Source organism: Bremerella sp. JC817, from assembly GCF_040718835.1.
Taxonomy (GTDB): Bacteria; Planctomycetota; Planctomycetia; order Pirellulales; family Pirellulaceae; genus Bremerella.
This window is the reverse complement of the sequence record NZ_JBFEFG010000268.1, coordinates 519,043-575,912: the sequence shown is the minus strand read 5'-3', so window position 1 is coordinate 575,912 and position 56,870 is coordinate 519,043. Positions and strand designations below refer to the sequence as shown.

The 56,870-nt window shown below is 57.9% G+C and carries 52 protein-coding genes (2 of these 52 only partly in view); 23 read left to right on the top strand and 29 right to left on the bottom strand.

The window, feature by feature from the left end; genetic code table 11:
• A protein-coding gene (locus tag AB1L30_RS13730) for an EF-hand domain-containing protein (protein ID WP_367013991.1) crosses the window boundary here: on the top strand, positions 1–1,320 show its 3' portion. The gene continues 93 nt to the left of window position 1, outside the view; only the last 1,320 of its 1,413 coding nucleotides appear in the window; the start codon falls outside the window, past its left edge; it ends in the stop codon at positions 1,318–1,320.
• 83 nt (positions 1,321–1,403) lie between these two features.
• Here the strand turns inward: AB1L30_RS13730 and AB1L30_RS13725 are convergent, their stop codons facing one another.
• From AB1L30_RS13725 to AB1L30_RS13695, 7 genes are all read right to left on the bottom strand, one after another.
• A complete protein-coding gene (locus tag AB1L30_RS13725; RefSeq protein ID WP_367013990.1) occupies positions 1,404–1,874 on the bottom strand; it encodes a bacterioferritin in 471 nt (156 codons plus the stop codon).
• A 275-nt stretch (positions 1,875–2,149) separates the two neighbouring features.
• Complete coding sequence (locus AB1L30_RS13720; protein ID WP_367013989.1) at positions 2,150–2,734, bottom strand: sulfotransferase family protein; 585 nt, start codon at positions 2,732–2,734, stop codon at positions 2,150–2,152.
• 37 nt (positions 2,735–2,771) lie between these two features.
• Positions 2,772–3,605, bottom strand: a complete 834-nt coding sequence (locus tag AB1L30_RS13715) for a hypothetical protein (protein WP_367013988.1) — start codon at positions 3,603–3,605, stop codon at positions 2,772–2,774.
• Between the two features lie 4 nt (positions 3,606–3,609).
• The gene (locus AB1L30_RS13710) at positions 3,610–3,795 is read right to left on the bottom strand and encodes a hypothetical protein (RefSeq protein ID WP_367013987.1); all 186 of its coding nucleotides are present in this window, start codon (positions 3,793–3,795) and stop codon (positions 3,610–3,612) included.
• Positions 3,796–3,856: 61 nt separating this feature from the next.
• Complete coding sequence (locus AB1L30_RS13705; RefSeq protein ID WP_367013986.1) at positions 3,857–5,908, bottom strand: alkaline phosphatase family protein; 2,052 nt, start codon at positions 5,906–5,908, stop codon at positions 3,857–3,859.
• Entirely contained in the window at positions 5,905–8,043 is a 2,139-nt protein-coding gene (locus AB1L30_RS13700; RefSeq protein WP_367013985.1) for an alkaline phosphatase family protein, read from the bottom strand. The genes AB1L30_RS13705 and AB1L30_RS13700 overlap by 4 nt, the downstream gene beginning before the upstream one ends.
• Before the next feature lie 101 nt (positions 8,044–8,144).
• Complete coding sequence (locus tag AB1L30_RS13695) at positions 8,145–10,352, bottom strand: aryl-sulfate sulfotransferase (RefSeq protein WP_367013984.1); 2,208 nt, start codon at positions 10,350–10,352, stop codon at positions 8,145–8,147.
• 376 nt (positions 10,353–10,728) lie between these two features.
• Here AB1L30_RS13695 and AB1L30_RS13690 point away from each other — a divergent pair, with 376 nt between their 5' ends.
• The 4 genes from AB1L30_RS13690 to AB1L30_RS13675 all read left to right on the top strand — a co-directional run bounded on the left by AB1L30_RS13690 (position 10,729) and on the right by AB1L30_RS13675 (position 15,727).
• Positions 10,729–11,277, top strand: coding sequence for a hypothetical protein (locus AB1L30_RS13690; RefSeq protein ID WP_367013983.1), 549 nt, complete (start codon positions 10,729–10,731; stop codon positions 11,275–11,277).
• 294 nt (positions 11,278–11,571) lie between these two features.
• Positions 11,572–12,132 carry an ECF-type sigma factor gene (locus AB1L30_RS13685; protein WP_367013982.1) on the top strand — a complete coding sequence of 187 codons (561 nt, stop codon included), beginning with the start codon at positions 11,572–11,574 and terminating at the stop codon, positions 12,130–12,132.
• A 114-nt stretch (positions 12,133–12,246) separates the two neighbouring features.
• Positions 12,247–14,658 (top strand): serine/threonine-protein kinase, encoded by a 2,412-nt coding sequence (locus AB1L30_RS13680; protein ID WP_367013981.1) that lies wholly within the window; start codon positions 12,247–12,249, stop codon positions 14,656–14,658.
• A 160-nt stretch (positions 14,659–14,818) separates the two neighbouring features.
• The gene (locus tag AB1L30_RS13675; protein WP_367013980.1) at positions 14,819–15,727 is read left to right on the top strand and encodes an AraC family transcriptional regulator; all 909 of its coding nucleotides are present in this window, start codon (positions 14,819–14,821) and stop codon (positions 15,725–15,727) included.
• On the opposite strand, the gene AB1L30_RS13670 is transcribed toward AB1L30_RS13675, so the two are convergent.
• The 3 genes from AB1L30_RS13670 to AB1L30_RS13660 all read right to left on the bottom strand — a co-directional run bounded on the left by AB1L30_RS13670 (position 15,724) and on the right by AB1L30_RS13660 (position 18,833).
• Positions 15,724–17,073 carry a Gfo/Idh/MocA family oxidoreductase gene (locus AB1L30_RS13670; RefSeq protein WP_367013979.1) on the bottom strand — a complete coding sequence of 450 codons (1,350 nt, stop codon included), beginning with the start codon at positions 17,071–17,073 and terminating at the stop codon, positions 15,724–15,726. The genes AB1L30_RS13675 and AB1L30_RS13670 overlap by 4 nt on opposite strands.
• Positions 17,074–17,417: 344 nt before the next feature.
• Complete coding sequence (locus tag AB1L30_RS13665; RefSeq protein ID WP_367013978.1) at positions 17,418–17,711, bottom strand: hypothetical protein; 294 nt, start codon at positions 17,709–17,711, stop codon at positions 17,418–17,420.
• A gap of 186 nt (positions 17,712–17,897) precedes the next feature.
• Positions 17,898–18,833, bottom strand: coding sequence for a lactate dehydrogenase (locus tag AB1L30_RS13660; RefSeq protein ID WP_367013977.1), 936 nt, complete (start codon positions 18,831–18,833; stop codon positions 17,898–17,900).
• Between the two features lie 260 nt (positions 18,834–19,093).
• Here AB1L30_RS13660 and AB1L30_RS13655 point away from each other — a divergent pair, with 260 nt between their 5' ends.
• Entirely contained in the window at positions 19,094–19,543 is a 450-nt protein-coding gene (locus AB1L30_RS13655) for a Fur family transcriptional regulator (RefSeq protein WP_345084568.1), read from the top strand.
• Here the strand turns inward: AB1L30_RS13655 and AB1L30_RS13650 are convergent.
• Both AB1L30_RS13650 and AB1L30_RS13645 read right to left on the bottom strand, forming a co-directional pair.
• Positions 19,540–19,974, bottom strand: a complete 435-nt coding sequence (locus tag AB1L30_RS13650) for a hypothetical protein (protein ID WP_367013976.1) — start codon at positions 19,972–19,974, stop codon at positions 19,540–19,542. The genes AB1L30_RS13655 and AB1L30_RS13650 overlap by 4 nt on opposite strands.
• 67 nt (positions 19,975–20,041) lie before the next feature.
• Positions 20,042–21,157 (bottom strand): DUF1559 domain-containing protein, encoded by a 1,116-nt coding sequence (locus AB1L30_RS13645; RefSeq protein ID WP_367013975.1) that lies wholly within the window; start codon positions 21,155–21,157, stop codon positions 20,042–20,044.
• A gap of 400 nt (positions 21,158–21,557) precedes the next feature.
• Between AB1L30_RS13645 and AB1L30_RS13640 the strand changes: the two genes are divergently transcribed.
• The 4 genes from AB1L30_RS13640 to AB1L30_RS13625 all read left to right on the top strand — a co-directional run bounded on the left by AB1L30_RS13640 (position 21,558) and on the right by AB1L30_RS13625 (position 25,979).
• Entirely contained in the window at positions 21,558–22,712 is a 1,155-nt protein-coding gene (locus AB1L30_RS13640) for a DNA-binding transcriptional regulator (protein ID WP_367013974.1), read from the top strand.
• Positions 22,709–24,121, top strand: coding sequence for a DUF5690 family protein (locus tag AB1L30_RS13635; protein ID WP_367013973.1), 1,413 nt, complete (start codon positions 22,709–22,711; stop codon positions 24,119–24,121). Before AB1L30_RS13640 ends, AB1L30_RS13635 begins: the two co-directional genes overlap by 4 nt.
• Positions 24,122–24,160: 39 nt before the next feature.
• Positions 24,161–25,006, top strand: coding sequence for a polyphosphate kinase 2 family protein (locus AB1L30_RS13630; RefSeq protein ID WP_367013972.1), 846 nt, complete (start codon positions 24,161–24,163; stop codon positions 25,004–25,006).
• A gap of 109 nt (positions 25,007–25,115) precedes the next feature.
• A complete protein-coding gene (locus tag AB1L30_RS13625; protein WP_367013971.1) occupies positions 25,116–25,979 on the top strand; it encodes a hypothetical protein in 864 nt (287 codons plus the stop codon).
• A gap of 17 nt (positions 25,980–25,996) precedes the next feature.
• Here AB1L30_RS13625 and AB1L30_RS13620 read toward each other — a convergent pair whose 3' ends face one another.
• From AB1L30_RS13620 to AB1L30_RS13595, 6 genes are all read right to left on the bottom strand, one after another.
• Positions 25,997–27,082 carry a Gfo/Idh/MocA family oxidoreductase gene (locus AB1L30_RS13620; RefSeq protein ID WP_367013970.1) on the bottom strand — a complete coding sequence of 362 codons (1,086 nt, stop codon included), beginning with the start codon at positions 27,080–27,082 and terminating at the stop codon, positions 25,997–25,999.
• A gap of 113 nt (positions 27,083–27,195) precedes the next feature.
• Positions 27,196–28,254 carry a CPBP family intramembrane glutamic endopeptidase gene (locus AB1L30_RS13615; RefSeq protein WP_367013969.1) on the bottom strand — a complete coding sequence of 353 codons (1,059 nt, stop codon included), beginning with the start codon at positions 28,252–28,254 and terminating at the stop codon, positions 27,196–27,198.
• A 13-nt stretch (positions 28,255–28,267) separates the two neighbouring features.
• Entirely contained in the window at positions 28,268–28,927 is a 660-nt protein-coding gene (pgsA, locus tag AB1L30_RS13610) for a CDP-diacylglycerol--glycerol-3-phosphate 3-phosphatidyltransferase (RefSeq protein ID WP_367013968.1), read from the bottom strand.
• Between the two features lie 39 nt (positions 28,928–28,966).
• Positions 28,967–30,385: a 30S ribosomal protein S12 methylthiotransferase RimO gene (gene rimO, locus AB1L30_RS13605; RefSeq protein ID WP_367013967.1), complete on the bottom strand. Its 1,419-nt coding sequence runs from the start codon at positions 30,383–30,385 to the stop codon at positions 28,967–28,969.
• A 74-nt stretch (positions 30,386–30,459) separates the two neighbouring features.
• Entirely contained in the window at positions 30,460–31,257 is a 798-nt protein-coding gene (locus AB1L30_RS13600) for a hypothetical protein (protein WP_367013966.1), read from the bottom strand.
• Positions 31,258–31,959: a PTS sugar transporter subunit IIA gene (locus AB1L30_RS13595; protein WP_367013965.1), complete on the bottom strand. Its 702-nt coding sequence runs from the start codon at positions 31,957–31,959 to the stop codon at positions 31,258–31,260.
• A 291-nt stretch (positions 31,960–32,250) separates the two neighbouring features.
• Here AB1L30_RS13595 and murE point away from each other — a divergent pair, with 291 nt between their 5' ends.
• The 5 genes from murE to AB1L30_RS13570 all read left to right on the top strand — a co-directional run bounded on the left by murE (position 32,251) and on the right by AB1L30_RS13570 (position 39,108).
• Positions 32,251–33,771, top strand: a complete 1,521-nt coding sequence (gene murE, locus AB1L30_RS13590) for a UDP-N-acetylmuramyl-tripeptide synthetase (RefSeq protein ID WP_367013964.1) — start codon at positions 32,251–32,253, stop codon at positions 33,769–33,771.
• Between the two features lie 188 nt (positions 33,772–33,959).
• Positions 33,960–34,913: a hypothetical protein gene (locus AB1L30_RS13585; protein ID WP_367013963.1), complete on the top strand. Its 954-nt coding sequence runs from the start codon at positions 33,960–33,962 to the stop codon at positions 34,911–34,913.
• A 223-nt stretch (positions 34,914–35,136) separates the two neighbouring features.
• Positions 35,137–37,467 (top strand): WD40 repeat domain-containing protein, encoded by a 2,331-nt coding sequence (locus AB1L30_RS13580; RefSeq protein ID WP_367013962.1) that lies wholly within the window; start codon positions 35,137–35,139, stop codon positions 37,465–37,467.
• 270 nt (positions 37,468–37,737) lie between these two features.
• Positions 37,738–38,619, top strand: a complete 882-nt coding sequence (locus AB1L30_RS13575) for a DUF1559 domain-containing protein (RefSeq protein WP_367013961.1) — start codon at positions 37,738–37,740, stop codon at positions 38,617–38,619.
• Positions 38,620–38,679: 60 nt separating this feature from the next.
• Positions 38,680–39,108 (top strand): hypothetical protein, encoded by a 429-nt coding sequence (locus AB1L30_RS13570; RefSeq protein ID WP_367013960.1) that lies wholly within the window; start codon positions 38,680–38,682, stop codon positions 39,106–39,108.
• Between the two features lie 7 nt (positions 39,109–39,115).
• Here AB1L30_RS13570 and AB1L30_RS13565 read toward each other — a convergent pair whose 3' ends face one another.
• Entirely contained in the window at positions 39,116–39,778 is a 663-nt protein-coding gene (locus tag AB1L30_RS13565; RefSeq protein ID WP_367013959.1) for a hypothetical protein, read from the bottom strand.
• 176 nt (positions 39,779–39,954) lie between these two features.
• Between AB1L30_RS13565 and AB1L30_RS13560 the strand changes: the two genes are divergently transcribed.
• Positions 39,955–40,590 (top strand): YdeI/OmpD-associated family protein, encoded by a 636-nt coding sequence (locus AB1L30_RS13560; RefSeq protein ID WP_367013958.1) that lies wholly within the window; start codon positions 39,955–39,957, stop codon positions 40,588–40,590.
• 21 nt (positions 40,591–40,611) lie between these two features.
• On the opposite strand, the gene AB1L30_RS13555 is transcribed toward AB1L30_RS13560, so the two are convergent.
• Both AB1L30_RS13555 and AB1L30_RS13550 read right to left on the bottom strand, forming a co-directional pair.
• Positions 40,612–41,061, bottom strand: coding sequence for a hypothetical protein (locus tag AB1L30_RS13555; RefSeq protein ID WP_367013957.1), 450 nt, complete (start codon positions 41,059–41,061; stop codon positions 40,612–40,614).
• Between the two features lie 23 nt (positions 41,062–41,084).
• Positions 41,085–42,113 (bottom strand): DUF1559 domain-containing protein, encoded by a 1,029-nt coding sequence (locus AB1L30_RS13550; protein WP_367013956.1) that lies wholly within the window; start codon positions 42,111–42,113, stop codon positions 41,085–41,087.
• A gap of 633 nt (positions 42,114–42,746) precedes the next feature.
• Here AB1L30_RS13550 and AB1L30_RS13545 point away from each other — a divergent pair.
• On the top strand, positions 42,747–43,586 hold the full coding sequence (locus AB1L30_RS13545; protein WP_367013955.1) for an AraC family transcriptional regulator: 840 nt from the start codon (positions 42,747–42,749) through the stop codon (positions 43,584–43,586).
• Here the strand turns inward: AB1L30_RS13545 and AB1L30_RS13540 are convergent.
• The 5 genes from AB1L30_RS13540 to AB1L30_RS13520 form a co-directional block, all read right to left on the bottom strand.
• Entirely contained in the window at positions 43,546–44,499 is a 954-nt protein-coding gene (locus AB1L30_RS13540) for an NAD(P)/FAD-dependent oxidoreductase (protein WP_367013954.1), read from the bottom strand. The genes AB1L30_RS13545 and AB1L30_RS13540 overlap by 41 nt on opposite strands.
• A 173-nt stretch (positions 44,500–44,672) precedes the next feature.
• On the bottom strand, positions 44,673–45,641 hold the full coding sequence (locus AB1L30_RS13535) for a nitrilase family protein (RefSeq protein ID WP_367013953.1): 969 nt from the start codon (positions 45,639–45,641) through the stop codon (positions 44,673–44,675).
• Between the two features lie 72 nt (positions 45,642–45,713).
• Positions 45,714–46,538, bottom strand: coding sequence for a hypothetical protein (locus AB1L30_RS13530; RefSeq protein ID WP_367013952.1), 825 nt, complete (start codon positions 46,536–46,538; stop codon positions 45,714–45,716).
• Positions 46,539–46,567: 29 nt separating this feature from the next.
• Positions 46,568–47,710, bottom strand: coding sequence for a (E)-4-hydroxy-3-methylbut-2-enyl-diphosphate synthase (gene ispG / locus AB1L30_RS13525; RefSeq protein WP_367013951.1), 1,143 nt, complete (start codon positions 47,708–47,710; stop codon positions 46,568–46,570).
• 107 nt (positions 47,711–47,817) lie between these two features.
• Entirely contained in the window at positions 47,818–48,933 is a 1,116-nt protein-coding gene (locus tag AB1L30_RS13520) for a glycoside hydrolase family 88 protein (RefSeq protein WP_367013950.1), read from the bottom strand.
• Between the two features lie 156 nt (positions 48,934–49,089).
• Here AB1L30_RS13520 and AB1L30_RS13515 point away from each other — a divergent pair, with 156 nt between their 5' ends.
• Together AB1L30_RS13515 and AB1L30_RS13510 are read left to right on the top strand one after the other, a co-directional pair.
• Positions 49,090–49,593, top strand: coding sequence for a tRNA (cytidine(34)-2'-O)-methyltransferase (locus AB1L30_RS13515; protein WP_367013949.1), 504 nt, complete (start codon positions 49,090–49,092; stop codon positions 49,591–49,593).
• Between the two features lie 246 nt (positions 49,594–49,839).
• Positions 49,840–50,790, top strand: coding sequence for a lysophospholipid acyltransferase family protein (locus tag AB1L30_RS13510; protein WP_367013948.1), 951 nt, complete (start codon positions 49,840–49,842; stop codon positions 50,788–50,790).
• Here the strand turns inward: AB1L30_RS13510 and AB1L30_RS13505 are convergent.
• Positions 50,787–51,839, bottom strand: a complete 1,053-nt coding sequence (locus AB1L30_RS13505; protein WP_367013947.1) for a DUF2235 domain-containing protein — start codon at positions 51,837–51,839, stop codon at positions 50,787–50,789. The two genes, AB1L30_RS13510 and AB1L30_RS13505, sit on opposite strands and share 4 nt — an antisense overlap.
• 164 nt (positions 51,840–52,003) lie before the next feature.
• On the opposite strand from AB1L30_RS13505, the gene AB1L30_RS13500 reads away from it, so the two are divergent.
• On the top strand, positions 52,004–52,468 hold the full coding sequence (locus AB1L30_RS13500; RefSeq protein WP_367013946.1) for a hypothetical protein: 465 nt from the start codon (positions 52,004–52,006) through the stop codon (positions 52,466–52,468).
• Here the strand turns inward: AB1L30_RS13500 and AB1L30_RS13495 are convergent.
• Positions 52,465–53,424 (bottom strand): bestrophin family protein, encoded by a 960-nt coding sequence (locus tag AB1L30_RS13495; protein ID WP_367013945.1) that lies wholly within the window; start codon positions 53,422–53,424, stop codon positions 52,465–52,467. The genes AB1L30_RS13500 and AB1L30_RS13495 overlap by 4 nt on opposite strands.
• Positions 53,425–53,573: 149 nt before the next feature.
• On the opposite strand from AB1L30_RS13495, the gene AB1L30_RS13490 reads away from it, so the two are divergent.
• Together AB1L30_RS13490 and AB1L30_RS13485 are read left to right on the top strand one after the other, a co-directional pair.
• Positions 53,574–54,149 (top strand): DNA-3-methyladenine glycosylase I, encoded by a 576-nt coding sequence (locus AB1L30_RS13490; RefSeq protein ID WP_367013944.1) that lies wholly within the window; start codon positions 53,574–53,576, stop codon positions 54,147–54,149.
• Positions 54,150–54,221: 72 nt separating this feature from the next.
• Positions 54,222–55,523, top strand: coding sequence for a tetratricopeptide repeat protein (locus AB1L30_RS13485; protein ID WP_367013943.1), 1,302 nt, complete (start codon positions 54,222–54,224; stop codon positions 55,521–55,523).
• Here AB1L30_RS13485 and AB1L30_RS13480 read toward each other — a convergent pair.
• On the bottom strand, positions 55,520–55,984 hold the full coding sequence (locus AB1L30_RS13480; RefSeq protein ID WP_367013941.1) for an Rrf2 family transcriptional regulator: 465 nt from the start codon (positions 55,982–55,984) through the stop codon (positions 55,520–55,522). The genes AB1L30_RS13485 and AB1L30_RS13480 overlap by 4 nt on opposite strands.
• A 184-nt stretch (positions 55,985–56,168) precedes the next feature.
• Here AB1L30_RS13480 and AB1L30_RS13475 point away from each other — a divergent pair, with 184 nt between their 5' ends.
• A protein-coding gene (locus tag AB1L30_RS13475; RefSeq protein WP_367013940.1) for a hypothetical protein crosses the window boundary here: on the top strand, positions 56,169–56,870 show its 5' portion. It continues 585 nt past the right edge of the window; only the first 702 of its 1,287 coding nucleotides appear in the window; the start codon lies at positions 56,169–56,171; the stop codon falls past the right edge of the window.

Genomic DNA, 56,870 nt, shown 5'->3' with positions numbered 1-56,870 from the left:
ACCTGGGGCAACGGCAGTCAACAAGCCTCGTGGAAGTTGGCCGTCGAAGCGAAAGGAAGTTCGGTCGCTACCCTGCAGCGAGAGGCGATCGCGAAGCTGTTCGCATTCTACGACCAGGACGGCAATGGACTTCTGGAAGGGAACGAAGCGGAGACAATCGTTTCGCCGTTCGGTCTCCGGCAAATGCCGCTGGGAAGGATGTTGCCTTCCGCCATTCAACCACCGGCCCGCGTCGATGTGGACAGCGATGGCAAGCTGAGCCAGGCGGAGTTCGCCGCTTACTATGCGACGTCTGCTCATGCCGGGCTATGGCTGGCCTGCGATCAGGTGCCACGTACCGACGCGCTGAACGAAGCCCTTTGCCGAGCCTTGCAGCTTGCGTCGGGGGAAGTTGTCGACGAGACGAAGGTGACCAACGCAGCGAAGGCGCTATCGAAGCTTGATGCGAATGGTGACGAATTGATCAGCCCAGGCGAGATCCTAACGGGGCACATCTATCCAGGCATCACGCCGACGCGGTTGATTCCTTCGACCGAGACCGAAGTTAAACCGCTGGCTGACCTGACCGTTCGTTCGGCCGCGTTCTCGGGAAAGTCTAACGACGGCGATTGGCTCGTGCATTTTTTGCCTGACGGCACGAAACTGACTGACCGTTCGAACGCGGATGAATCGTCTGCCGCAAAGTCACTTGCCAGTCGATCGCCTCAGGTATGGGTTCGGCTGCACGCCGCGCCGCTCGATGGAACGAAGGCCGAGAACGCTCTCGTGGCGCTGGCCTCGCAGTTCACAAGCACGGCCGGTGCTGACGATCAGGTACCGGCGAAGGAAGTGGCCGGGATTCAAAATCAAATCAACATGCAGAACCTGGTGCGTCTGGCTGATGCCAACCGAGACGAGGTGCTGACCCGAGCCGAGTTCGAGGCGTGGCAGGAAGTGGCGCGAGCCTATGCTAGGAGTGTGTTCGTGGTGACGATACTCGACTTCGAGCGGAACCTTTTCACCGCGCTCGACGAGAACTTCGACGGTTCGCTCTCGACCAGCGAGCTCGCCGACGCGTGGCCATGCTTCCAGGCAGCAGGAATCATCGTCGACGGGCGGCTGGTGATCGATCGGCTACCGAAGCAGCTGCGGATTGTCGTTAGCCAGGGACCTTGTCAGCAACTGACCGACCCTGGGCAAACGCAGGGGCCGACCTGGTTTCAGGCACTCGATCGGAACGGCGATGGCCAGATTTCCGCAGCCGAGTTTCCGGGAACCGCCGACAAGTTCGCGCGGCTCGACCGCGATGGCGATGGCGTCATCTCGCTCGACGATCTTTGACCGCCGCGAAGCGCATAAAAAGACCCCGCCTGGAACGAGCCAGACGGGGCGTGCAATCGGCTGCGTGCGCGGCGCGACCGCAATTATGGGGACGACATGTGCTTGGCGATGTAGGCCGCCTCGCCCATGCGTTCGATCAGGTCGAGTTGCAGTTCCAGCCAGCTCATGTGCCCTTCTTCGTCGATGACGATGGCTTCAAAGATCTGGCGGGTACCAATGTCGGAATCGGAAGCAGCTTGCTGCGAAGCTTTCGTATAGAATTCGATCGCTTCCTGTTCGTCGGCCAGGTCGGTCTTGAACATCTCTTGCAGGGTGGTGGCACGGACCGGAGGCTTCTGCAGCGTCAGTTGCGGTTCCCCTTTGAGGAACAAGATGCGGTTGAGGTACTGCTCCGAGTGCCCCAGTTCTTCGTGCATCTCTTCCCGCATACGCTTGGCCAGCAGATCGAGACCCCAGTCGTCGAGCACGGCGGCATGCAGTTGATATTGATGGCAGGCGGTCAGTTCCATCGACAACGCCTTCTGCAGATTTTCGATCGATTTCGCCTTAGACATGGGATGTTCTCCTTGCAATCGAGTTCACGTGGCCTCATCCCAGCGAGACAAAAGCCCCGTCGTGGTTGTTGTTCCTTTCATCATACCTTTTTCCAGCCCCCCCTGCTGCCAGGGATCGATGGCGAAATTGTCGCACGGCAAAATTGGGGGTTCGCAAAGCTTGGGGCGAGATGAATGGCCCGTGAAGCCAAGAAAAATGGTAGCCCAGGCTGCGTTATGCCTGGGCTACCCTTCCTGGACGCGGGGCAGAGCGTCCAGGAAGCGAGATGCTTCGTCTAGTTGTTGGTGGCAGCGCTGCGGTTGCGATAAAGCTGCGGATCGATCGAAGCGACCATGGTCTCGGTGTCGAGATGCCCGCCCAGAAACAAGTTCAGCCGGGCGATCTCGTCGCGCGGATTGGTCAGCAGTTCGTTGTAGCTCAGCTCCAGCAGGTTCAAATGTTTCTGATCGGGCAGCCACTCCATCAAACGTTTCAAGTGCACATCGAACGCCATGCGAATCGCCGATCGATCGGCCACTGGCTTGCCAAGCCGCAACAACATCTTTTCCTGCGAGTCGAGAATCTCTTCGATGTCGCGCCGCATGAAGACCACGCGATAGCTTTCGCTAGCAGGCAGATCGTACAGCAGCGAAGAGACCATCTTCACCACCTTGCCGCGAGCATCGCCAAGCCAACCTGGGTTGTCTTTGGTTTGCTTGACCGGCTCGAACTCGTAATAGCCTTTCGGATTGTCGCGATCGGCGGAACGAATCTCGTCGGTCAACGCGGGAATGCCTCCCCGATCGATCATTTGCATCATGAGCGAAGTGCCGGAACGAGGCAGCCCCGAGACAATCGTGATGGCGTTGGAAAATGACATGCCGGGAAAATCTCCATGAGCAGTGAACATGGTGGCCTTACAAGTTGACATTCAAGAGAGGTTTGGCAGCAAAGGCGGCGACCATGGAAACCAGAAACCAGGTAATCAGCCAGGTGTGGCTACCGTAGATCCACGAAGCACGCTCAGGGTATTCAATGGCGATCGACTGCACCGGCGACGTATCCCCGAAAGGGGATTCGCTAGGATGCAACAGCGTGTCGGTCCAGTCGAGCGAAGGCCGCACGAGGCTAACCGGCATCAGGCCAGATCCGATCGCCAATTGTTTGTCGATGTGATCGTTGCCGAAGGTGAACTGCATTTGATGACGCCCTGGCTGAAGGGCTTCGATCTCCCAGCAAATCATCTGCTTGCCAGGGACACGGACGGGACCTTTCGCCACGCGATAGGCAGGCGATTCTGCCAAAGCGATTTGTTGCACCGCTTCTGGATCGGCCGATGTTTGCACCGTGACGATCGCCTTCTCGCCTTCCACGAGTGGGCGGGCCTGGTACCAGAGCGCCAGTTGCGAAAGGACAAGGCAGGTCGGAACGATCATCACCAGCATCGGCACTACGGAGAGCGCGAGCAGTCGCCCTGCGAATTTCAGCAGGTTCCCTTGCATGCCCAAGCCGACGCGAAGGTCGTCCTTGAACATCGAAAGTCCGAGCAGGTTCGCTTTGATCTGGTTCCGGGTATGGCGAATAGCCGACTGGTGCGAGGTGTACTTGAACACCATCAACATCAGCACGCCGGTCACCGCCCCGATGATCGTGATCGACAGCCACGCCGGAATCCACGCGACCAGTTCCAGCAACAGCCCAAGGGTGGCGTTGGCGAGCGAATTCAACCAGGAAATCACGTTTGCGAGCATCGACTTACTCGATATAGCCAAGACCACGAAGCTGATCGGCGACTTGCCGTTCGGCGTCGGCTTCGCCAATCCGTTTGATTTCGTTCTCGACAGCGGTCGCGATCAATTCGTCAACGCTGCTGTAACCTTCCTTCGCCGCGGCGGCCTGGGCACGCTCGAAGAGTCCGCTATCTAGGTTCACTTTCGCCATCGGGTTGTCCTTTCTGGGGTACGTCGGCCAGGTGTTCTAAGCGAAGGGCTACTGCCCTGCGCTACGTCCGAAAGATGCTTCGGCCAGTCATGGTGATCGGGGTGGCGATTCCGAAGTCGTCGAGGATCGACGGAGCGATGTCGACCAGCGATGGATCGGATGCCGTGAACGGTTTGTTGCAGCACAGAATGCCCGGGACTTCCAAGGCATCGGCGCAGTGATCGGCGCTCCAGGCCGAAGTGTTGTCGAGTAGCACATCAGGCGTGAGTTCGCCCAGACAGGTTTCCCACGAGGCGCGATAGCCACGGGCATAGCCAATTATCAGATCAGGTGCCAATGCGGTCGCATTGCCCGAATAGATCTCACTCGAGCGGTAGACGTTGCGGATGACCTGCTTGCCGTTGTAATCGCGAACCCCCTTCAGACGGGCGATCAACTGTCGGGTCAGCTTTTCCTGTTCTTCGCCTGGTTCGACGATGCCGTCCCGTTCGCGACCTTTGAGGTTCAAGTAGAGACCATTGATCCCCATGCCATAGGCCCGCGTTCGCGACCAGTCGCAGTCGGTCAGAATCGACGTGCATTCGCGCGGGTTCAAATAGCCGAGGTCGCGGAGCCACGAGTTGACATTGAACTGCCGACCAAAGTTGGCGAAGCCATGGTCGCTCATCACGTAGATGGTCGCCTTGTCGCCATAGCGGTCGTAAATATCGCCGATGATGCCATCGAGCCGCTGGTAAAGGTCTTTCACGTATTGATAGCGACTGGCGGCCTCGGTGCTGGTTCGGGTCGGGTGATTCGGATCTTCGTCCCCGTCCCACCAGAACATGTGCGATTGCAGGTCACTGCTGCTGAAGTAGAAGAACAGCAAGCCGTCGTCGTAGTTCTCGACGGCGTACTCGAACAGCGCGAGGCGTTCTTCCAGCACTTCGGTTGCCTGGCGACGGAACTGATCGTCGTCGAAGACGCCGTTCGATCGGGCCTTGTGGTCTTCCTGAAAACCGGTGGTATAGAACAAGCCAAGGTCGTTCGAGATGTCCGAGATGAAGTTCTCTGGTTCCGAAAGCTGAACGGCCGGGGCCGATGGGTCGACGTTAATCGGCGTGACGTACAATCGAAAGTTCGGCGCCGCCTCTTGCAGGTAGAAGCGACAGATCCCGCTGGCGTGCTGTGTCGGCAAAGGACGCGGCGTTGAAAGCGCGAAGTCGAGCTTCGTCCAGTGGCTCCATTCACCGGCGTTGAGCATGATCTTCTGACCTTGCACTTCCAGCAGCACGGTACGGGAACCAGGATCGCGATGGACATCGATGTCGATCGAGACAGGCTGCGGCCTGTTGAGCATGCTGTTTTCCGGGCCAACGAGCGTGATGCGAGCCGAGTCGCCATCAAACTTCACACGGCTGCGCTTGCCTCCCCCTTCTTCGAGACCTTCGACCGGCGTGTCCTCGCTAAAGAACTGGTAGGTTCCGTACGAACCGAGCATGTCGGGCGTGCCCATCCCGCAGACGCACTTGTGGAAGCCATACTCCGACGGGCTCGGCGGATAGTTGGAAGGCAAGTCGTAGAAGACGGACGAAATCCGCTGGGCGTCGAGGAAGTCCCAGAACGGAACGCCCTGCCGACGCAAGACTGTTTCAGGTGGCTGATGATTGAAGGGCCAGAAGTCGAGCTGCAGTTGGTGGTCACCGATTTCGATCGAGCCTTCGCCCGGAATCGTTTCTGCCGCCGAGAAGAACGGCGCGCACTGCTGGTGCGGATGCCGATGAATGAAATCGAAGATCCCGTGCGAGCCAGGACCAGCTCCGTTGATGAAGTTGGCCCAGGCAACCGGACTCTGCGGCGGGCAGCTGGTTCCCAGGTTGCTAAAGCCGCCCGCCGCAGCCATCCGTTTCATGTTGGGCATCATGCCCGCGCTCATCAGTTTCCGACAGAGTCGCGGATCCATGCCGTCGACCCCGATCACAATTACCTTCTTGCCGAAGCTATGCGAGACGCGGTTCACCCCGCCCAGCCAATACGAAGTGGCTCCCAAGGCACCGATGCCAGCCGCCGCGGCCGCACCCGTCAACAATGTGCGACGCGAGATCGATGGTTTGCTTGGTTGCGTGTCGCTCATGATGCCACCTTGACGGGAGTTTCGCTGAAAGGCTTCTCGGTCGTCTCGACTTCCGGCGGAGCTTCCGAAAACTCCAGCGGTTGACCATCCATGTAATCAGGAATGGGACAACCAAACAGATTCAGAATGGTCGGAGCAAGGTCGAGCAAGCGTGGCGCCGCCGAGGCGATGCGGTCGCTGCTGAACAGGATGCCTGGCACGACTGAAGGATCGACGCAGTGATCACCACTCCAGGCCTTGGTGTTGTCGTGAAAGACCTGCGTGCTGGTGCGACCGACCGCGGCATCCCACGAGATGCGATAGCCACTTTCGTAACCAACAATCAGGTCGGGGGCGTTCTCCTTGTATGGACCGCGATATGCCCTGGCCGCTTGATAGGTACGGCGAATCGCCTTAGTGCCGGTTTGCGGATCGACCACTTCGTTCAGCCGGGCCGCGATCTCGGCCTTCAGGTTGTCGGCCTCTTCGCCTGGGGTAACGATGCCATGCTCGTATTTCCCTTCCAGGTTCAAGAAGATGCCGGTCAGGCCGAGGGCGAACGCCTTCGTTTTGCTCCAGTCGATGCCCGCCAGGTAGTCTTCGCTGCGTCGGGCCTCGTCGACGACCAGGTAGCCGTTCTCTTCCAGCCAGCGATTTAAATCGATGCCGCGACGGAAGGTGTTGAAGCCATGATCCGATAGCACCATCAACAGCGTGTTGCCATCGTCGCACTTCTCCATCGTGCGGCCGACCAGGCCATCCATGCGGACGTAAAGGTCTTCGATCGCGTTCTCGAGCTTCGCCGGTACGTGGGCCGGTCGGGCCGGGTGCGACTTATCGAGATACCGCCAGAACATGTGCTGCATGCGGTCGGTGCCATCGAACACGCAGACGCACAAGCCTTCGCGAACTTTGTCGAGGCTATCGAAAAACATCGTTTCGCGTTCGACGTCGATATCCATGCATTGCTGCAGGAAATGTTCGTCTTCAATGACTTGTTCGCTGAGACTCCAGGTATCTTCCGCCAAGCCGAGCGTGGCGTAAGGACCTTGCTTCTTGGCCAGGTAAATCGGATAAACCGAAGGGTAACCGATCGCCATGGCAGGGTTTTCAGGATCGATGTTGATCGGCGTGACATACAGCCCGAACTCTGGTTCCGTTTCCAGCAACATCACGCGGCAAACGCCACTCACCGCAACGCCCCAGCCTGCTTTGAAGGTGACGTTCAACCAATCGGTGTGCACGCCTCTGGTCAGCTTCTGCTTGTTGCCAGGCAGATGAAGCCAGGCGTGATCTTCGTCGATGATCTCAACTTGGAACGGAACCTTCAGCGAACCTTTGCTGGCGTCGGTTGGATGGGGTGGACCGAGCAGTTCGCATTCGACCCAGTTGCCAATTCGTTGGACATAGTGGACTTCGCCGCCCGTTTTCACCCCTTCTTCTTTGGCGCGGGTCGTGTACTGCGAGAACGTGCCTTGCGTGCCTCGCAGGTCAGGCACGCACATCGCCGACAACTGCACGCCCCGCAGTTTCTCCGGCGGAAAGGTGATCGGGACGCGGATGATGCAATTGAAGATGCCGTAATTGCTAAGCACACTCCAGAACGGCTTGCTCTTCCGCAACATCCGCACATCAGGCTTTTGATATTCCCATTTCAACGGCCCGATGCCGATCGACTTACTGATGGTTCGAATCTCGACCGAACTCAGCTTCGGCTGATAGGTCGATTCGTCCGGCGTCAGGAAGTCGAAGATATTGTGCTTGCCGGGGTTTACTCCGGTTTGAAACGTCGACCACGCGACCGGCGAAATCGGTGGCAACGTGCTGGCCAAGGAATGAAAGCTGCCTTGCTGCTGAAGCCGAGCGAGGTTCGGCAGCTTTCCTTCGCTGAGCAGTTTCGCGGTCATGCCATGGTCGAGGCCGTCGAGCCCCAGCACAACAACGCGAGGGTATTTGGGCTTCTGAGGTGGACGCTTTCTTAAAAGAACGCGGAAGACGCGTCGCAGCGGCCACAGAAGCAACATCGAGATGGCCGATGCAATCGCCCCAAACACCGCCAGGAAAGATCCGGCCAGAGCGAACCCGGCTCCTGGGCCGATATAGCTCAGTGGCAGCAAGCCAGCGAGCGTGTCAGGGATGTTGTTGAACCATTGCATGCGTCAAACCATCTCGCGGAAAGAGAAACCCGTGGCCTGGCTATAAAGCGGCGAGCCAAGCCACGGGTAACAGGGGGTTTTGCAAACCAAAGACCCCAGCACTACGGGCGAGGAGGACCTTGCTGCCCAGGACCGCCAGCCGAAGTCATCGCTTCGACAAGCAGCTTGCCCGGCTTCAGGTCTTTCCCCTCAAATGCGGTATACTCGGTGTCGTAGCGATAGGCGCGGAAGACACCACCAGGACCTCCAGGACCGCCACCGCCGGGGCCACGTCCACCGGGGCCTCCGTCAGGGCCACCCGGCCCGCCTCCCGGACCAAATGGGCCACCCCGGCCGAAAGGGCCGCCCGCGCCGCGACGATCGGGACCTCGATCGCGGCCGTCGGGACCGCCAGGGCCACCCATTCCAGGAGGCGGACCGAATCCGCCAGGTCCACCAAAGCCGGGACGGCCCGCTCCAGGACCACCGCCCATTCGGCTTTCTAGTTCATCGAGATTCTTCTTCTGCTCTGCGGTCCAGACCTTCTTCAAGGCCTCGTCGACTTCGTCCTGCAGGGTCTTCACCTGCGCGAACTGTTCTTCGCTGAGGTCTGCCACCAGCGAGACCGGGACCACTTCGCCAATTCGGGGTGGGCCGCCGAAACCGGGACCACCACCGCCTGGGCTCTTAAGCTTTTCAAGCTGCTCTTTAGTAAGCACTTTCGCCAACTTCTCATCGATGTTCTTTTGTAGTTCGGCAATCGTTTTCAGTTGGCTTTCGCTCAAGCCGAGAACCCGAGCCAGGAAGGTCGGCACGAATTCGCGTTCGCCAGGACCTCCGGGACCTCCACGTCCGCCAGGGCCACCCATGCCACCGCCAGGAAGTTGCAGCACCCACACGATTTCGTTGTTGGGCGTGACTTCAAACAGCATGGCCTGATTGCCCGAGCAGATCAGCGTGTTGCCGTTCGGCTGACGCTGCGTGCCGGAGATCAACATCGAGAAGAAGTCGGACTTCTCTGGTGCCGAGTACGACCATTTCGCTGAAAGCGGGCCATACGGCAGGTATTCTTCTTTCTCATAGGTGCCGTCGTTCTTCAGCGGAAGTTCGATTTCGTCCGACGTCGAATACGATCCGTCCGGACGACCCATTCCGTTGTTGAACACCAGCATATTGCCGGCACCGGGCAGGCCTTCAGCAATCCAGTGGGCACAGTGCTGAGCGAACAGACGCTGATCAACATTGGTCCCGCTGCGATAGACGCGTGGGTTCCCCCAGCGATACAGCAGGTCGCCACCATGGCCACGCTTGCCACCCTGGTTGGAAGCAGCTTCCGCCGTGGTGGTGCCGTGATCGATGATCCAGACTTCGCTGAATTCATGAACGCTCAGCATGATCTGATCGAGCTTCGCGTTGTAAGCCACCGCGTTAACATGCATCCAGTCGCCGCCACCCCCTGGGCCACCTCGGCGATCGTTTCGGCCGCGATTTCCATCGCGACCTTCGGGGCGTTGCCCCCCGCGTGAACCTGGCGTGCCAGCTTGATCAGGTTCACCACGAGGGGCGCCGCCGCCGACGTAGCCGAGCGAGCGCAGACGCGCCAATTGAGCAGGGTCTTGCAACATGCGATCCATCATCGCCGTGCTGAAGTTGATATCGATGCGTTGTGGGTTCTCCGAAACATCGCCGTAGTTCGGCAGGTTCGGATCGACATCTTGAACCAGGTGATCCCACGCGTGCCATTGCCACACGATCTCGCCGGTTGTCTTGCCGGTGGGCTTGATTTCCAGCAGACAATCGGGAAGCAGTTCTTCCGTGACCAACTCAGCGCGACGGCCCACGGCGGTTTCTTCGGCAGCGGTTTTCGGATCAGAGGCGACAACTAAGACGTTGCCGTTCGGCAGCGGACAGATATCGTGGTGCGGTCTTAATTTGTCGTGTTGAAAGACAAAGTCCCAGACCAGGTTGCCATCCCAATCGAACTCTTGAATACGACCACCGCCGCCCGGTCCCCCGAAGCCACCGCGACGTTCGGCGGCCGGTCGCAGCAAATGACCGTTGGGCAACAGGTACGAACTGAGAGCAGGCGTGTATTCGCTTTTCCACTCGTTGACGACATGCCCTGCCATATCGATCAGGTAGGTCGAAGTGGAATTCATCGGAGCGATCAACGTGTAGCCTTGCTGGGCTTCAGGAGCGTTGACACTCACGCCATCCTTCGCATCCTTCAGCGGACGGTCTGGCGTCGATTCCGCATGAAGCAAGGTCGTCGCGGCCGAACAAACGACGGCCATCGCAAGCGACCAGAAGTGGTGAAGTCGGGTGGTCATCGACGATGTATCTCCGTTTCGGATGGTGAAGAGCGAATCCGAATTACACTTGAAAACAGTGGCGGAAAAGGTCTGCTACCCACCAATGCGAAAAAGTCTTGGCGAGGGTGACAGCAAAATTTCAGGAGCGGTTCCAGGCCCCTGCGATCGCCGAAAACGCTTGTTTGAGACGCATCGGCACCATTTTGAGACGCAATCGCATCGTCGAGCGCGGATCGATGACCGATCTTTAAAGACAGAAAGTAAACGTGGACGCCAAAAGCCTTTCGCAGGAAGCGAACCATAGCGACGCCCACAGCCAGTTCTGTTTCGGGGAGCTGTCCGACCGGAAAGCGCGGTTTCCCCTTCGTTAACTCCAAATGGGCGAGGCAGACCGATGACATCCATTCAAAGCACCAGCGCGGCCAGTGTTTATAACTTGCAGCAATCGCAAGGCGCGGCCGGCGGTCGTGGGCCTGCACCAACCGGCCAACTTCCGCCAGGGCTGAAGTCCGATCTGGCCAGCATCGCGGAATCGGAAGGGCTGACCGCCGAAGAAGAAGCATCGCTGGAACAGGATGTTCAGGACGCGTTGGCAGAACTGTTCGAGTCGAGCGAAGGCCGTCCGGATCCGTCGACCGTCAAAGACACCATCGCCACGGTGTTCGAAGAATATGGACTCGATGCCGATCAACTTTCGGAACGCCTCGGGCCTCCTGGGGGCGGACCTCCCCCAGGCGGACCGCGTGCCGGTGGACCCCCTCCAGGCGGAGTTCCACCCGAAGCTGGCGGTAGCGAAAGCACCGAAGAAACGGAAGAATCGAGCCTGATCGAAACGCTGCAGACGCTGCTGGACGAGCTGGCCGAAAGTGAAGACTCGGACGCGGTGAACAAGATCTCCGAGTTGCTTGTCTCGGGACTTCTGGGCGTCGACGAAGAAGCGTAGTTCTCCACCGGCTTGCAAGGCTCTGCCGGCCTTCGAGCCACAGGCTATGTCAATGGTTGGCGGTACTCGTCCGCGCTTGGGGAGTAGTCACACGCACCCGTCAGGCATTGGCATAACCGGTGGTTCCAAGGCAAGTGAAGGCCGCCTGCATACCGGTGTGCTTCCGGAAACCAACGCAAAAGTTCTAGCTTCTGCTAGACTGACAATAGACCTCGCGGAAACAGCTGCTCCCGTTTTCGCGGGGGCAATTGGATTATTGGCTTGTTTTTCGGCAGCGATTCGAAGGGAAATTTTGTGACCCAATCGGATGTAACCCAGATTCTAGGAGCCCTCGAGCGAGGCGATGCGCACGCTTCCGAGCAGTTGCTGCCGCTGGTTTACGAAGAATTGCGGAAACTCGCATCCGCCAAGATGGTGCAGGAAGTGGTCGACCACACGCTGCAGCCCACCGCCCTGGTTCACGAGGCCTATTTGCGACTGGTGGGCAACGGTGGCAGTTGGGAAAATCGCGGGCACTTCTTTGCCGCGGCAGCCGAAGCGATGCGACGTATTCTGATTGAAGAAGCCCGTCGCCGAGCCAGTCTCAAGCATGGTGGCGAGCACACCATCGTCGAATTGCCCGACGATTTGATCTCTGCCGACCGCAACGACAACGATTCGCTGCTGGCACTGGACGAGGCCCTCACCAAGCTGCAAGCGTCCGATCCCGAATCTTATCGGCTCGTAATGCTGCGGTATTTCAGCGGGCTCACGGTGGAAGAAGCAGCCCAGTCGATGGGTATCTCGGGAAGGACGGCAAAACGTTACTGGAGCTTTGCCCGGGCCTGGCTGCAGCGCGAGATCGAGCGAAAATAGCGGTTCCAACGACGAAGAACCCGCGCTGCAGGAAATATCTGTCACCTTTTGCCGCAAGAATTCGCATATCCTTACAGTAGGGATACCGCACGTTCTGTTTGTCACCGGGGCTCCATGTCGTTCGATCGCGAAAAATCGATCTTTCTCTCGGCACTTGATCTGCCGATGGGGCCGCAGCGCGATGCGTATGTTGCGGAAGAGTGTGGCGACGATCGCCAGTTGCAAGCGGCGGTGGCCGATCTGTTATCCGCCCACGACCGCAGCGTGAATGTGCTCGATCAGCAAACACCTTCCCGGATGGCTCTGCAAGGGCAAGTGAAATCAGCGGCGGAAGCGATCGCCATGAATGCGACCTGGGGGCGTGACTCGGTCGGGAATGTCATTCCCGACACGATCGACGGTGGCGAGTTCATCGGCAACTACGTCCTGCTCGAAAAGCTGGGGGAAGGTGGCTTCGGCCAGGTCTATGTCGCCCAGCAGCAGCAGCCGGTTAAACGCCGCGTAGCGATCAAGCTGCTGAAAGCGACGGCCCTTTCGTCCGACGCGATCGCCCGTTTTGAGGCGGAACGGCAGGCGCTCGCGATGATGGATCACCCGAACATCGCCCGGATTTTCGACGGCGGCACGACTGCCTCAGGCCAGCCTTACTTCGTGATGGAGCTGGTCCGCGGCGTTCATATCACGAAGTTCTGCCGCGACCACGATCAGACCGTCCAGCAGCGATTAAAGCTGTTTCTCGATGTGTGCCATGCGGTGCAGCATGCCCATCAAAAAGGGATCATTCACCGCGACTTGAAGCCATCGAACGTGCTGGTCACGCTGCACGATGCCGATGCGGTGGTGAAGGTGATCGACTTTGGTGTGGCCAAGGCGCTGAACGAGCCTCTGACCGAACGGACCATCTATACACGGTTCGCCCAGATGATTGGGACGCCGATGTACATGAGTCCAGAGCAAGCGGAAATGAACTCGCTGGACGTCGATACTCGCAGCGATATCTATTCGCTTGGCGTGCTTCTGTACGAACTGCTGACGGAGCAGACACCGTTCGATCAGCATCGCTTGCAGACGGCCTCTTTCGATGAAATGCGCCGGATGATCCGCGAAGAAGATCCGCCACGTCCCAGCGCGAGGCTAACCGGAACAACGCGACTCGACACCACCAAACCGGTCGCGCGGCAAGTCAATCCACGGCACCTGGCAACGGAGCTGAAAGGTGACCTCGACTGGATTGTGATGAAGTCGCTCGAGAAAGATCGTCGACGCCGATATGAAACGGCCGCCGATCTGGCTCGCGACGTTCAGCGGTTTCTCGATCAGCAGCCGGTCGTTGCCCGGCCTCCTTCCAGTTGGTATCGCTTCACGCGATTCGCGCGGCGCAACAAGACGATGTTCCTGGCAACAGTGATCGTGCTGCTTTCGCTGGTGACGGGAACGATCTTCAGTACCTGGCAGGCCATTCGAGCCACCATCGCCCAGCAAGAGACGCAAGAGCTGCATCTCAAAGAGATCGAATCGATCGAGCACTTGAAAGAAGCGAACGTGCTGCTCGATAGTGCTCGCGCGAATGCCGACGAGCAGCGATGGCAATTGGCGCTCGAACAGTACACCAAAGCGGCCAACTTGCAGCCCAATCACTTCCTGACGTTGTCGGGACGGGGAGCCTTATTGGCACAACTTGGTGGCTGGGATCAGGCCGCGAAAGATTACGCGAAGGCTTTGGAACTGGGGGCCACCGCCAACAATCCTGCGTGGTGGGGCGTGCCGCAGTTGACCTACTTCGCCGGGCAGATCGATGCTTATGACGATGTCTGTCAGAAGCTTCGTAGCCAACTCGAAGTCACCGACGATCCCCCGCAGATCACCATGATCGTCCGCGGCATCTGCATCAAGCCAGGCAACGAGCAGGACTTCAAGTCGCTGGCGTTGCGGATGGAATCGCAGCTGTATCACAAGGATGGACGACCTGATCGCGGTCCAAGGCCTGGCAGCGATCGGATGCCTCCGATCCTGGGTGGTCGTCCTGGTCCGATGAATCCGTTCCGCGACGACGGCCCCAATGGTGGCCCCGGCGGAGGACCTCCTGGCAAGCATGGCATCATGGAAGCGGCCGAGATTTACGCGGCCGGTGTGGCGAACTATCGCGCCGGCGACACGAAGCGGGCGATCGAGTTGTTGTCGCAAGCACGGTCTTCCAACGAAGCAGGCCCGATCGCTGCGACCAGTACGGCTGCCCTTGCCTTGGTAATGCATCAACAAGGGAATGACGAGCAGGCCGAACTCTACCTGGCCGAGACGAAGGTCTGGCTTGATCAGTGGATGGACGAAATGAGTGTCTCGTCCACGTCGACTTCCGCGCCTTGGTTCGATTTTCTGGAGGCGTACATCTGGTATCGCCAGGCACGCACGGTAATCGAAGGAACGGTACCCCAGGAAGACGTCCGTTTGCGATTGATCGAAGTTGAAGCGGAAGAGATGCTGCGTGCCGCCGAAAGAGCGGTCGCGCCTGCTGCATCCAGTGAATAACGGTTGCAGCGGCATTCTAATTTACCGTGAAAGCTGGCCAGTTCTGGCTTGGCGAGCACAAATCTGAAAAAAGTTGGCACCCTTTCCCCGGCAATCTCGCATTGGGCAATGGACATGCGCTGGTACGTTTCTGGCACGGAAAGAGGCAGTTGGCGAAGCAATGGGGAATCTGCAACCGACGGAGTTCGAAACCGGCGAGACGGCATGCGGCAGTTCGCTGCGTGTCGATGCCGATCCGACGGCTTCGCTGCTATCTCACTTGAAGCCGGCCTGCATGTTGACGCACGTGTTGCCTCTGACGGCAACGCAGTCGTGGCAATGGCATCCGCGCGAGGCGTCGTTCCACTACGTGCTGGAAGGTCGATGTCAGATCGAAGGAACCGATGACGGCCCACTGAGCGCCGAAGCTGGCGACTTCGTCCTGATCTTTCGCCCGGTCCACCGAATCTTACGAGCCGAAGCGCAGCCTTGTCGCGTCGTGTCGGGAACGATTCAATCGAGCGGCGGAGATCTGGCACCTTTGTTGGCTGGCGTACCGCCGCTGCATCGGGCGCATGCCGAAGGACCGACTTCGCTGCTGACTCAGGTACTGCCGCTGGTGACCGATGACTTGCTGGTGGAACGAACCGGCGGTATCGCGGTGGTGAACTTGATGCTGTCGGTCGTGGTGATGGAAGTCATCCGCGAACGACTGCAAGCGTTGCCGGTCGAATCAGTTGGCTGGATTGGTGCCCTACAAGATGACGACCTGGCGCCGGTCTTACTGGCGATGCTTTCGGAGCCGGAGTACCCTTGGACGGTCGAGAAGTTAGCGTCGGTTGGCTGCATGGCACGTTCGACCTTTGCCCGACGGTTTCGCGAAGTGGTCGGGCAATCGCCGATGGATGTGCTGACTTCAATCCGCATGCGAATCGCGACCGACCTTCTACAAACATCGCTCGGCCTGAAAGCCGTTTCCCGGCAATCAGGCTACGGATCGATCTCGGCGTTTACGTCTGCTTTTCGTAAACGCTATGGCGTAACACCGGCTCAGTTTCGGACCGACCCGACTAGTGGCATGACGCGTTAGACGCTCACCCACGCAGGCTCCCAGCCTTTGGCATAGCTCTTGGTGAGATATGCATTCGCTTCTGGAAGATTGGTGAACTTCATCATCGGGGCATCCCAAATCAAGATTTCCCGAGGGAAGCGAATGCCGACGGTGCCCAGCAAGACGGTCTCGGTCAGCGGGCCGGAGTAGTCGAACGACGACGTCGCGGTCGCTTCGCCCCGGGCTGCGTCGGCCCACTGCACGTAGTGATCGACAGCAGCAACTTCGTCGATCTTGGTTGGCTCGGTCTCGCCATTCATGAACAGCACCGGCGCGGCGACGTGCGGGATGATTAGCGTCCCCGTCTCGCCGACCAGCACCGAGCCGGCATTGGGCAGCTTATAACTGGAAGGAAGGTGCGCGGTGACTTCGGCAGGTGGCCGCACGCCGGCGCCGTCGTACCAGGTGACCGGCAGCAACTTGCCTGCCGTGCGGCTGGTGCCTGGGAAGGCGTAACTGACCGTCGCACTTTCAGTCCAGGTCTCTGGCTTCAACTCAGGAGCTTCGGCATACACCTTCATCGGCGCGGTTAGTTCCAGCGACTTAAAGACCGGGTCGAGGATATGGCAACCGAAGTCGCCCAATTGTCCGGTACCGTAATCTTGCCAGCCGCGCCAGTTGAATGGATGGTACATTCCTTCTTTATAAGGCCGACGCGGCGCGACCCCTTGCCACAGATCCCAGGCCACATGCTTCGGAACCGGATCGGCGCCGGAAGGACGATCGATGTTGCGCGGCCAGCTTGGCGTGCCTGCTTGCCACGAGTGAACTTCCTTTACCTTGCCAATCTTGCCGGAGTGAACCAGCGCGACGGCCGTTCGATAGAACGCGTGCGACTGGATCTGATTGCCCATCTGCGTGGCGACATTGTACTTATCCGCCGCCAACTGCATCTGCCGCGATTCAAAGACGGTATGCGTCAGCGGTTTCTGACAGAAGACATGCTTGCCAAGCTGCATGGCGGCTAAAGAAACCGGCGCGTGCATGAAATCAGGCGTCGAAACGATCAGACCATCGATCGTGTCGGACTGATCAAGCAGCTTCCGCCAGTCGCTATAGGTTTTGGCAGACGAATACTTCTCGGCAGCGCGACCGAGGTAATTCTTCGAGCTATCGATATCGCACAGCGCGGTGACTTCGACCGCCGGGCTCGCAGCGACGCCGTTCAAGTCGCTCCAGCCTTTGCCACCGGTGCCGACACTGCCGACACGCAAGCGTTCGTTCGCACCCAGGACGCGTGAATATTGAGCAGCCGGCAAAGCCATCGCGGTACCAGCGACGGCGAATTGTTTTAGAACCTGACGACGATTGAGCGCGACAGTCATCGGAGAGCCTCGTGTGTGGGTGTTGAGGATGGAAGAAGGGAGGGATCAGGCAGGAGCTTGAGGTTATGCCAAACAGGCAAGGCAGAGTCAACACAATTTCTGCGCGACCAAGAATCGATCGAAGCGAGACGATCGATGGTCAAGAAACGCCAACGGGGCGACATGTTGGTTCCACGTCGCCCCGTTGGGGCTCTAACTTCTTATCGAAGCGGACGTAATTGGCGGCGCTTCGAGCTGGATTCCTCGTCCCTGGGCGGTGGCGAGCGGAGCGATCGTCTCTGGATGGTTGTTGGTGCTTTGTGTGGCAAGCTTATGGAGAAGATCGTCGAAGGCTGGCTGAGGGATTAATCGTCAGGAACCAGTGCTGGGTCGATCGTCAGTTGTTGGCCATCAGGAAGACAGATGATTCGTTCTTCTTGCCATTCTGGGAGATTGTCTTCCACGTAGCGCATGGCGGCGACGAGAGCCTTTTGGTCTCGGTTGCTGATAGAGTCGTCGCCACCGTTGAGAAGCGTCAATACTTGAACGCTGCCGGTGTCGGCTCCATACGCGCGGACCGCGCTTACCATCACTTGTACGCAGAGGATGCCCATCCGATCGTACAGATAATTGAACGCTTCTTCATTGGTCGTGTACACGATGAATTCTCCGTCGGAAGAGGAACAAGGGGGGAGCGTCAGCTTGAACGAAGAGACACGGTTCAAGCATTGCGACATCAATTCAAGGTTAAACCTATCTCGAAAATGGATAAGAAGCGTCGAGTTTTCATTTTTCGAGAGAAGTTCGACCGGACGTCGCCGTTCCGACGGTAACGCTTGTAGCGATTAGCCGGCAGGTTTGTTCCACACGTCCGACAGCTTCTGATTGACGTCTAACAGATGGTTGGCGGAACGATGAAGTTGTTGTTGCTCTTCGGCGTTCAACGCGATGCTCAGTACCTGGGCGACCCCTTCGCGGCCAATAACTGCCGGTAAAGAGAGGCAAACGTCTTCGATTCCGTAGTAGCCATCGACCAGTGTCGACACCGGCATCGTGCGATGCGAATCGTCGCGAATCGCCTGCAAAATCATCGATGCCGCACTCGCCACGGCGAAGTTGGTGTACCCCTTGGCAACGAACACTTCCGGGGCGGCGGTCAGTGTTTGTTCGAATGCGTTTTTCACGACCGGATCTTTCCCCATGTGCCATCCGCCTGCGTAAACAGCGCTAAGCACCGGGAACTGCGATTCGCCATGCTCGCCCAAGACATAGGCCCGGATGTCATCTGAGTTGATCTCGTAGTGGGCGGAAAGCAGCGAACGGAAACGAGCGCTATCGATCAGGGTACCGGTCCCCAGAACGCGTTTCGGATCGAAGCCGGAGAGTTTCAGCGTAGCGTAGGTCAGCACGTCGACCGGGTTGGTCATCACCAGCAAGATGGCGTCGGGGCTAAGGCGTGCCAATTGGGGCACCACCTCTTGGAACAGCCGAGCATTAGGTGCGGCCGACGCGATCCGGTCCATCGCATGGCCCCCTTTATCGGCCGATTCGGCCAACGAGAGGACAATCACCGCCGAATTGCGGGTCGCTTCCAGGTCGCCGCCGCGCACGGTGATGCGTCCCGGGTGAAGCGCCGCGGCATGCTGCAGATCGAGGGCTTCGCCTCGCAGCCGCTGCTGATTGCGACCGACCAGGACCAGTTCGCTGGCCAGACCATGCGAAACAATCGAATAGCCAACGGTAACGCCGACCTTCCCTACCCCAACGATCGAAACCTTCATACTTGTCTCTCTGGCGGTCTCTGCGCGAAAAAGTTCAATCTCGCGAACCGAGCCCGATCGCTCAAGTGCCCTCCCCCTGCTTCCCGCCTGTCATCCCCGCAAACGGAGCGATTATTCTCGGAAGATTCCCACAACCATCCCTGGCGCCCGGAGAAAACGCCGTCTGAGGGGCCGAATTCGATCGCGTCGTTTGCAAATGCATTGCAAGTACGATAGAATCGAAGGTCCCTATCTTTCCCCAGTTCCGATTGGTACGAAGCATGCCCAGTAAACGCAAATCTGGATTCTCGATGGATGCCGCCAAGGCTCTGCTGCGGTCGGTTAGCCTGCGCTGCACGGCAGCTCGAATCGCCGTAGTGCAAACGCTGGCCAATCATCAGACTCCCCTGAGTCCGACCGAAGTGGCCGACGAACTGGCCGAGTTCGGTTTCGACAAGTCGACCATTTACCGGTCGCTGACTGAACTGGGAGAAGCAGGCATCGTGGCACGGCTTGATCTGGGAGATGCCGTGCGCCGCTTTGAACTGTTGCCGCAAGGTGCCGAAGGGAAGTCAGAGCATCCACACTTCATGTGCATCGATTGCGGTAAGGTGATCTGCCTATCTGGTTTTCAGATCGACCTGGTGCCGAAGGACAAGTCGCAGAAGCCCCCTGGCCAATTGGATGAAGTCCTGGTCAAGGGGCACTGCAACGCTTGCCTGAAAGCCTAGTCACCCATTTCGTGGGTGCTGGCTTGCTGAAGGTGCTTGACGAATTCGGTCCGGATCGATTCCGAAACGCCTTTCGCGTCTTCGACCGCTTTAACGACCTTCGACGTCACGTCTTCGCCATGGCCGAGCGATTCCATGTGCTGAATCTTGGCGACGCAGTCGGCGGCAATCGAATCGACCGCCATTGGATCGGGGCGATCGCCATCCCCGCCACGCCCAGGGTCCGCTTCAACGACCGGCCCACGCGGCTTCGCTGGCGTTAAACGAGCATGTTTGAGCCGGCCGATCATCTCGTTGGCTAACATCTCTGGCGTATAGCGAAACTCGTTCATGCGGTCCTGGATGGCCGAGCTTTGATACTCGCAGCCAACAACCAGGGGCATGCCAACCAACAACAGCAACAGCAGACGACTGGTGGTTGAAACAAACATGTATGCAATTCCTGCAAGGTTGAAAGAGAAAACCGGCAGGGAAGCAATCGCCCCCCTGCCCTGACGATTAGAACTCGCCGCTGACATCGCCACTGCTGGAAGAGCCCAACGCCCACCAGGTTTCGATGTTGATCGTATCAGGGATGAATCGCACCGAACCGTCGGCGAGCGATACCTGCACTCCGCCAGGATGGTTCGACGAAGGGGTGATCGCTCCATCCGCTTCGCTGCACTGGAACCAGGCCGTGTTGTACGAAGGAATCGAGATCGTATTGGGTGGGAACACATGGTTGTACAGATGCTTTTCCCACGAACTGCTATAGATCCAAGTCAGCCCTTTGTACTGGCTCCAGCTTTGCCAGTTGCTCGCGTTTGCCAGGCCGTTGGTGACAACGTCAGCAATGTTCGAGCCAGGCGACTGAATGATGCCCGAGCCGGTGTAATAAAGATTGCGGCGTTTATCTTGATGGTTGCCGCTGCCATCGTTCACCAGCGATTCGCTGAACGCCGCCGTGTTCGACAGACCATCGGTCAGGTCTTTGAACGAAACGATGTGATTCGATCCGGCCAACCAGGTTCCCTGGCAATTGCCAGCACCGGGAGTTCCATCGGTCATCCGCGAATGCGAAATGTAACCCCGCGACGTGCTGCTGGTGCCAGCGCGAGGCAAGCTGAGCTGACGTGGCGGACCCGCATTGGCGACGTAGCTGAAGTTTCCGAGTTGCCCCTGAACCTCAGACACTGCGTTGACGACACTTTCGCTAGGACAAAGAAACGTATCGACGCGGATGCGGGCGATTTGACCGAGAGGCGTGCTACCATCGACGACTCCATCCCACGAAAAGCCAGCCCCGCTCGTTTCCGAAGGAATGCGATCTTGCGCGGCCGACTGTTCGACGCTCGGCAGAATACCGTAGTACCAAGACAAGTTTCCACTGTTTCCCTTCGAGCCCGAGAAGTCGTGCGCGGCGCGATGCATATGGAGCGGCGTGGTCTGGTGCACATCGTGATAGATATGGCTGGCCAGCGTGATCTGTTTCAGGTTGTTCGTGCACTGCATGCGGCGGGCCGCTTCGCGCGCTTGCTGCACGGCCGGCAGCAGCAGCGCGATCAGCACTCCGATAATGGCGATCACCACCAACAACTCCACCAGCGTGAATCCGCGACGTGTCGGACGGGTCATCTGAAGTTCTCCCAAAAGCCTTGAAGAAAGAAGATCGAACGAATGAATTCGTTAGCGCGCAAGTGACTACAGCAGTAAATAACTTGTGCGGAAGTGTTAAAAAACGCTCTGTTCCATGAAACGTCCATCTCTGGACATAACGAGGCACATTGTGCGCGGCCGGGGTTGCCTTCACCACGGATGATTGCGCAAGATCGTTGATGAATCGCGCATCTTTTCCAAAACGTTCAGAATCTTCCTTGAATTGTTAACTTCCTGTTAAAAGACGATTCATCCGGTCGATAAACTTCAAGATCTCAGTCATGCTTACGGATTCTGTGACCCAGGAGTGCTTAAATAGATGACGAATTGCGCAACCCACAATCTGTTGGAAACAGACCCGATAAGTGTGGGGCGAACCATGAAAAACGTGATTGTCTTGATCGAGACTTCGACCGGCTGGGGCTCTGGTATGGTGCGCGGGATCGGCACGTATCTCGATGAATGCGGCGAGCCCTGGAATGTCTTTCTCGAGCCACGCGGAAAGTTCGAGCCACTGCGGATTCCAAAAGGTTGGCAAGGAGATGGAGTGATCGCTCGTGTCAACAACGAGGAGCTCGCCCAGGACATCCTCGCTGCTGGCATCCCCTGCGTGAACGTTTCGTGGTACGACTTCGGCCCTGGTGTGATCGCGCGATGTACCCTCGATGAAGAAGAGAGCGGTCGACTGGCAGCGAGGTATTACCTGGAGAAGAAGTACACCCACTTTGCCTACTGCGGTTCGCACTGGCGACCGACTTTCTACGACGACCTCTTCGGCAGAGCCTATGCCCAGTATTTGCAGTCGGCGGGCTTCGAATGCCATATCCATGCAGCGAGTGGCATGAGTCCAGAGCAACCCTGGATCGAACAGATTCGTCTGTTGGGGGATTGGCTGCTCACCCTACCGAAGCCCTGTGCGATCTTGGCGATCGATACACAGACGTCGCGGCAGTTGATTGAAGCTGCCAAGTACGTCGGGCTGGGCGTACCCGATGCCGTGGCCGTGCTGGCGGGGGAGTACGATGAACTCGCTAGTGGGATTACCCGTCCGAAGCTTTCGATGCTGGACAACGCCGCCCAGAGTGTGGGGTATCAAGCAGCTCACCTGCTCGATCGAATTCTACACGGCGAAGCGGACGGCAGCGAAGTGGTGACGATCTCTCCGACGCGGGTCATTTCCGAACAATCGACCGATTGGACCGTGTTGCCGGACGAACGACTGGTGGCGGCCCTGCGATTTCTGCGAGACAACTTTCACCGACCGATCCAGGTGACCGACCTGGCCGAGCACGCCGGCACCTCGCGAAGGCTGCTCGAGCAACTGTTCGATCGGTATCTCGACGTTTCGCCGAGCAAGCAGATCATGATGGTGCGGCTCGACATGGCGAAGCAGCTACTCGATCGATCGGTGTTGCCGATCGCCGACATCGCGGCCCGCTGCGGATTCGATTCGCCGGAAGTGATGTGCCGGGCCTTTCGTCGCGAGATCGCGATGGCGCCATCCGAATATCGCCGCAGCAGGCGATCTCAATGAGTTGGACGCATGGCAACCGTGGCCTCCACGATCGCTTGGAGCGAGCCGGAACAGTCCGCACCATCGCGTTCGCGGCGGTGACTTCGTTCACGGTCTACTTCTGCATGTATGGTTTCCGCAAACCGCTGGCGGTGGCCACCTATGCCGGTCACGACTTCGCCGGAACGGGCGTCCAGCTAAAGACCGCGTTGGTTCTTAGCCAGTTGGTCGGTTACGTCGCCTCGAAGTACATCGGCATCAAGTTCTGCTCGCAGTTAAAGCGCGAACAACTCTTTGTGGCGACGGTCGCGCTGATTGGCCTGGCCGAGTTGTCGCTATTGGGTTTTGCCTTGCTGCCGACCGACTGGAAAGTGGTGGCGATCTTTTTCAATGGCTTGCCCCTGGGGATGGTCTGGGGGCTGGCGATGCGCTACCTGGAAGGTCGCCGAGCCACGGAACTGTTGGTCGCGACGCTTAGCTGCTCGTATATCTTCGCCACCGGCGTGGTAAAAGACGCCGGCAAGTGGCTGCTGCAAACCTGGGAGATCGATCCGTTTTGGATGCCGTTCTGGGTGGGGCTTATCTTTCTGCCGCCGTTGGTGATCTCGGCCTGGCTGTTGGATGCGCTTCCGCGACCGGACGAGAAAGACCGGATCGAACGATCGGAACGCACCGCCATGACCGCCGGCGACCAGTGGACCTTTCTCGCCCACTTCTCGATCGGGTTGATCCTGCTCAGTTTTATCTACGTGATGCTGACCGCGTTTCGCGACTTCCGAGATAACTACGCGATCGAGATCTTGAAAGAGCTGAACCTGGCGGAAGTGCCAGGCATCTTCACGCAGATTGAAGTGGTCAGTGCGATCGTGATCACGGTGACCCTCGGCGGGCTCAGCCTCTTCCGGCACAATCGCCATGCACTGGTCGCAACGTTTGGAATCATGATTTGCGGTACGCTGCTGATCGGAACCAGCACCATGCTGTGGCATGCGCGGGTCATCAATGGTTTGAGCTGGATGATCCTCGTGGGGCTCGGGGCATACCTGGCCTACGTGCCGTATACCGTGCTGTTCGATCGGATCTTCGCCGCCACGCGGGCCACCGGTACTTCGGTCTTCGCGATCTACCTGATCGATTCGCTCGGCTACACCGGTTCTTTTGGGGTGCAGCTTTACAAAGATCTTTGGAAAGGTGACATCTCGCGGCTGGTGTTCTTTTCTGGCTTCGCGCTGACGTTGTCGGTCGTGGGGCTGGTGTCGCTGCTATTCAGTGGCTGGTACTTTATCCGAGAAGAACGCCTCGCGCGGCTGCGGTTACAGCGAGAAGCAGATGCTTCACTCGGCGTCGATTTCGCCGACGATGCTTCACTGGCTGATGACGTCATCGCAATAAACGGATTGGGAAATCACTCGCCAGCGGATACAACTTAAGTTCAGGCTTCGAGTTTCTGAACGTCCGCAGGGAGAGAAATGGATTACTACAAGCAGTTCCTGGTCAAGCCAGGCAGCAAAGTCGATCTCAGTAAGTTCGATGCGACGGCGAAAGATCTTTGCGACGACCGCAAGAAGGCGGAGAAGCAAACCGACGACCTGCGCGAAGAGATTCAAGAGCTGCAATATCAACTCTACGCCGAGCGAAAACGTTCGTTACTGGTCTGTTTGCAGGGACGCGATGCCGCCGGCAAGGATGGCACGATTCGTCACGTCTTCCAGGCGATGAACCCTCAAGGTTGCACGGTGACAAGCTTCAAAGTCCCCTCGACCGTCGAGGCCGAGCACGACTTTCTGTGGCGTGTGCATAAGGTGACGCCGCGAAAAGGGCATGTCGCGGTCTTCAATCGTTCGCACTACGAAGAAGTCCTGGTCCAACGTGTCCACAATATGGTGCCAGAAGATGTCTGGTCGAAACGATACGATCAGATCAACAACTTCGAACAGTTGCTGGTCGCCAATCAGACACACATTCTGAAGTTCTATCTGCACATCGATCCGGAAGAACAGCTCGACCGTTTCAAGAAGCGGCTCGAGAGTCCCGCGAAGAACTGGAAGATCAGCCACGCCGACTATTCCGAGCGGCCTTATTGGGACGAGTATACCAAAGCGTTCGAGGATGCCCTCAGCAAGTGCAGCACCGAGAACGCTCCGTGGTTCATCATTCCAGGCAACCGGAAGTGGTTCCGCGATTTCGTCGTGGCCAGCATCCTGGTGCAAGCGCTGAAGTCGTTCGACATGAAGTTCCCAGAGCCAACCGTCGACATGGACGAGATCCGCAAGCTGTACCATGCCGAGGTGAAGAAAGAAAAGAACGGCAAGTAGGCGATGCCAAGCGTCAGCCGCGGGGACGAAGTTTCTACTTGATTTGTCGTGCCACAGAGCCGATGCTGGAGGACTCGCCCCTTACTCTTGCTCGCGGAAAGCACCCACCATGACGCGTTCGATCGTCGCAGCACTCCTGCTTACGCTGATTACCTTCTCGACAGCCCTGATTCCCGCCGGCCGCGCCGCGGAACCAGATCCGCTGGAGCCATCGAACCTGGTGGCGTGGTGTATCGTGCCGTTCGACGCTTCGAAGCGTTCGCCGGAAGCACGCGCCAAGATGCTGAAAGAACTTGGCGTCACACGCTGTGCTTATGACTGGCGAGCCGAGCATGTGCCGACCTTCGAGGCCGAATTGCAAGCGTACAAAAAGGAAGGCATCGATATGTTCGCCTTCTGGGGAACGCATGACGAGGCGTTCCGTTTGTTCGAGAAGTATGGCGTACGCCCGCAGATCTGGCAGATGATTCCGCAGCCGAAGGCGGAGTCGCAAGAGGCCAAGGTCGAGGAAGCCGCGAACTGGCTCAAGCCGCTCGCCGAGCGAACCGCGAAGGAAGGTTTATCGCTGGGGATCTACAACCATGGCGGCTGGACCGGCGAGCCTGCGAACATGGTCGCCGTTTGCCAGAAGCTTCGCGAGATGGGATATCCGCAAGTCGGGATTGTCTACAACTTCCATCACGGGCACGAGCACATCGCCGATTGGCCCGAAGCGTTTCGGCAGATGCAGCCTTACTTGCTTTGCTTGAACCTGAACGGGATGAACGCTCAGGCTCAACCCAAGATTCTGGGCATTGGCAAAGGGAAGCATGAGAAGCAGATGATTCAAACCGTGCTCGATGCCGGCTATCAAGCACCGATTGGGATCCTTGATCACCGGAACGAACTCGATGCGAAAGAATCGCTGCAAGAGAATCTCGATGGCCTGCAGCAACTGCGTGCTGACCTGGCCACTGAGTCTGCGAAGAAGTAACTACTTCCAGCGGTCGACTATTTGCCCGGCGACCAGTCACCCAGGTCTGGGTCTTTTTCCAAGGGGAAATCGACCCGCTGGCCGGTGGCGGCTGCCTGGTAGATCGCCAGAATCACTTCGACCGAACGGCGACCTTCCGGTCCGTTGATCGCCGGTTCGCGATCTTCTTTCACGGCGGCTAGCAAATCTTCAAACTGGGCCCGGTGACCATGATGACCGATCGCCTTCGGGTCGGCGGCACCACCACCCGTTTCGGTCTTGCCGGCGAGACGGGCCTTGATCGCTTCGTCTTCCGCGGTTGGTTCGGCGAAGTCCCAGGTCTTGATATCTTCTTCTTCCATCACGGCCGTGCCCTGGGTGCCGTGAATCTCGATGCGCTTCAGGTAGCCTGGGAAAACAGCCGTGCTGGCTTCGATCGTGCCGAGGGCACCATTCTTGAACTTCAGCGAAGCAACGGCAACGTCTTCGACTTCGATGCGTTCGTGACCGATCAGGCTGCAGTTGGCGGTGATCGATTCGACATCGCCCATCAACCAGCACAGCAAATCGACGCTATGGATGGCCTGATTCATCAGGGCGCCACCACCGTCGAGCTGCCAGGTACCACGCCAGGCACCGCTGTCGTAATAGGCCTGGGTACGGAACCACTTCACGTAGGCATCCCCGAGCGAGAGCGTGCCGAAGCGGCCTTCTTCGATCGCCTTCTTCATTTCGGTCGCGGGACCATGGAAGCGGCTGGGGAAGATGGTGGCCAGCTTGACGTTGTTTTCCTGGCAGGCCTGGATGATGGCATCGCAGCGAGCGAGCGTGACGTCGAGTGGCTTCTCGATGATGACATGCTTGCCAGCTTTGGCGGCGGCAACAGCGGGTTCCATGTGGGCACCGCTGGCGGTACCGATGGTCACGACATGGATGTCGGGATTGGCCAGCATGGCGTCCAGATCTTCGTACGCGGTGATGCCATGCTTCTCGGCGAAGGCCTGAGCCTTTTCAGCGGTACGATTGAAGCAGCCCACGAGTTTGGCGTCGGGAATGTCTGCGATTGCCTTCGCATGGAATTCCGCGATCATGCCGGTGCCGATAATGCCAAAACCGAACGCCATTCGTCTCTACTCCGCTACTTGGATGGATGGGGGAACGACCAGGGAACGGAACCAATGACAGACGTCCTGATACCCTTTGTCAGGCAGGCATTATAGAGGGATTGCTCGGGCAGTTAAACCGGCGGCTCGGTCAGCCCATCGCCAAAGATCAGTTGCAGCAAAAGCAGCAACATCGATTGCCCGTTGAGCAGCATATGCACCACCAGGCTTGGGGTCAGCGTGCGTGTTTTCTGATAGACGTAGCCCAGACCCAACGCCAGCACGAACAGCGGAATCGGCGCGGCCCCTTGCCCCAAGTGCAGCCCGGCAAACAGCAACGAGCTGACCAGGATCGGCACGGCCATCAACTGCGGACGGGCCTCGTTTCCGTTCACGGGAACCTCCGCGGCGACGGTCTCAGGCAGCGGGGATTGATATGGGTTGGCGCTCTCTTCCACGTCGGAAGCTGGCAGCGATTTGACGAGAGGCTCGCTGGCCACCTCGAAGGTCTCGGAACGATTGAGGTCTAGCCCCACGATCCGTCCCAGCAAGATCTCGACTCCGTTATGCAGTCGACCGGAGAGGACATCTTCCAGCCAGCCTTGCAGCACCAGCCGAAAAGCGAACTCTTCGGTCAGCGGGGCGATGATCACCGCCGAGAATACCACCGGGATGATGATGTTCGACGTCGGGTTGGTCAGCATCATATCGATCAACTGGTGCTCGTACGGGACGAGCAGCGCCAGGATCATCTGTAAAACGAGCACCGGAACGCACAACGCACCGAACGCGGCGATACCGATCTTCACGTCGTTCAAAAAGGTGCTTGGCGAGTCGCCGAAGATCTGATTCCTGCCACCTCGCAGGAAGATCAGCCCCAGGATGATCAAGCAGACCAGCGACTGGGCGAACATCTGCGCCCACATCATTCCGCTTTGCTGCTCGATGGTGAGTTCCGAGGAGGAAGATCGTGGTCCAACGGCAATTGCCGAGAAAACAATGATCAAGAAGATTACGCCGATCGCTCCACCCAGCACATCGACCAGGCCCCAATTGGCTGGCGGAGCGGGACGGGCCTCGAGGACCGGCGTCCCTTCGCGGAATCGCTTGAAGATGAAGATCCACAAACCGACGCACGCGGCAATCAAGGTCGCGGCGTACAGTAGTATGGCGAGTCCAACAAGCGATTGCATGGCAGTGGCGAGCTTATTTCGAGGTGAGCTGTCCGGAACGGATCATCCGCATGGCATCGACGACATAGATCCAACCAGATGCCAAGGTAAGTCCCACCATGCCCCACAAGTTCAGATTGAACAAGTAGGCGACAAACGCATCGCTGCCGATCGCGTTGACCAGTGTCGGCGAGTGGAAGTTCGACAGGCCATACCAGGTGGTGACCGCGGTGCCGTCGCTAAGTTCGAGGGCCAACATCGAAAGAATTGCGGCGGCGCACTGCAAAACCATCTTCCATTTGCCAGGCCAATTGGCCGAGAAGTCGCCGCCATGTTGTTCGACAAAGCTGCGAATCACGGTGACCAGCATCTCGCGGCCCATCACCACCACGGCCACCCAGGCCGCGATCCCGGATCCCGGCAGAGCGACCAGAAAGACAAACGTGCCGCAGATGATGATCTTGTCGACGAATGGATCGAAGATGCGGCCGAACTGAGTCACCTGGTTGTATTTGCGTGCCCAGTAACCATCGATCCAGTCGGTCGAGACCGCAATGATAAAGATCGCCAGGGCGCCCCATACCAGGTGCAGTGGCAATAGCACGAATCCCACGATGGAAAGCACAAAACGGATCGCTGTCAGCGTATTGGGAACGTTGACAATCACGTTGGATGGGATCGGCTTGTCAGACATGAAGACTCCGCTAGGATGTGCAGCCGCAGGTAGTTCTCGCTATTTGGCGGCGTCTTTCGCCACGCCGACCAGATCGTAATCTTTGTACATCACAATCTCGGTCGGAACGATATCCCCTGGCTTCAATCCTTTGCCGGTGACGTAGGTCACGCAGTCGACGTCAGGAGCGTCGGCCTTGGTGCGGCCGATCCAGGCAGTCTTTTCGCCGGGGACCGGCTGGTCGATGATGACATCCAGCGTCTGACCAACCTTCGCTTCGTTATGGTCGAAGACCACTTCCTGCTGGATGGCCATCAGGTGTTCGCGACGCTGTTCCATCAGCTCTTCTGGAATGTGATCGCTCAGCTTGACCGCTGGGGTATCTTCTTCCTTCGAGTAGGTAAACACACCGACGCGCTCGAAACGCTGGGCTTCGATGAAATCGGCCAGTTCCAGGAACTGTTCGTCGGTTTCGCCTGGGAAGCCAGTGATGAATGTCGTACGGATGTTCAAGTCCGGAATAATGTCGCGCATCTGGCCGACCATGTCTTCGGTCTGGCTCTTGGTCACACGACGAGCCATGCGGCGAAGCATGGTGTCGTTGATGTGCTGCAATGGGATGTCGACGTAAGGGACGATCTTTTCGCTATCGGCGATGGTCTGCAGCAGTGGCTTGGTGATGTACATCGGATAGAAGTACATCAGGCGAATCCAGTCGATGCCGTCGACCTGATTCAATTGCGTCAGCAGCTCGGCCAGGCGGGTCTCGCCATACAGGTCCATGCCGTAATAGGTGGTATCCTGGGCGACGATGATCAGTTCGCGAACGCCGTCGGCCGAAAGTTCGTGCGCCTCGGCGATCACTTCTTCCATTGGCTTGGTGGCGTGCTTGCCGCGCATCTTCGGGATCGCACAGAAGGTGCACAGGCGATCGCAACCTTCCGAGATCTTTAGGTACGAGAAGTGTCGCGGCGTGATACGCAGACGTTCACGGTCGTTCAACGCTCGGACCGGAGCTGGCTTGAAGACGGTGCGTTGTTCTTCCAGCTTGCCCAGCAGGCGATCGGCGACCTTGGTGATCTCTTCCCGCCCGAACACGCCGACCACCTGGTCGATCTCAGGGCAGGTTTCCAGCAAGGCTTCTTTCTGACGCTCGGCCAGACAGCCGGAGACGATCACCCCTTTGATCTTGCCCTGACGCTTCAGCTCGAGCATCTCGTGGATCGCGGCGAACGACTCGTCACGAGCACGCTCGATGAAACCGCACGTGTTGATCACCACGAAGTCCGAGCCTTCGGTCTCCTGGGTCAATTGATAGCCATCTTTGTCCAACAGCCCCAACATCCGTTCGCTGTCGACCAGGTTCTTGGGACAGCCGAGACTGATGAACGAATACTTTCCACGGGCTTCGCCGCTGCCACTAGTTTCGGCGACGGAAGGAGCAGGCGTATTCGGATCGATAATGGGAAGACTGGTCATGAAGCTAAGAATCGGGGTTAACGGAAAGCGGATCCCCATAAGAAGGGCCAAAGCCGCTGGTCGAACTCCTCATCCTACCGGCTGCCCTGGGGATTGACGAGGGGCAAAATGCCGCAATCTGGGCGGGTTTCAAGTAGGTTTGCCAGGTCGGCCAGGCGGAAAGGTTGCCCTAAAACGGCTGAAACGCCTGTCGAACGTAGCTTCTGGTAGTCTTCCCAGGTCGGCGTGGCCAGGCAGACCAATGCCAACTGCTCGGCATGGGCGGCCAAACGGGCCTGCAGATCGTCGAACTCGGCCCCGTCGGTTCCGGGGATCAAACCAATCAGGATATCGCACGGGCTCTGCGGTTCGGACTGCAGCCAAACCGAGGCATAACCTAGCGACTGGCAAGCGGAACGCAGATAGTCGAAGTCGTCCCAGGTATTCGCCCAGATACCGACCTGGCGGCTGTGCTGCGTGCCAAATCGGTCTTCCAGCGAGCCAAACAGTTGCTCTTGAGGCGTTGCCGTGGCCGGAACCTGCGGGCCGACTTCCAGCAGCGAAGGCAAACGGTAAGACCACTCGAACCACGCAACCCGAACCAGGCCATCCGGGACCGGGCCGGTCCGTCCTTCGCCATGGCACCACGGGCCATACAGCAGCACGACGGTCGCCAACGGGTAACGATGCCGTAGCAAATCGATCTCGCGCGGGGTGAATTGCCCGGGACGCTCGCTGCAAAGGATCAGCAGATCGAACGGTTCGTCTCCGCCGATTTGCTCGTCGCTTACCAGTTGAACGCCAGGAACCCAGCGCAGCCAGGCGACCATCTCTTTGAAAGGACGAGCATCCAGGTTGCCCAGGGCCAGAACGGTACGCGTTGGCATATCCACTTACAGTTGGTCCTCGCGTTCTTCGATCAGCTCGAGCACGTCTTCGGCATGGTTAGCGGCCCGGATCCCTTGGATGAGAGTGCTGTCGTTGATGATCCGGCTCAAACGAGCCAGCGTTCGCAGGTGCGATGGGTCGTCGACCGAAGCGATCAGAAAGAAGACGTCGGTCAGCACGCCACGGCTGCCACCAAACGGAATGCCCTGGTAGGTTCGCCCCATCGCCAGAAAGCTTTCTGACAGAATCATCGGCAAAGGACGTCGCGGGTGAAGCAGCGCCACGCCGTTGTCGAGCGCGGTCGAGTGCATGCTTTCACGCTGCAGGATGGCGTCCATCATCTTGGGCGCGTCCCACAAGTAGCCCGCTTCCATCGAGACCTCGCAGATTTCCGTGATCACTTTCCGCGGCGAACGCGACGTGATCGGAATCTTGATGGTGCTGGCATGCAGCATGTCGGAGATCCGGACCGGCTCTTCATGCTTGCCATGCCGGTCGAGTACCCCTTCGACCCGTTCCAGTTGTTGGTCGTCGTAAACACCAATGCGATGTTCCAACCAGTGATGGATGTCCGCTTTAGAGAACTTCCACTTGCCAGCAACCTTTCTCCCGGGGATGTCGTCGCGGTTGGCGAGCTTCTCGACCTGAGGTGGGGTGAGGTGGAGGTAAGCGGCCAGTTCGTCTAGATCGAAGTCTTGCGAGGGCATGTGTGTGAAATAAGAAAAAAAGTGCTAGCTGGCATGTGAATCGGAACATTCCCGACGCTTTGCCGAATTGTTGAGGCTTTCCAGACCGAAGAAGTTGCCCCTGTCGGCAAAGATGGGTTGACTCTTTAGCGGAAATGGAAAACATTAGCTCCAGCGTCGAGCGACCACCTTATTTTAGGCATCTCCGCGGTGAGGAAGAACCAGGAGACTTCGCTTGCGTAAAAACTTCGAACGGATTCGGGGTTTTTCTCAGTCTTAGTTCGCGCCCAACCATTGGCAAGGAGGCCAAAGATGTCGCAGACACTCACTTCCCGCGTGGGAGTATCGCTCCGCAATCTGCTGCCAGGAGCCAAATTCTTCGGTGCGAGTGACATTCTAGCCAAAGGTTGCTGTGCTCGACCCGAGCATGTTCTGCCCGGCGAAATATTCATGGCCATTTGCGACGACGATCAAGATGGCCACGACCATGTCGAAGATGCCATCCGTCGCGGTGCCGCGGCGGTTGTCTCCGAGAAGCCACTCCCCGTTAGCGTGCCGGTGTGTGTGGTCTCGGACAGCCGCGAGGCGTATGGCCAACTGTGCCATGCGTTGGCCGATCAACCAAGCGATCGGATCAAGGTGATTGGTGTCACCGGAACCAACGGCAAAACGACGACTTGCCTGCTGATTAAAGCCATTTTGCAGAAGGCTGGCGCCAAGGTTGGCAGCTTGACCAGTCTCGGTTTTGATAACGGCTACGACGAACAATCGTGGAGCCATCCAACGCCGAATCCGGCCATCATGGCGGACCTTCTTTCACGGATGCAATACAACGGCTGCACCCACGCCGTGATTGAAGCTTCGAGCGAAGGTTTGGTCAAACAACACCTCGCCGGCATCCAGTTGGACGTGGCAGCCTTTACCAATATTCGCCAGAATCACATCGAATTGCACGGTTCGGCTCGCAACTACTACCGTGCCAAGAAGAAGCTTCTAAAATACCTCCGCGACACAGGCGTTGCCATTTTCAACGGCGACGACTCGAACTGTACGCGGCTGATGAATCAGTCGGAAGTTCCATCGCTGTCGATTGCCGTCCACGGAGTGGGCGAGATCACCGCGACGGTTGTCGAACGCCACAAGAGCGAACAAACTTTCCTGCTGACCGCCGGCAGCCAGACGATGCCGGTTTGCACCCGCATGATTGGTGACCACCATGTATACAACTGCCTGGTCGCCGCCGCGGTGTGCCTTGTTTATGGAGTGGATATGAAAACGGTCGTTCGCGGCTTGGAATCGGTGGAAACGCTTCCAGGTCGAATGCAGCGAATCGAATGCGGACAATCGTTCGGCGTTTTCGTCGATCAGGCCCACACCCACGATGGGCTGGCGGTTGCCTTGAAGACCCTTCGCCGCGTGACCCACGGCCGCTTGATCTGCGTGCTGGGGGCCCACGAATCGAGTGACAAAATCAATCGTCCGCTGTTGGGCCGAGTGGCTGAACGAGGAAGCGATGTGTCGCTGATCACTCTCAGTGGCAGCTATGGGCAGATGCAGAACGAAGTGGTTCACGACATCGTTGATGGCTTCGCCCGACCTGCTAAGGCCCACGTGGTTGCCAACCGCAAAGAAGCGATCCGCTATGCTTTGAGCCAGGCCGAAATTGGCGACACCGTGCTGATCACTGGGCAAACCACCGAACGACTGGTGAGCGACCGAGTCGAACAAAGCGATCCGCGCGACTGCGATGTTGCCCGCGAACTGCTTTACGAGATGGTTCAGGACGAAGATCACTCGATGCCAGAAGCCAAGGTTATCGCGTTTCCGCGCTAATTGATCTGCCCAACGGAAGCAACTGCTTTGCGGCAAGCGCGGTCATTTGAGGACCGCGCTCTCGACGAATCTGGCATTCTTGCCACGCCGCAACCGATCAAAGTCTGCCTACCTTTCCGTTGGTGGTTATTTGGGCTACGCTTAGGTAATCGATTCTTCACATCCTACACCCAGCCAACGTTGTTCTCTTGATCGTCGTTCGACCGTTTATCAACAGCGATCCTCCGAAACTGGTGGAACTTTGGAATCACCAGCCTGTCAGCCGAGGGCTCGCGCAACCGATGACCATCGCGCTGCTGGAAGCCCAGGTCTTCGCCAAACCTTATTTCCTGCCAGCCAATCTGCTGGTGGCGGAAGTCGATGGCAAGATCGCTGGTATGGCGCACCTGGTGCCGGATGGTCCGTTGGTCGAAGAAGGCAAGCGGCTCGAGACCGCCAACATTCCGATCTTGTTGTCGGCAAACATCCCGGAGTCGGCCGCGGTGGAAGATGCCTTGCTGACGGCGTGTGAAGCCCGCATGGCTGAGTTCACCGGTCGCGCAATGCTGCTGGGTGGGACTGCCGAACCGGGGCCGTTCTATTTTGGGCTGGCGAAAGGAAGCTGCAACCGCGGAACGCTGGTGACCGATACGCGGATGAACGAACTCGCCGCGCGGCATGGGTATGTCGCGTCGACGCGATGGGCGATTTGCCATCGCACCCTGCGTGGCTTTCGCCCTCCGGTCGATCGCAACCAGATCGCGGCACGTCGGGCGCTGAATGTCGTGCGGGAAGATGATCCGCCGTTTCGTTCCTATCACGAAGCATGCATTTACATGCATCATCACCAAACGCGCTTCTCGCTGGTGAAAAAGCTCGGCTGCGAAGTCCTCGCGCAGCTAACCATTGTGCAGATGGAAGCGTTCAGTCATCTGCGCGGGGTCCGCACCAGTGGCATCGTCGATATGAATGCCCTGGAAGGTTGCGACGACGTGCAGGCACAGTTCTTTTTGGCTGAAACCTTGCGGCAAGTTGCCGAAGAGGGGACCTCGGTCATCGAAACCCAGGTTGCCACCGCCAGCGACATGCTGACCTCACTCGCCACGAAGCTCGATTTCGAGACCGTCGACGAAGTTCACTTGCTGGTCAAACGGTTCGACTAACGCGCTGCGGCATGTTTCGCGCAACGCGTGGGCACTCTTTTCTCCGCGAGATTTCAGGCTGCCAGCGGCTGATTCGGCTCAAAGTTTTACGGAATAGTCTCCGTTTTACGGTTTCAGGTGTAGATATCGCGGGGAGTCAGTATGCTTGGGTGGGACAGCATCCCAGTATTTGGTCAGCACGCCCCACTCGTTTCCCCTCGAATCTTGCCGGAGATCTTCTCGCATGGCCCACACCACGACCATCGCGAAGCGCGGGCGGTTGCTTGCGTTGTTCGCTTGTCTTTGTGTTCCTGGATTGTTTGCTGGTTGCGAAGGTGAGTCGTTGATCGACGATCCCTCGACCCCGCCGGCGCCTTCCGCCAGTTCGCCTCCGCCGCTGAATCCTCAGCCGCCAGGCACGGAACCAGCCACGACTCCTTCCACCACGACTCCGCCACCGATGGCGGAACCTGGGACCGCTCAAACACCAGCTGCTCAAACACCAGGGTCGACGCCGGCGCCTAATTCGTTGCCGGTCGATACGCCGCCGCCTCCGATGGGACTGGGGCCATCTCCTGTCACGCCCGCTCCCGCAATGACACCGAGCGGAGCACCCGGGGCTTCAGCTCCACCGGCCGCCACGCCTCCGGCCCCTGCTCTTTCGCCGATGGCGCCCGGCACGACCGATGTGTCGGCGCTGCGAAGCAAGTTGCTCGGCTTCTGGGCTCCTGAGAAAGACCCCAACAGCGGCTTTCAGCCACCAATCTTAGAGATCGGCGAAGAAGAGTTCTCGATCGCGGGTGGCGAGTCGGGACCTTATCAACTGCTCGATGCCACCACGCCAGCGCGAATCATTTTGGATGGCGGACACGAGAAGATGCACGCGCTGGTTGACCTGAACGGCGATACGCTGCGGCTGAGCATGCTCGACCCGCGCGAGCATCAGGGAGATTTTCCGAAGTCGATGAACGACAAGCGCGGTATGCAGCTCACCTTTCGTCGAGGGGAATCGCCTCCACGGTCGATCGCGCATTTCGGCCTAAGCGTCCGCGGCGTCTACTACCAGGCCGGCACACTTCGGCCCGATGGCAAAGCAGTTGCTATGCGATTGGGAAATCAGCTGTTGGTGTGGGATCTGGAGAACCAACGCAAAGTCACTCGACTCTCGTCGCTGAACTGTGGCGAGATCGGGCAGATGTCGTGGTCGCCCGATGGCAAATGGTTAGGTGTGGCTTCGCAGTATGCGCTGCCGAACATTGATGGCGGTTATGTAATGGATGTCGACACCATGAAGCCCTTGGCCACCTTCGAAAAGGAGTGTGCCTACGTCGTCTTCAGTCCCGATGGTCGCTTCTTTGCCACGGGCGGTCGCGAAGTGAACCCGAAACTATGGAGCACCACCAGCGGCAAGCCGGTCATCGAGTTGAAGACGCAAGCGAATCGTTCCGAGGCTGGGGCGATCAGTCCCAACTCGAAATGGCTTGCCACCTATGGCCATGGTTCCGACACGATCGAGTTGTTTGAGACCCAGAGCGGGAAGAAACTGGCGGAGTTGCCACTGAAGAAAGATCAGCAGGTCAGCAGAATTTGCTTCGCACCCGATAACCGCTCGGTGTATGCGTTGACGACCAACGAGGAACCCGGGGTCTGGAAGTTTGCCCTGGATAGCAAACAGCCGATGCCCCAACGGATTCACGAGACCGAGTACGATGATATGGCGTTCTCGGCCGATGGTTCGGTTTTTGTCGCGTCGGCGGAAGAGGTCTTGGAGGTTCGAGAAGATCCCGACGCAAGAGATCCAACCGAAACATTCGCACTGGCGATCGACGGAACAACCATCGATGTTTCACGCGACGGTCGTTTACTGCTGGGAGCATCGAAGGGGCGCTGCGAAGTATTCGATCGGAAGGCCACCTCTGATGAGAAAGCGGTTCGTTGGCCAGGTCGACTCAGCGAGGAGCAAGACGCGATCTTTACTCAGGACAGCAAGTTCTTCGACATGAGCTACACGCTGGTGGGAGAAGACAGAAATATCATGCAGGATGGCAATCCGGTCCTAAGCTGGCGGGTTCGCGTTTTTGATCGATACGATGCCTCGGTCGAGCACGAGTTAGCCCCTTGGGACTCGCAAGAAAACAAGGCCTTGCTCGAAACGCCTCCCAAGTTGTTTCGTCTCGACAAGCCTGAAGACAACAAGGCGTATGCGTTGCACGTGACCGGCCCTGGAACGGTCCGCGATCCGAACGGAATTTCCACCCAGGAAGGCGATCCTCATACGATTCGGTTCGTACTGGTAGGCCCGGAATCAGGCGTTCCGTGGACCGCTCCGCAAGACTTCGTGTTCGATCCGAACGATCCCTGGAAAGGGCTGCCGAAGGAAGGCTTTTATGCCAACCTTACCAGCAGTTACTCGGTGTGGGTGAGAGGCGACACGCCTCCCGACGTACTGAAAGCGATGTTCACCATCAACGGCAAGGAAAAGGTCGACATCAACAAATGGACCGAAATCGTCACGGTGCGATTCGCCTATGGCCCAGAGGAAACGAATGCCTTGCCGCCGTTTTCGCCGAACTAAACTCGCGACGAACAACTTTGAAGAATCGAACGCCCCGCCGTTGAAAGATGGTGGGGCGTTTTTGTTTCCTTGCTGCGCGATGCACGAAGATCAGGCCGCGAAGAACGCCATCAACTTCTTTCCACGGTGATGACAAAATAGCGGAGCACGACGACGCGGATTCGGATTGCTGGGGAGGAAGTGGCCCCCAAATAATGAGGGCATCGCTGGCCTGCGTTCGCGTGGCTGGCGAATCCCATCTCTCCCCTCAACTCTCTTCAAGGCCTTCCCATGACAGCCCCACATCGTTTGCGCCGCGCTTTTACGTTGGTCGAGTTATTAGTGGTGATAGCCATCATCGGCGTGTTGATCGCGCTGCTTCTTCCGGCCGTGCAGCAAGCACGCGAGGCGGCTCGGCGGATGCAATGCACCAACAACCTCAAGCAGTACGGCTTAGGCCTGCACAACTTTCACGATACGTTTGGCCGTCTTCCGGCGGGTGGCTATGGTGTCGACACGCCGCTGAAGCATGACCGGATGAGTGGGTTCGTCCCGATGATGCCGTTCTACGAACAAGGGACGCTGTACGATCTGTTCAACATTGACGAATCGGTCGACCATGCCGACAACGCCAACGCGATCCGAAACCTGGTCGGCATGATGTTCTGTCCATCGCGACGCAGTCCAACCGCCGGGCTCACGTCGAGCTATTACATGCAAACCTGTTCGCGAGGCGACTACGCGTTCTCGGCAGGTGGCGAAGGAAGCCATAGCAATACAACCGATCCGAACTTGTTCAAAGGGATGTTCAGTCAATACGGCAAACTCCAACTATCGCAGATCACCGATGGCCTCTCGAACACGATCGCGATCGGCGAGAAACGGGTCGAACGACGCTCGGACGCCGAGACCGATACGCAGTTGATCAACATGGATGGTCCGGCCTATCGCTGGGGTTTTCATGCGACGCGAAACATCAAGTCACCACTCAGTTCGCCGCTGCTGACGTCGCTCAGCGATAACGACGCGAACTTTGGCAGCTCGCACGCAGGCCGAGGCGTGAACTTTGTGTTTGGTGATGGTTCGGTGCACTACATTCCGCAAACGGTGAACTGGACCGTGCTGCAGAACCTGGCCAATCGTGCCGATGGCAATCCGGTAACGATTCCGTAGCCAGCAACCTTCCCTGGGTGTTCTACTCCTTTCGCTTATTCTTCAAACGTGGTGATTGCCATGCTGTTTTCTATTGGGCGTACGGTACTTTCGGGACGGTACGGTTTGCGAGGCTTGTTGCTGGTGACATCCCTACTCTGTTTGCTGGGATGTGGTCCGCAGAACGAATCGGTCGTGCGCGGCACGGTGACCTATCAAGGAAAGAAGTTGACCGGTGGTTCGGTCTTGTTCAATCCAGTCGATGAAACGCAGCCATCTGCCCATGCTGCGATCGGACCAGATGGCACCTATGAAATCCGGGCGGTCACCGGCGAGAACAAGATCGTTATCAACTGGTATTCCGAGGTCGATCCAAGGCTTGAACCTGGCGATCCAGGCTATGCGATTCCGCGGGCTTTGATCCCAGAGAAATACTCTAGAATCGATTCCACGCCTCTCATTCGAACCGTGGAACCGAAAGAAACGGTGATCGACTTCGACCTCGACTAGTCGTTCGTTAGGAAAGCTGTGGGGTGAGATCTTTGATCGTGAGCCACAGTGTCAGCGAATCACGGCGGATCTGTTTGACTGGCATGATCTGTTCGTTGGCGATCCGCTGAGCGATTGATTCCAGTTCTCCCTTAATACCGTCGGCGATCAAGCAAATCCGCCGACGTTCGCCATCGATTGTCGCCACCAGGTTCAACTGACTTGGAATGTGTTCTTCGTTGCTGGCGACGCCTTTCATGTAGGGCGTCGTGATCACTTGTAGATGATCGATGTCCGACAGCGGAATGGTCAGGCCATGTTGGACCAAACGCACAACCTGAGCGGATCGATCGATCACGATGGCATCGGCCCACTTTTCAGCAGCCTGCTTACTTTGATAAATAAGGATCGTCCCGGCGGCAGAAAGGCCGGAAACAACGATTATCAAGGCAAGCAAGAAGATCTTAAGCCAAGCGTAGTCAGCACCCTCAAAGAAGTAAACATACCCCAAGGCGGCGAATAGACTCCCGATAAACAACCCGATCCAAGGCAGGCAACCTTGCCCCTGGTGCGCGACGGGGACAAAGGTAATCTGCTCGGGCGAAACATCGAGTTCCCATTTGCCTGCAATGCATCCAAACGGATGCGGCAAGACAAAAAGTTCGGGATCGTCGGTGGAAGTGTGGGACATGCGTCGTCGTTAGTAGGATTGATAAGTGATGGCTAGTTTAATGTCATCTTGCCTCGTGCCGGGCCCTTCGTCTAGAGATTTCTAAAACAAGGCTTTCCAATAGGCAAAGCAAGTCTTCGAGACGTTATACTGGCACCCGAACATTTCCGAATCTTCGCCGCCAGGTAGCCAGACCGATGCATCCCCAAGTCGACGAATACTTTGCCAAGTTGAAGCAGTGGCATGACGAATTGCAAGAATTGCGCAGCCTGCTGCTCGATACCGACTTGGTCGAAGAATACAAATGGCGTGCCCCTTGTTACACGCTCGATGGAAAGAACGTCGTGATTCTGGCTTCGTTCAAAGAGGCCTGCCTGATCAGCTTCTTTAAGGGGACGCTGCTGAAAGACCCGAAGGGGCTGCTGCAGAAGCCGGGCGAGAACACCCAGGCCGCTCGCGTCGTGCGGTTCAGCAGCGTGGCCGAAGTACTGAAGCAGAAGAGCAGCATCAAGAAGCTGATTCAGGAAGCGATTGCGGTCGAGAAATCAGGCGAAAAGGTCGCCAAGACAACCGAAGCCGAACCGGTACCCGAGGAGCTGCACGCGGCCTTCCAGCAGCATCCGGCGCTCGAGAAAGCGTTCGAGGCGTTAACCCCAGGTCGCCAGCGAGCGTACCTCATGCATTTCGCTGCGGCGAAGCAGTCGAAGACGCGTACCGCGCGGATCGAGGCCTGCACCGATCGGATTCTGGATGGCAAGGGCCTACACGACTGCACGTGCGGCCTTTCGAAACGGATGCCTGGCTGCGACGGATCGCATAAGACGCTCGTTTAATCGGGGATGCCTGGCCAGCGGCTATTTGGTTGTCAGGTCGATCGTTCCCATCTCGATCGGGCCGCTGCCGTCGACCGCCAGCCGGATCGGTGATTTGTCGGGCTTGGCGTAACGATTCTTCAGCTTGTCAGGCCCGCCATAGCTTCCTTGAATGACCTTGAATTCACCCCAGTAAAAGGTCAACGCATAGCTCCCGGGCGGAACACCGTCGCCGTCCTCGTACGTTGAAAGGTGGAAGCTGCCATCGGGCAACGTCAGCCCCTGGGTCACCGACGGATTACTGGCATCGATGCCATTTTCCGGATGGCATTGAATGACAATCGGACTGCCAGGGGGCGAGCCGTTGACGGTTACCTTGCCGGTAACGGGGTGGGTCTTCTTGGCATGGTACTGGTGTTCGTCGTAGCTGCATCCAGCGACCACGGTGCAAACGATCAGACCGACCCACAGACATCGTGTTGGGGAGTGCATTGCTTCTCTCTTTCCGCCAGAAACTACTCGCTGAAGACTTCGCCTTTGGAACGCGTGATTTGGGCGGCGAATGCATAGGCGGCAATGTTCGAAGAGACGAATCTCACCGAACCGTCGCACATCAGGAACTCGGCGCCGCCAGGATGAAACGAGTAATATCCATACGTCCGCGCGTTCGTGCAATTGATAGCGCACGGGCCGCCGTTCGAGCCGAGCGTTCCGTCGTAAAGCGAACCTTTGTTCCAGTGTTCGCCGACCAACACATCGCCCCAGGCCCCACCCTGCGTCGAGCCGAGCGCCGCGGTAAGTGTTGGATCGATGGCACGTTTGCGATAGACGTTGCTGCCACCGAGTCGTTCGCCGAGAAGAAACGTATTGGAAGTTCCATCTTGAATGTCGGCGATGCGAGTCGTATTGGTACTGGCCCCATAACCGGTGTTGTTGAGCGCGCCGGTGCGGTCACTACCAGGGGTGCCGCTATAGGCGGTGGTGGCGAAATCGCCGAAGACGCCCGAGGTCGCGCTGTAATCGCAGCGAGCCGCGGTCCAGGTAAGATCCATCGGGGGCACGCCACTGCCGAGACCATCTTTCGGGACTTTGTAGTCGTGAACTTTCGCTTCCGGAGCGGACGGGCACATGAAGACATTCACCGGCGTCGCGATTGCCTGCACATTCGAGTTCACGGAAGCCGCGGGATAGCCAAGCGAAGCGGCTTCGTTGAAGGCAGGCACCTTCGAGTCGATGCGCGAAGCAAGCGCCGGTTGTTCGATGTAATCGAGAAGCTGAATTCCCCAACTCGACCCGTTTAAATCACCGGTGATGTTCCAACTGAAAGGAAACCGTTGTAAAGCTGAGTGATAGTTGTGAAAGCCGAGCCCCAACTGTTTCAAGTTGTTCGAGCACTGCATCCGGCGAGCCGCTTCCCGTGCTTGCTGCACCGCCGGTAAAAGCAAGGCGATCAGCACGCCAATGATGGCAATCACGACCAGAAGTTCGACCAACGTGAAGCCACGTCTGCGATCGATAAGCATTCCAATGAGAGCATCGTCCATGAGAGACCCCTGAGATGAGAAGAGATGGAACCGAACGTCAGGAACGGTCGCCACGAGGAATCCAGCTAGGGGGCAAGATACACCCTGTTTGAGAAATTGTCATTAACGATTCTGTCAATTCGAAAAGGTTTTGCCCGCCTGCAATCCCAGTGAAAACCAATGAGGTAACTAACGATCTTCCCGAAAACGTTCACTAGTCTTCGCAGCCTGCAAACTAGCAGACAAGCCAGCATCGACAGGCAAACAATTGCTATCAGAAACCTAGGAGCAACATCCCCCGAATCGCCAGCGTCGATTCGTTCGGGCAAGCACAGAACGAGGCATGCCTGCGGGACCAACTTGCCACACGCGACGTAGCCCCAGCGGCATGCGATCGCGAGTCGAATCGGGGAGAAACATGCTTCGCGTAAAGAACCACGCAAGGTCCCCGTTGAGGGCGAAGACCTTGCCATGAAATTCAGGGGCGGAACCCACTCGTTGCCGGACAAATTCCACTATGGATCGGCCAAGTTGGGGCTCAGAAACTGAAATTGGAATCGCGAACCATTGTCCGCAACGATTGCAGTTGCCCGGCATCTAAGCAAGCACATGCTGCTGCGCGATTCTGGGACTGGGATGCAAGGGAGAAGAGAAATGTCGGTAGCGTTGGTTCGATTGCCTCAAGATACTGGTCAGGTCAGCACATATGTCATGCAAGGCTCGGCCAAGACGGTCCGTTTCTACCAGGGACTGCGGCACGCCCACGACTTCCACCAGGTGACGTTACTGCTGTCGGCTCCGCGAAGTTTGTCCTGGTTGGTTAACAACGAGGCGCGGTCTGCCAAGTCGCTATCGAAAGGTGAACTCGTCATCTGTCCGGCGAACGTTCCGACCAGCGTCACGGCAACCGATCCATTCGACGCGATCTCGGTTCGTCTGAGCCGATCTTTGGTCGATCGCGTGAGTCGACAAACGGGGCGAACTGGATTTCAGTTGCGGCCGATGGTTGGCACGCGTGACCCCTTTCTGGAAACGCTCGCCGAGAAGCTTGCTGAAGATGTTGGTAGCGAATGTCCCGTTCTGTCGGAATCGCTCGGCACGGCGCTAGCCGTCCATTTGCTACGCGAGTACGCCGACTTTTCCGCGCCGACTCGATCGATCACCGAGCTAAGCCAGGATGATCTCGACGACGTGCTACGTTACATCGACACGCACCTCGCCGAAAAGCTTTCGTTGGAAGAGCTTGCCGCACGCACGAGCTTGAGCTCGCATCACTTTCTGCGGAAGTTTCGGGCCGCGACCGGGCTAACGCCGCGACAGTATGTGATTCAATGCCGCGTCGTGCGTGCGAAGGAGATGCTGCAGCGCGGCATCGGAATCACTGAGACCGCACTGACGGTCGGCTTTTCCAGTCAAAGCCATTTGCATCAACATGTGCGAAACCTGTTGGGGGTCACGCCGGGCGAACTTGCGCGGCCTCTTCCGCCAACATAAACCGATTCGCAACGGCCGCGGCGAACGCACCTTCTGCGGCCGCAGCCGCGACGCTTGGTGGTCCGGCGGCGGCGTCTCCTACGATGAAAAGCCCTGGCACCTCGGTCGCTCCGGTCGGCTCGGTCTTCACCATGCCTGCCATCGGGCCTTCGGCGATGATCGTGCATCCGAGATCTTTCGCCAGCGAAGATCGCTGATGGAATGGTGCCCGGAACTGCAGGATCGAACAGTCAACCGCGGGACCCGTTTCAAACTCGATCGAAGTGAGTTGACCGCTTTGGGAAACGAGCTGTGCGATCGGTTCTTCCCGGATGGCGATCGAACGTTCGGTCAGCCAGCGGCGATCAGCTTCAGCGATGGTACCGTTGCCGTTGGTGACGTAAGTCAACTGATCGGTCCAGCCGCCAAGCAGCGTCGCTGACTCGATCAAGAACTCAGGCGGGGCCATGAAGGCCCATGGTTTTCCGCGGAATTCCCAGCCATGGCAATAAGGACAAAGGATCGCGGTCGATCCCCAGATCTCGTCCAGGCCATTCAGTTTTGGCAGCTCGTCCACGATGCCGGTCGCCACGATCAACTTGCGGCAAACGACCTGGCTTCCGGATCGCAGCGAAACGAGAAAGCCATCGTCGGTGTCCTGGGCGGTGTCGACCAGGACTTCCCGGTATGTCACGTCGTATGGCTGAAGCTGCTCGCGACCCAGCCGCCGCAGTTCGCTGGGGGGCGTTCCGTCTTGGGTGAAGAAACCGTGGACTCCTTCCGCCGGAGCGTTTCGTCCTGGGCTGCCATCGCAGATCAGCACTTTTCTGCAAGCTCGCCCCAGGACCAAGGCGGCGCTCAGGCCACCGGGGCCTGCTCCGACGACGACGACATCGAACGATTCGATGGATTGATTCACGGACGCTGCGTTCACGAAAGTTCCCTTTCCCGAAGACGACGCCGAATCGACCACACAACCTGCGACCCGTTCGTCGACTCCTTCTGTTGAAGTGTGACGAGGTCATGGTAGGCGTTCGCAGCAAGGGCATCTTCCACAATCTTGCGGTGGCGTTGCAGAGAATTGCGCGGCGAAGAGAATCGTCGACGTTACTTGCGCGTCGAGGCTTCCGAAAAACGTGCTTCGCGCGGGGGCAGGTTTTCGGCCTGAGGCTCGGTCAGAATTCCGTATAGCTCGGGCCGGCGCCCACGAATCCAACGGCGACCGGTGCACTTGTCAAGCAAATCGAGATCGAGGTCAGCTGTCACCCGGCAATCTTCCGGCTGGGAAGCTTCCGCAATGATGCGACCGTAGCAATCGAGAATCATCGCGTTGCCAGTGCGGACTTCGTCGTCGTCGAGACCGATGCCGTTGCTGAACAGCACGAACATGCCATTATCGTGGGCCCGAGCGGGAAGCCAACGCAAGATCCACTCGCGCCCCTTCGGACCGTTAACCTCGGCCACCAATCGCTCGGGATCGGTGTGTCGCTGCTGCCAGACTTCAGGTTCAATTCGCCCCATGGCAAAGGGACTTCGCGACGCCGTCCCGCCGGTCTGATGCGGGGCGAGCAAAATATCGGCTCCCAAAAGCGCCGTGGCCCGAGCGTTCTCGACCAGGTTGTTGTCCCAGCAGATCAGCACGCCCAGCTTGCAGCCCAGGGGCGAATCGAAAACGGTGAAGCGGTCGCCGCTGCTCATATGCGAGCTGACGAAACAGTGCAGCTTCCGATGCGAAGCGATCTTGCCATCGGGCATGGCAACAACATAGGTGTTGTAAAGCTGGCCATCGGCGGCACGTTCGATCAGGCCTGCCCCGATCACCATGTTGGTCTGCTGCGATAAGTTCGCCAGCGCCGCACTGCTGGAACCGTCGGGTACCGTTTCGGCGAGGGCCTCGACGCCGTCGCGATCAAGATTCCGGACATGCCAATACCCGGTCAGACACATCTCGGGGAACGTGATCAATTGCACGCCGTCACTGGCCGCCTGCAGAGCGAACTGTTGGACGGTTTTCAGGTTCGCGGCTTTATCGCCGGGGGCATGTTGAAACTGAACCGTGGCGGCGCGGATCGGCATGGCGGTTACCATAGAAAAAAGTGGGTCGGATAAGGATCGCACCTGAAACGAATGCCGTCGATTGGCTAAACGTTACAGCCGAGGCCGATCGGCAGGCTGGATCCTGGCAACATGCGTCGCGAGCTTTGTTTCCGCGGTCGGAATGGTGGTGCGGATGGCAAGTGGAATCGGATCGACAATCTGCTTGTCGCGGCGGGCAACCAGGTAATCGCGAATGATCGGGCTGCGTTGGTTCTGCATCAGAAAGTGAACCCACAACCACGATTCGGCATAGTCGTTGGCGGTCATCTGTTCTGGCTTGGCAATCGTCGCGAGGCGTTCCAAATTCGGCTGCCAGGTACCGCGCTGCAAACCATCGGACAGCCAAGGAAGGTGTTCGCGATTGAGTCGGCCTCGTACGCCAGCGACTTCGTAGTATTCCGCCAGCCCTTCGTCGAGCCAGAGCGGAAGCGTACCGACCGACGAATTCAGATAGGCATGCGTCAGCTCGTGCCGCAGGTCGGAGAGGACATGATCAGACCAGGTCGCGTAGACATAATATTCACCTCGTTCGACGACGAACAAAGCCCGACGCCCACCAAGCTGTGGGAAGTGAACCCGGGTGAAGTTCGCGAAGTTGTCAGAATCGCGGAAGATGCGGACGTGGATTTTATTGTTCGAGAACGGAATCCCCAAATCGTCGCGGAGTTCCATCTTCAGGTTGCGAACTTCCTGCAGCACCTGGCTGTCGTCGTGCAGATCGAAATCGGCTTCGATCTGCAGCGGAACGTCATCGACGAATTCTGGCAGAGGAGCGTTCAGCCGATTGCTCCACATCGTGCACCCCAGCGCGAAGCAGGCGCCCAGCAGGATCAGAAATCCTGTTCGAGGTGCGGCAGGTGAAGCGTGGCAGGCCATCCGTGGTCCTTAGCAAGTTGCGGCGAGGTTCAGCCAACCGTTTGGGTAGCGATTAGCTGGTCGAGCTCGTCCTTCAAGCGAACGAGGACTTCGTCGTAACCGAAGGCGCCCAGAGGCTCGCCTCCCTTTTTCAGATTCACATAGTTCGGACCACACCACAGGCCAAGGTCGGCGTCGTCGGTCTCGCCCGGGCCGTTCACACGGCAACCCATGACCGCGATGGTGATCTTATGGTCTTTGGCGTAGGCGGTCAGATCTTTCACCTTCGCAGCCAGGTCGACGAACGCTTCGTTCTCGACACGCGAGCAACTGGGGCAGCTGATGATGTTGAGCGTTTGCAAACCGTAATCGAGCACGGTGCGAACGCGACCCGCCTTGATGTCGTCGAGGATCTTGCGACCCGCTTCGATCTCTTCCCCTTTTCGCGAGTTGGGAACGGTCAGCGAAACACGGAGCGTGTCGCCAATGCCGGTACCGATCAACTGCTCGAAGGCGATACGCGTCTTGATGATGCCATCGGGCGGCATGCCAGCTTCGGTCACGCCGAGGTGAATCGGCACGTCAGGTCGCTTCTCGGCGAAGCGGCGATTGACCTGAATCACCTTTTGCGGATCGCTATCCTTCAGCGAAACGCAGTAGCGATGGAAGTCCAAGCCGTCGACCAGATCGCAGTGCTCCCAGGCACTCTCGAGCATCGGCGTGATCGAGTCTTCTTTTTCGTACAGAGCGAGCTTTTCGGGATCGACACTGCCGCAGTTCACCCCGATGCGAACGGCGCAGTCGTTATCTTTGGCGACGCCAATGATGTACTCGACTTTCTCTTGCCACGGCTTTTCGCGCTCGTGGTGATAGAGATGCCCAGGGTTGTAGCGGATCTTGTCGACGTGCGGAGCGACCAGTTCGGCCAGCCGATAATTCTCTTGCAGGTCGACCGAAAGATTGCCGGAAGTCTGCCGCCGAATTTCGGCCAACGCTTCGGCATCCTTCTTGTTGTCGACCGCAATGCGGATCACGTCGGCGCCTGCCTTTTCCAGGTCGATTACCTGGGCAACGGTGGCATCGATGTCCTGGGTCTTGGTGGCAGTCATGCTCTGCACGGCAATTGGATTGCCGTTGCCGATGGTCACACTGCCGATTTTCACGCTACGCGTCGGATTGCGCTCGATTTCCAACGTTGTAAACTCCACGGTTGAAAGACTTTTGCCCTATTCTCTCTAACCGGGGAAGTTTTGACAACATCACGATTTCACTTGCTTTTCGATTGCGCGTGAAGAGTTCGCTAATTTTCGCGAACGACCTTGGTCAACGCTTCGACAAAGAAGTACTCGCCGAACATCACCGATTCGTCGACGCCCAGGTCTTTTTCGGTGTGATACACCCCATGTTTGAGGATCCCTTCCCAGCCTTCGTCGTTGATGGCCAAGTATTCCGGCTGAACCAGGGCATCGAGCGTTTTCAGGGCTGTTTCGCGGTATTTGGCCGCTTTGGCAGGGTCTTTGACCTGCTTCGACAGATCGAGGAGCCCTGATGCGGCGATCGCTCCGGCCGAAGTCTCTTTCTGGGCACCCCATGGGGCTGGCTGCGACAAATCGGCATCGAAGTCCCAGAACGGCACCCCATCTTCGGGCAGGTTTTCAACCCAGAAGTCGGCGTTTCGCACGGCCACATCGAGGAACTCTTCCGAACCGGTCAGGGCGTACACTTTGCTGTAGCCATACAGCGACCACGAAAGGCCGCGGGCCCAACTGCTGTCGCCGCGAAGACCCTGATGAGTAGTTTCCTTCAGAAATTCGCCCGTTTCGAGGTCGAACAATCCTTCATGGGCGGTCGAACCGTTCTCGCGGACAATCTTGTCACGGGTCGTGCGGCAGTGGGCAACCGCTTTCCGCATCAGCTCTTCATCGCCTGTTTCGATGGCGGCATAAAAAATGATCGGGACGTTCATCATGATGTCGATGAACAGCGAATCGTCCGACACAAAGCTGCGAAGATACTGTCCCTTTTCCTTAAACCGCATCGCCAACGTGCGACCGGCCTGGATCAGGACATCGTTCAGTTGCTTGTCGCCGGTCAGTTTGTACCACGGCAAATAGGTGCTCAAGAAGATAAAGCCGAGGTCGTGCACGTCGCGGTCGTGTTGACGATGTTCGAGCAGCTTCGAGTAGTGCTCGGCCCGTTCGCGCCAGGTCGCATCGCCGGTCCGCAGATGGAACTGCCACATCATCCCGGCGAAAAAGCCAGCACACCAGTCGGTCCACAACTCCTTATCGTGCCGCCACTTCCCTTCTTCGGTATAGATGGGAAAGTAATCGGGATGCTGGGCCACCGTTCCGGCAACCTGCTTTTCAGCGAATTGAAGGGCCTGCGTGTATTGGTCGATGCGTGCGTCAGACATGATGGCGAAAAACTCTTACGGGGAAACGGGATAGGAACGCGGTCGAGGCGTTAGTCGCCGGTTGGAGATGCTATAATGCCGGTCCAACTGGGCGCTATCGTAGTCCTCGCGATCTAGCCCGAAAAGCCATTGGACCCAGGAACCCTGAAAATTTCGATGTACGAGCCTGTCTTCCATATCGTTTTGCTGGAACCAGAGATCCCGCCGAACACCGGCAACATCGGGCGAACGTGCGTCGCCACAGGTATTAAATTGTGGCTGGTCGAGCCGCTCGGATTTCAGGTCGACGATGCCACGCTCCGGCGTGCCGGAATGGACTATTGGCAGCATCTCAATTGGGAGGTCGTTCCCAACTGGCAAACGATTGAAGAGCGTCTTAAGTCCAATCGAAAGTGGTACTTAACCAAGACCGCCAAGCAAAGCTACGCCACCGTTGAGTTTGAAAAGGGAGACGTCTTCGTCTTTGGCCGCGAGTCGCAAGGCTTGCCGCGCGAACTGGTCGAAGCGAACGAGAACACGTCGATCTCGATCCCCATGCGGACCGATGTGCGAAGCCTGAATCTGGCCTCTTCGGCGGCGGTCGTCGCCTACGAAGCAGTCCGACAACAGACGGTTCGGGGCGAATATTCTTTACCGATCGGCGAGTCCCCAATCGGGTAAAACAAGCCCAAATTGCGATTCAGTTGCGACGTTCGATCGTGGATGATTTCGAGGCGGCTAAGAACCAACATGGTTTGGCAGAAAATGGATTGCCTGCCTTGCCTGGATTCGCTGAATTATCAGATTGCCGAGGAGGGGTTAATCAACAGGTCGCTGCTGATCGTTTTGGTCTTTCCCGGAAGTCGGGAATTCTCCAGAATACGCCCGACCTTTTGACCCATCGGCCAAGCATCGCAGGGAGGCGAAATGAGGCCCAAGCTCGTAGTTGATTATCTGGTTTACCTGATTGTGCGCATCTTTATCTGCGTCGTTCAGGCAACGCCTTTGTCGGTCTGTGCCCGGGCCTCGAAGTTCCTGGCATGGCTCGCCAACGACGTGTTGAAGATCCGCGGCAAGCTGGTCGACCAGAACTTGAAACACGCCTTCCCAGACCTGACCGCCGACCAGCGCCACAAGCTGGCCCGTCGAAGCTGGTACCACTTGTGCCTGATGGTTTGCGAAATCGCCCACGCTCCACGCAAGCTGCACGATACCAACTGGCATAAGTCAATCCAGATGCACGATATTCATGTGCAGATCGAACAAGCCCTGGGACGTCGCCCGGTGGTCGTTCTGCTGGGGCACTTCGGCAACTTCGAGCTGATGGGATACTGCACCGGTTTGCTCGGCTTCCCGACTTACACTGTGGCTCGGCCGCTCGACAATCCGTTTCTGCACAAGTACCTGGAAGAGTTCCGCAGCGCGACCGGTCAGATTATTCTGCCGAAACAAGGAAGTGCTCCGTACATCGAGAAGGTGCTGGAACAGAACGGCACGCTGGCTCTGTTGTGCGATCAGAACGCCGGTCCCAAGGGTTGCTGGGTCGAGTTCTTGAACCGACCTGCTTCGTACCACAAAGCGATCAGCGTCTTCTCGATGACCAGCGGCGCCCCGGTCGTGTTCCTTTACATGCGACGCATTGGCGGCCCGATGCAATTTGAAATGGGCGTCGAAGGCATCTACGACCCGGCCCGCGACGGAGCCAAAGGGGTCAAGGAAGTTACGCAGTGGTACAACGACATGCTCGAACGCGTCGTCCGCCGCGATCCGGAACAATATTGGTGGGTCCACAACCGCTGGAAAGACGACCGCCCGGCTACTAAACGCCGCAAGGAACAGGAAAAGAAGGAAGCGGCCCGCGTCGCTCAGGCCGCCTAGCCGGTCGCCTCATCCGATGGTCCGTCAAGCCACACCACCTGGTCGTATCGCTTGGCGTCCTTGGGGACTTTTCGTCGGCGATATAAATTCGGGAAATACCACGACATCCGCTCTGGTTTCAGGTCGTGATTCCATTGCCGTCGTGGGATGAATTCTAACAGGTTCCAAACAAAGCCACGGATAGAGTTGTGGACTGTTCCGTCAATGTTGGGCTTCGTTTGCGGATGTTTCTGATCGCTACGTCCCAGAAAGAAGTCAACCGTATCTTGCTTTAGCTGACACCCAGCCGCCTTTGCTTCCTGATACATCCACTCGAGCGTGGCCTTTGCGATACCAGCTTCTTCTTCGGGGTAGCCACCGCCAACATCGCCGTGGGAACCAGGAAACCAGATCTCCTCGAACGACTGGTGCTGGTCCGTCTTGTCGGGGCGAAACAGGTTGGCTTGAAAGCAGGTCCGTCGCTCGTCCAACGCGACAGCATGGCGAATATGATCGATCGATTCGTTATTGGCCGTGTAAGGAAGCGTTCGATAGTTCGTAATACTGCCAAATGCGCTCACGGTGTCCCAGACTCCCATGAAGTGGACCCGCGGTCGCCCCTCTTGCGAGAACGCAAATCGGAAATTCGCCGCCGCGCGGAACTCTCCTTCGCAATAGACCGTCCACCCCAGCGTGTCGAGGTGTTCCAGTTCTCGGCGAGCCATACCAAGGCTATGTAGCATCCCGGCGAGGGCTCTTACGGCATAAGCTCCACGGCTGAAGCCAATCAAGTAGATCTGGTCGCCCGGTTCCCAGTGACGCACGAGAAATCGATAGGCTTTGCAGGCCTGATTCTCGACGCTGGAACCGATCGCCATATCGATGATTCGACTGGCCCGTTGCCCCTTTTGGGTCAGCATGCCAGGGTTGGGCAAGGTGCCAACGCCCGAGTCGTAGTAGGCAAGCTGTTCTTCGTTTCGCTCGAGCGAACGGTAGAATCGCAAAACGTTCGTTGGGTCGTTTACGAGACCATTCGACGTTCCATCGCAGCACACAACAATGTTCTTCATTGGCTGGCCACCCCATGATATTTGTGTCATAACAGCATCATGTCATGGCATAACAGACTATCAGGTCGGATATGTATGTCTATGAAAACCTCAAAATAAATCGCCAGGACAGTCGAAATGAGAAGCGCCGCCTGTCCGGTCGGCAATGAAGAGAAAGCCGAGTCATGCTGAAGATTACGCTAATCGTCCTGGCGGTTCTTACGGTGGCGATGTTTGCCGGAATGACGCTCTGGACGGCGAATTACATTGGGGCAAAGAACCAGCTGGATTCAACATTTACCGTCGAGGGTTGCCGCGAAGCGATCAAGCGGATGACAGACGACGAGAAGACCGCGCACCTGCAGATGACGCTCTACGCAGATACGCTGTTCCCGCTGCTTTACGGAAGCTTCCTCTGCGGTTTGCTGGTTCTCTTCAAGGCACCTTGGGGCTTTTATCTGGTGCCAGCCTTCACGGTAGTTGCCGATTACGTCGAGAACTTCTGCCAGTGGAAAGCGCTAAAGAACGGCGATGGTTACTTGTTGCTGAAAGTTGTGATGACCGACCTCAAGTTCGCCGGTCTTGCGATCGCTTCGGCCGTTTTGCTCGCGCTCTTCGGCCGATGGTGGTTTTGTACAACCGGTCGCTAGATCAGCAGGTGGTCAACCGGTTCGACCGGGGCAGGCAATTCTTCCGCTGGGTAGCCGGACATCTGCCGCATGTTGCGTTCGATCATCGTCGTCAGAAACAGCAGCGGAAGGTCGTTGTCGTCGATGCTGAATGGCTGTTCGATCTCGTCGCCCACGGCGTCCAAACCTAAGAACGCGTAGGCTACCAGTCCGACCACCACCGGCGTGAGCAGGCCGACCGTGTCGTGCAAGCCACACGGAAGGGCCAGGCAATACAACAGCACCGTGCGGTGAGTCAGCACACTGTAAGTGAACGGGATCGGCGTGCTGCGAATGCGTTCGCACCCTCCCTGGATGGCCAGCATTTCGGTCAGGCTCGTATGCAAGAGCGGCACGTGATAAGTATGCAGCGTACCGCTTTTCCAGGCCGCTTGAATGCAGTTCGAGATCTCTGCCGCGACCGCAGCCGGGATGTTGTCTTGCGCCAAATAGCTTTGCAGTTTTGGGTCGTCGTGTAGACGTAGCATCAACTCGTCGGAGGCATCCGTATCGCGCAGACGATGTCGCACCGCGTTGATATAAGCGATCGTCAGTTCGATCATGCGACGTCGCTGGGCGACGGTCACGCTTTCGTCCGTGGCGGTCGCGTCAGGATTGGTTCCGTCAACCAGCGTGTTGACCTGCATGGTGAAGCTGCGGCAGACATTGACCATCCGGCCCCACAGCTTGCGTCCTTCCCAGTAACGGTCGTACGAAGCATTGTTGCGGAAACCAAGGAAGATGGCGATCGCCAGGCCGACCACCGTAAACGGCGCCATCGTCAACGTGAACTTATGATCGGGAAAGTAATAAGAGATCAGCGTCGTCACGATCGAAAACGAAACCACCACCAGAAAACGTGGCCAGATCTTATCGAACGTCGTTCCATGAACGGCGAAGATCATGCGGAGCCAACTATCTTTTTCGGTGACGATCATGGAGGAAATAGCCTGGTCTGATGGTTTCTGGAACGACGCGTTCGCGTATCATCGATGGTTGTTGTCGAACAAGTTACCCGATCCGGCACCCCGGCGGCAACCAAGCCGCCCGATTGCTCGCCCCCCCTTACGACTTTCAAGAAGGCATTATGCCCGCTACCAGTTCGCCGAAACGATGTGCCTGGGCTGGAAACGACCCCGACATGCAGGCCTATCACGATCAGGAATGGGGCGTTCCCCAGCACGATTCCCGCATGCTGTGGGAGATGCTGATGCTGGAAGGCTTTCAGGCAGGCCTTGCCTGGATCACGGTGCTGAAGAAGCGCGAGGCGTTCCGCAAAGCGTTTTCAGGCTTCGATCCGAAGAAGGTCGCTCGCTTCAACGAAGCCAAGGTCACCAAGCTGCTCGAGAACCCAGGCATCATCCGCTCGAAGGCCAAGATCGCGGCGACCATCCAAGGGGCGAAGATCTACTGCGAGATGCATGAGCGAAGCGAATCGTTCGACCAATACTGCTGGTCGTTCACCGATGGAAAGTCGCTACGTGGCGATGGTAAGACGGTGCCCGCCCAGACTGAACTATCCGCCGTGATCTCGCAAGACATGAAACGCCGCGGCTTCAAGTTCGTCGGGCCGACGATCGTTTATGCCTGGATGCAGGCCGTCGGCATCGTCAACGATCACAGCAGTCACTGCTTTCGGCGGAGGACCTGCGATGCGAAGTGATAGCCTCTGGCGGCGAAGCCGTTTAAACTGAGGTGGATCCCCCCTTGCTTGTTTGAAACGATCTGGCCCTGAATGAACGTGGAAAAACGTCCCCCACCTATCGATCCCGGGGAAAACTTTCGTCGTCGCGGCGAGATGTTGATGACGGCGAAGCGTTACGAAGCGGCGATCGAGCAGTTTCTGCAATGGATGGCGGTCGATCCCGAGAGTGGTTGGCCCCATAGCCGGCTGGGCATTTGTTTCTCGAATCTGAAGAAGCATGACGACGCCTTGTACCATGCGCGAAAGGCGGTCGAGCTTTCGCCAGAGTCTGCTCCGTATCGCTTCAATCTGGCGCTGGTCTACTACCGGACAGAAGATTACGACCAAGCGCGAATCGAACTGCGCGAGGCACTCCGCTTCCGCCCACAAGATGTCCAAACCCGGGCACTGCTAGGCTGGTGCGACTTCTACACCAATCGCGAAAAGCGTGCGATCGCGCATGCCAACAAGTTGTTAGCGATCGAGCCCGACAACTATGAAGGCTTCTTTCTGCGCGGGGCATCGTACTTCGATCTGGGGCTGTTCGATAAGGCGGCGATCGATCTCGACGAAGCGCTGCGACTGGAACCGGAAGAAGGACGCGTCCATAGCTGGGTCGGCTGGTGCCGGCTGCATCAACGCCGCTGGGACGAAGCCCAACATCACTTTGAGTCTGCCCTGCGGCTTCGTCCGCAAATGCGCCGTGCCCGCGATGGTTTACTCGAAACGCTGAAGGCGCGATCCCCCTTGTCACGTTGGGCGGTCGGACACGTGCGCTGGCAGGAACGAATCACCAAGAGCCGTAAGACGATCTTGCGCGTGATCTACGGTATCGTGGCCTATGGCATGGTGTGGGCACTGCTGGGGCACTTGACGGCGGTGGCCTGGCTCCTGAGTATCTTGCCACTGCTGCTGATCGCCGGGCTGACCGATACCTTCTTGCTGCCGCTCCTCGATGGGCTGGTTTCGTGGCATCGCCTCGGTTCGCTGGCGATGGGACGCTGGCAACGGTATGGCAGTCGAGTCCTCTCGGCGATGCTGCTGGGTGTCGTCGGCGTTGGGATCTGGGGGCTGGTTCTCTGGGACGAGGTCATCTTCGGCGCGGCGCTGGTGCTGGGCTACCTGCTGGTGATGTACGTTCAGATTTGGAAGCCCTTGTATCGCCATGCCCGTCGAAAGATGGCACTTTACGCAGGTGTTGGGACACTGCTCGCCATTCTGCTGGCGGTCGATCTGTTTTATCTCGATCCGGAACGAGCGACCTGGGCCGAGGCGATTCTGGAAAACATGATCGGCGCGATGGCGATCTGGTCGATGCCGATGCGGCGACTGATCGACTGGCCGAATAATTAGCTGAGCGGAGCACCTTCGGCTGGGGCTTCCGCTTCGGCGGTTCCCAAATCGCAAAGCGGAATGCTCGGGTTCGCCGAGTTCAAAAGCTGCTCGATCGTCACGTCACGAAATGCCTCTTCCGTGGCGGCGTATGCTTTATCGAGTTCCGCGTGTAGCGGGCAAAGCTGTTGATGCGAAGGGAGACCAAGCGGGCACGAACGGATTCGTTCCAGCGGCGAGACCGCGTCGATGACCTTCAAAATAGTGATCTCGGCCGTCGAGGCCAGCAGTTCATAACCACCCCCAGGCCCAGGACGCGAACGAACCAGCCCTGCCCCTGCCAGATCTTGCAGGACGCGATTCAGATAACGCCGTGGCACCTTCGTCTTCACTGCCAGGCAATCCGCCGAAGCGAGATGCGACTGCTGCGTGGCGAGGCAGGCGATCGCCCTCAAAGCGTATTCGGCAGTTTTCGAGATCATGGCTGAGGCTCGGCAATCCGTATCGAGGCTGGCAAAACGTTTACCTTGACGTGCACGTTTAATTGTGTACCTTAATATGCAGATATCAACTCCCTTCCTGGCTCGATTGGCGAAAAAGGGGAAACAATCGTTTCGCCCAGCTAATCCCTTCCTGGGCCGTGGGATCGTTCGACGAGGTGCCGTGATGAAGAACGCTTGGTTATCGATTCCGCTGCTGCTGGTGGCGGCCACGTTGTTGCTCGCGCAAGATCCCTACGACGAACCTCCGATTAACTATAGCGAAACGTCGGACGATAACCCAATCGCCGAGTTGCAAAAGAAGCTGGACGACGGCAGCGCTCAGCTCGAATACGACGAAGAGCATGGCTTCCTTCAGGCGGTGCTCAAGGCGCTTGAGATCTCGGAAGAATCGCAGGTCCTGGTTTACTCCAAAACCAGCTTCCAACTTTCGGCAATCTCGCCTCGTAAACCGCGGGCACTCTATTACAACGACCACTCCTACATCGGCTGGGTGCAAGGTGGCGACGTGATCGAAGTCATGACCACCGACCCTGTCCGGGGCGAAGTGTTCTATACGCTGAGCCAAGAGAACGACGAGGCCCCCAAGTTCGTTCGTGACAAAGGACAGTGCACCGTTTGTCATGCGTCGTCGCGAACGCAGCGCGTGCCAGGCGGCCTGGTGCGATCCGCCTTCGTGAATGCAGGAGGCATGCCGCATTATGGTGCCGGGACCTTCAACACCGATCAAACCAGCCCCATGTCGGAACGCTGGGGCGGATGGTATGTCACCGGAACGCATGGAAAAATGCGGCACATGGGAAACGCTATCTCGCGTGATCGCCACGACCCGGAAAACATCGATCGCGAAGCAGGCGCGAACGTGACC

Excerpts from the sequence above, each read along its gene's own strand:
- AB1L30_RS13515 (WP_367013949.1), top strand. The coding sequence starts at position 49,090 with ATGTACGAGCCTGTCTTCCATATCGTTTTGCTGGAACCAGAGATCCCG.
- AB1L30_RS13700 (WP_367013985.1), bottom strand. The coding sequence starts at position 8,043 with ATGCAATGGTTCAACAACATCCCTGACACGCTCGCTGGCTTGCTGCCA.
- AB1L30_RS13705 (WP_367013986.1), bottom strand. The coding sequence starts at position 5,908 with ATGAGCGACACGCAACCAAGCAAACCATCGATCTCGCGTCGCACATTG.
- AB1L30_RS13695 (WP_367013984.1), bottom strand. The coding sequence starts at position 10,352 with ATGACCACCCGACTTCACCACTTCTGGTCGCTTGCGATGGCCGTCGTT.
- AB1L30_RS13530 (WP_367013952.1), bottom strand. The coding sequence starts at position 46,538 with ATGGCCTGCCACGCTTCACCTGCCGCACCTCGAACAGGATTTCTGATC.
- AB1L30_RS13495 (WP_367013945.1), bottom strand. The coding sequence starts at position 53,424 with ATGATCGTCACCGAAAAAGATAGTTGGCTCCGCATGATCTTCGCCGTT.
- AB1L30_RS13575 (WP_367013961.1), top strand. The coding sequence starts at position 37,738 with ATGACAGCCCCACATCGTTTGCGCCGCGCTTTTACGTTGGTCGAGTTA.
- AB1L30_RS13635 (WP_367013973.1), top strand. The coding sequence starts at position 22,709 with ATGAGTTGGACGCATGGCAACCGTGGCCTCCACGATCGCTTGGAGCGA.
- AB1L30_RS13510 (WP_367013948.1), top strand. The coding sequence starts at position 49,840 with ATGAGGCCCAAGCTCGTAGTTGATTATCTGGTTTACCTGATTGTGCGC.
- AB1L30_RS13580 (WP_367013962.1), top strand. The coding sequence starts at position 35,137 with ATGGCCCACACCACGACCATCGCGAAGCGCGGGCGGTTGCTTGCGTTG.
- AB1L30_RS13625 (WP_367013971.1), top strand. The coding sequence starts at position 25,116 with ATGACGCGTTCGATCGTCGCAGCACTCCTGCTTACGCTGATTACCTTC.
- AB1L30_RS13480 (WP_367013941.1), bottom strand. The coding sequence starts at position 55,984 with ATGATCTCGAAAACTGCCGAATACGCTTTGAGGGCGATCGCCTGCCTC.
- AB1L30_RS13535 (WP_367013953.1), bottom strand. The coding sequence starts at position 45,641 with ATGCCGATCCGCGCCGCCACGGTTCAGTTTCAACATGCCCCCGGCGAT.
- AB1L30_RS13520 (WP_367013950.1), bottom strand. The coding sequence starts at position 48,933 with ATGTCTGACGCACGCATCGACCAATACACGCAGGCCCTTCAATTCGCT.
- AB1L30_RS13620 (WP_367013970.1), bottom strand. The coding sequence starts at position 27,082 with ATGGCGTTCGGTTTTGGCATTATCGGCACCGGCATGATCGCGGAATTC.
- AB1L30_RS13505 (WP_367013947.1), bottom strand. The coding sequence starts at position 51,839 with ATGAAGAACATTGTTGTGTGCTGCGATGGAACGTCGAATGGTCTCGTA.
- AB1L30_RS13500 (WP_367013946.1), top strand. The coding sequence starts at position 52,004 with ATGCTGAAGATTACGCTAATCGTCCTGGCGGTTCTTACGGTGGCGATG.
- AB1L30_RS13670 (WP_367013979.1), bottom strand. The coding sequence starts at position 17,073 with ATGACTGTCGCGCTCAATCGTCGTCAGGTTCTAAAACAATTCGCCGTC.
- AB1L30_RS13545 (WP_367013955.1), top strand. The coding sequence starts at position 42,747 with ATGTCGGTAGCGTTGGTTCGATTGCCTCAAGATACTGGTCAGGTCAGC.
- AB1L30_RS13675 (WP_367013980.1), top strand. The coding sequence starts at position 14,819 with ATGGGGAATCTGCAACCGACGGAGTTCGAAACCGGCGAGACGGCATGC.
- AB1L30_RS13555 (WP_367013957.1), bottom strand. The coding sequence starts at position 41,061 with ATGCACTCCCCAACACGATGTCTGTGGGTCGGTCTGATCGTTTGCACC.
- AB1L30_RS13715 (WP_367013988.1), bottom strand. The coding sequence starts at position 3,605 with ATGCTCGCAAACGTGATTTCCTGGTTGAATTCGCTCGCCAACGCCACC.
- AB1L30_RS13565 (WP_367013959.1), bottom strand. The coding sequence starts at position 39,778 with ATGTCCCACACTTCCACCGACGATCCCGAACTTTTTGTCTTGCCGCAT.
- AB1L30_RS13615 (WP_367013969.1), bottom strand. The coding sequence starts at position 28,254 with ATGCAATCGCTTGTTGGACTCGCCATACTACTGTACGCCGCGACCTTG.
- AB1L30_RS13655 (WP_345084568.1), top strand. The coding sequence starts at position 19,094 with ATGCCCAGTAAACGCAAATCTGGATTCTCGATGGATGCCGCCAAGGCT.
- AB1L30_RS13660 (WP_367013977.1), bottom strand. The coding sequence starts at position 18,833 with ATGAAGGTTTCGATCGTTGGGGTAGGGAAGGTCGGCGTTACCGTTGGC.
- AB1L30_RS13650 (WP_367013976.1), bottom strand. The coding sequence starts at position 19,974 with ATGTTTGTTTCAACCACCAGTCGTCTGCTGTTGCTGTTGTTGGTTGGC.
- AB1L30_RS13720 (WP_367013989.1), bottom strand. The coding sequence starts at position 2,734 with ATGTCATTTTCCAACGCCATCACGATTGTCTCGGGGCTGCCTCGTTCC.
- AB1L30_RS13630 (WP_367013972.1), top strand. The coding sequence starts at position 24,161 with ATGGATTACTACAAGCAGTTCCTGGTCAAGCCAGGCAGCAAAGTCGAT.
- AB1L30_RS13725 (WP_367013990.1), bottom strand. The coding sequence starts at position 1,874 with ATGTCTAAGGCGAAATCGATCGAAAATCTGCAGAAGGCGTTGTCGATG.
- AB1L30_RS13485 (WP_367013943.1), top strand. The coding sequence starts at position 54,222 with ATGAACGTGGAAAAACGTCCCCCACCTATCGATCCCGGGGAAAACTTT.
- murE (WP_367013964.1), top strand. The coding sequence starts at position 32,251 with ATGTCGCAGACACTCACTTCCCGCGTGGGAGTATCGCTCCGCAATCTG.
- AB1L30_RS13560 (WP_367013958.1), top strand. The coding sequence starts at position 39,955 with ATGCATCCCCAAGTCGACGAATACTTTGCCAAGTTGAAGCAGTGGCAT.
- AB1L30_RS13690 (WP_367013983.1), top strand. The coding sequence starts at position 10,729 with ATGACATCCATTCAAAGCACCAGCGCGGCCAGTGTTTATAACTTGCAG.
- pgsA (WP_367013968.1), bottom strand. The coding sequence starts at position 28,927 with ATGTCTGACAAGCCGATCCCATCCAACGTGATTGTCAACGTTCCCAAT.
- AB1L30_RS13640 (WP_367013974.1), top strand. The coding sequence starts at position 21,558 with ATGAAAAACGTGATTGTCTTGATCGAGACTTCGACCGGCTGGGGCTCT.
- AB1L30_RS13570 (WP_367013960.1), top strand. The coding sequence starts at position 38,680 with ATGCTGTTTTCTATTGGGCGTACGGTACTTTCGGGACGGTACGGTTTG.
- rimO (WP_367013967.1), bottom strand. The coding sequence starts at position 30,385 with ATGACCAGTCTTCCCATTATCGATCCGAATACGCCTGCTCCTTCCGTC.
- AB1L30_RS13595 (WP_367013965.1), bottom strand. The coding sequence starts at position 31,959 with ATGCCCTCGCAAGACTTCGATCTAGACGAACTGGCCGCTTACCTCCAC.
- AB1L30_RS13550 (WP_367013956.1), bottom strand. The coding sequence starts at position 42,113 with ATGGACGATGCTCTCATTGGAATGCTTATCGATCGCAGACGTGGCTTC.
- AB1L30_RS13645 (WP_367013975.1), bottom strand. The coding sequence starts at position 21,157 with ATGACCCGTCCGACACGTCGCGGATTCACGCTGGTGGAGTTGTTGGTG.
- AB1L30_RS13680 (WP_367013981.1), top strand. The coding sequence starts at position 12,247 with ATGTCGTTCGATCGCGAAAAATCGATCTTTCTCTCGGCACTTGATCTG.
- AB1L30_RS13710 (WP_367013987.1), bottom strand. The coding sequence starts at position 3,795 with ATGGCGAAAGTGAACCTAGATAGCGGACTCTTCGAGCGTGCCCAGGCC.
- AB1L30_RS13490 (WP_367013944.1), top strand. The coding sequence starts at position 53,574 with ATGCCCGCTACCAGTTCGCCGAAACGATGTGCCTGGGCTGGAAACGAC.